Here is a 57,671-nt window from a genome sequence, read left to right as displayed (position 1 = left end):
GACTGATATTACCCCTAATACCACGGTAACTTCCGGACAAACCAATATATCAGATATTGCCATTGGAGATGATGATCCAGACAAAATATGGATAACTTACAGCGGTGTTCAGTCTTCATGCAAAGTATTAAAGTCGGGTGACGGAGGAGCAACCTGGACTAATCTCAGTTCTTCTGTACTCACTACTTCTCCTATTACGAAAATTATTTTCCAGAGAGGATCAAACGGCGGTGTGTATGTAGGCAATAAAGCAGGAATATTTTACAGAAATAATGTGATGCAGAATTGGGTAATGCTGGGTAATGGCTTGCCCATGTGTGATGTCCGTTTTATGTTTTTCAATTACAATGAAAATAAATTAAAAATAGGAACATCCAGAGGTGCATTTGAGCATGCTTTATATGAGATAAGTCCTCCCAGTGCTTTAATATCAGTGGGAAATAATAAAATTAGCTGTCCGGCTGCAGAAAAAGTCCAGTTTAAAGATTATTCCGTTGTACATAATGCAAGTGCTACATGGCAATGGAGCTTTCCGGGAGGTACTCCTTCCACTTCCACATTAGAAAACCCATTGGTTTCTTATGCGGGAGCAGCGAACGGAACCTATCCCGTAACTTTAACGGTGACAGATCAATATGGAACAAGCACGCAGACACTCAATAATTTTATCGAAATCAATAATCAATGTGGAACTGGCCAGCCGGACAAAATCCCTGGAAACAGCATAAAACTTACAGGTCAAACCACAGGCGATTATATTAAAGTAGATAACACCAACCTTAATAAAAATTCTTTTACATTCTCTTGCTGGATAAAACCCAACGGTATCCAGACCGATTACAGCGGTGTTTTTATGTCTCAGGATGGCAGTAATCCATTTGGAATGAATTTCAGAGAAGGCAACAACACTATCGGCTTTCACCCGGACTGGAGCTGGTCTTCAGGGTTACAGGCTCCGGTAGGGCAATGGTCACACATCGCATTGGTAAGCAACGGAACGAATGTAAAAATATATGTTAACGGAAAAGAAAGTGTAAATAATACAGCATTACCGTCTGAAGTTTTCAACGTCTTGTTTTTAGGAAGCTATGGAAGAGGTTATACGAACAGATTTACCCAATTGGAAATGGATGAAGTTGCCATCTGGAATAGGCCGCTATCCATTGATGAAATCAGACAATGGAGACACTTGACAAAAAGTATTGCCGGAGATCCTATTTTAAATGGATTGGTGTATTATCTTCAGTTCAATGAATCGGCCGGGAATATTACGGTTAATAAAAACAACTCAGGAACTTTTGCATCCTATCAGGGAACAGGATATACAAGATTAGCTTCAAATGCTCCTGTTTTTGAAGGAGTAAGCGAAAAAATGAATATTACGTCTTCTGGTGTGAAAGATTTTACAGCTTCCGGGATTTCTATGGAGTTTAACTCAGGTACATATCCGAATGGTGATGTATGGATATCAAGAGGTACAATTAATCCGGATCAACTACCAAATACAGATACTAATTTCGGCTTCTATACGATTATAAACAATTATGGGACAAACCTTGCATTTTCACCGCTTGCCTCCTTATCATTTTATAAAAATACAGGATTTGGCAATTATCTGAATCCATCTTCTTACAGTCTCTTCAAAAGAGGGAGCAATGACTTTGGAAGCACCTGGGGAACAAGCGTCGATAATGCAGATCAGGTTTCCGGTACAGGTCTTAACACAAAGGTTACTTTTAACACAAATTTAAATGTAAATTCTTTCAGTCAGTTTTTTCTAACCAATTCTTCTTCTACATTATCCAGAGTTAATTCCGAGGTTGTGAAAAATCAGTTGCCAAGAATTGTTCCCAACCCTTCTGCTCAGGGCACTCCAATCTCAGTCCGCGTACCAAAAGCGTGGGTGGGCTCACAATTAATTATTTATGATATGTCCGGTAAAAAAGTAGCAGAAATATTCAGTTTAAAATCTGAAGAAAACATTATGCTGAACCTTCCTAAGGGATCATATATAGCATCCTATCTATCTAAAACCGATACATCTCGGGAAAAATTCATCATTAAATAAATTTTAAAAACAATATTTGATTTATAGGGTATGTCAGTTGGCATACCTTATTTTTTTGATTGTCCTTTTTCTAAAATTTTATAATCTTAATTAGGATTTCAGATACTTGTGTTCCGAAAAAAAGGTTGGGACCTTATGCTTTTGTAACAAAAAATTAATCCACTTAACATTAGGTTTTTGATAAGTTAATATTCGATGATTTAGATTTAAAATCCTATTAACAGAGAAAAAGCGCTAAAAAAATAGTTTTGCAAGGTCTAATAAATCAAATAAAAAATGAAGAAAAAACTACTAGCAGTGGGAGCTTTGGCTATACTGGCCAGTTCTGGTCTTCAGGCGCAGACCTTGATATTCAATAAGAATGCGTCATGGAGCTATAAAGATAACAACCAGGCGCAGCCAGCCGGTTGGAATGCCCAAACCTATGATATTTCAACATGGGCAGTAGGAAACGGTCCGTTGGGATATGGAGATCCTGTAACTACTACCATCAATTCAGGGCTTACTACAGCCTATTTTGCTAAAGATTTTACGGTAGATCTTTCAACGCTTTCCGATACTATAGAGTTTGGTGTGATGAGAGATGATGGTATTATTGTATACCTTAACGGAGAAGAAGTTGTAAGAGATAATATGCCTGCAGGTGCTGTTACATTCAATACTTTCTCCAGTACTACTATTGATGGGGCAGCAGAGAGTGTTTATAACATTTTTTCAATTCCGAAATCAAAATTTGTAAACGGTGTTAACAGATTTTCTATTGAATTACATAACAGAAGTACAACCAGTTCAGACTTAAGAATTGATGCTTATCTGAAAACGACTACCAATACAACTATTCCTGTAGCTTGTAACGGAACGCATATCAGTTGTTTTACTTCAATTGTTCCTACAGCACAAACCAATAAGTTAATTATTCCTGCTGAACACAAATACCAGCTTATTTTAAAAGAAGGAGACAGCTATACCGAAGGCGGAGGATTGGTAGGAGGTCAGAATGACTTTACCGGTTATGTTCCAAAAACAGGAAGCAGTACCAACGGATACCTTTCTGTCAATCATGAAACGAATCCCGGAGGAGTTACCATGGCAGAAATCAACTATAACGCGACTTCAAAACTTTGGCAGCTGACAAAATCAAGAGCGGTAAGTTTCTCAGATCCAAGTTTGGTACAGACGATCAGGAACTGTTCCGGAGGAGTTACGCCGTGGGGAACTATAGTCACTGCAGAAGAATCTGTAACTTCCAATGATGTGAACAATGACGGTTATAAAGATTATGGCTGGCTGGTAGAGATTGATCCTGCTACTGCTCAGGTTATATCTAAAAACCCTAACGGGACAAAAGGTAAGCTTTGGCAGATGGGAATCATGAACCACGAGAACGTGGTGATCAATAATGCGGGAACTATAGCATATTATGGAGAAGACGGTGGAACTCACTTGGTGTACAAATATGTAATGGATACTCCTAATGATCTCTCTTCAGGAAACCTTTATGTATTAAAACTGGATCAGGGATTAACGGCTGCAGGAGATCCGGTAGGAACTACAGCGACATGGATTCAGGTTCCGAATAAAGAAAAAGCAGATCAGAATAATACCAATACCAATGCTCTGACTTTGGGAGGAACAAAATTTAATGGAGTAGAGGATGTTGATATCAGCCCGCTGGATGGTAAAATCTATTTTACAGCCAAAGGATTAGACAGAGTATATCGTCTGCAGGATAACGGAACAACGGCTTCTCAGGTAGAAACATTTGTAGGTGGAAGTTCTTCTGTATATTCTTTCAATACCGCTCAGGGAATGAAATCTGAAGCCTGGGGAGATGGAAATGACAACCTTACTTTTGATGAACTCGGAAACCTTTGGGTACTTCAGGACGGAGGTAAAAACTATATCTGGGTCATTGCTCCGGATCATACGCAGGCCAATCCGAAAGTAAGACTATTTGCTTCTATGCCGGCTGGTTCGGAACCTACAGGATTGACATTTACTCCTGATCACAAATTCGGTTTCTTCTCTATCCAGCATCCGGATTCTACGATTTCTACAGATGTAGATGCTACAGGAAATACGATTGATTACAGAGGGAAATCAGCAACAATTGTTATTGCCCTTAAAAATAATCTTGGAACTGAAGGAACTTTAGGAACTATTGATACCAAAATTGAAGAGAATACAGTAACGGTAGCACCGAACCCAACTTCAGGAGTGGTAAAAATCAATTCTGTAAAAGGATTGAAAGATATTTCTGTAACAGCTTACAGCATGGACGGGAAAATCGTTTACACGAAGAAATTCAACGGAACCAATAAAGCATTGGATCTTGATTTCACACAACAGTTGGAAGGATCACGAGTTTTAGTTTTAAATATTGAAGCTGAAGGAGGATTCCAGAAAACAGTTAAACTTGTAAAGAAATAAATTATTTATAATTCTTGTCTGTCGGCAGCTTTGGTTGCTGGCAGACCTTTTATTTTTATGAAAAAGCTTTTCTTATTGATTTCCGTCATCTCACTTTCTCAGATCAAAGCACAGATTGATCCGGTGAAATATCCTACATTTACCAATATTGAAGATGCTTTAAAAAGTAAAAAAGCGGTTTACAGTATAAGTTTCAGAGAAAAAGGTCTTTTTAATCTTCCTCCTCAGATTGTAAAACTGGATTCATTATTCTTTTTGAATATTATGGCGAATAAGCTTGAGAAAATGGATCAGGAACTTTTTGCTTTAAAAGAACTGGAAATTTTAAATGTGAATGAAAACAGCATTAAATTTATTCCTGATGAGGTAAGCAATCTGAAGAAACTGACTACTTTTTCAATGAATCTGAATAGCCTCACAAGCATTAATCCTAATCTTGCAAAGCTTCAGAACCTAAAAGTGGTACATTTTGATGCTAATAATCTAAATATATTTCCCGAAGCCCTTATGGAAATTCCCGCGTTGGAAGAAATCAACCTTCAGGGAAACCAGATAAGTTTTATTGCAGACAAACTGGATCAGATCAAAAATCTGAAATTTCTCAACCTTTCAAATAACCAGATCAATGATCTTGGAAATCTGTCTTTTCCGGAAAATTTAAAATATCTTGAACTGCAGCAGAATGCTATTATGAGGCTTCCGGAAAACCTTTTTAAAGCAAAGAAGCTTGAATTTCTGAATGTAAGCGGAAATCATATCACAGAAATATCGCCCAAAGTAAAAGGGCTGAAAAATATCGTCAGCATGAATCTGGCCAATAATGATCTGAAAGACATTCCTGTAGAAATCAAACAGCTTAAAAATCTGAAAACATTGATTCTTACAGGAAATCCTATAGACAAATCTAAAATTGAAAACTTAAAAACCTTACTGCCGGAAACCCAGATCTATTTCTAGAACTATCCGCCAACACGTTTGGTTTTATATCCCATTTCTTTAAGGATATTCATGATTTTATCACGGTTATCTCCTTGAATGATAATCGTACCATCCTTCTCAGAGCCGCCTATACCCAAGGTGGTTTTTATTTTCTTTGAGATTTTTTTCAGGTCTTCCTCGCTGCCTTCCCAGCCTTCAACAATCGTTACAGGCTTACCGTTTCTTCCTTTTTTCTCAAATTTGCATACCAATGGCTCTTTCTGCTTGAATTCTTCTTCAGGCATCTCAAAATCCTGCTCTTCATGATCAGGAAAAAGATTCTTCAATTGATCTCGTAAATCCATACCGCAAAATTAAAAAGAATTAGCGATTAATGAACTGAAATAATCAACGAAATTTTAATTTTTCAACCCTGTCAGGTTCAAACCTTGACAGCGTTTATTTCTATTCTGTATAAGTTTTTATATTTTTAGCCGTTTGATAAGATATCTTTAAAAACTAATATGAAAACCAGATATATTTTTACATGTCTTCTTTTAGCCTCCGGAATTGCAAAAGCACAGACAGGTTTCTCCACTGATCCATTGAACGCTGTATTTGAAACCAGAGATACAGACCGGTTCTGGAAAGCATTCGATAAAATGGAGGCTTCAAAAGAAAATCCTTTTAGAGATTATATCAGTAACGGATCTCCGGGCGTAAAAGGTTTTATGGAATACCGCATAATCAATGCTGATTCGTTATATACAATGGTAAAAAAGAGAAAAGAAGATTATCTTAAAAGCCGGAATGTTCTGTCAGGAATCAATCAAAAAGAAAAAAGAATCAGAGCGGTGTACAGCGCATTGAAATACTGGTATCCGCAGGCAAAATTTCCACCCATATATTTTGTATACGGAAGATTTAATACGGGAGGAACATTTTCTAAAGACGGCATTATGATCGGTACCGAAACTCTTCAGAATCTGGATGGAATTGCAGGACTTGTTTCACATGAGACGATTCACTTTCAACAGGATATCAAAGGAACTGATAACCTTTTAAAATACACATTAAGCGAAGGTAGTGCTGATTTTATCAGTGAGCTGGTGTCCGGAGAAAGCCATAACAGCCCGTTTTATCAATATGGAGAGGCCCATTCTGATCAATTATACAAAGAATTTGTAACGGTACTCAAGAAAAATGATCCTACAGACTGGCTTTACGGAACCAGCAAAAAAGACAACAGACCGAACGATCTGGGCTACTGGATTGGGTATAAGATTTCTGAGGCATATTTTAATAAACAGTCAGATAAGCATAAAGCTATTGACGATATCTTACATATTCAGAATCCTCTTCTGTTTCTTAAAGAGAGTGGCCTTTTGGATCGGTATATCAGAGAATATGTGAAGCAAAATAATAGCAGTTTTGAAGATTTTTTTAAAGAATAAAATGGAATACTGCTGGCAATTTAAAAGTTCATCATTACACGAACCGTGTCAGGTTTTAAACCTTGACACGGTTAAAATTTCAAAATTAATTGACTAATCATCAGCAGTCCATAAAATTCAAGACTTCAAATTCTTCTATTCATAGGAAATTAGGTAAATTTGTCTAACAAAAGTTTTACAAAATGTCGAAAAAAGCAATACTGGCCATTCTTGACGGATGGGGATTGGGAACAAACCCAAACGTTTCTGCAATAGATAAAGCAAATACACCATTCATAGACAGCTGTTACCAGAAATTTCCACATACCACCCTTGAAGCAAGCGGGCTGGCGGTAGGTTTACCAGCCGGACAGATGGGAAATTCTGAAGTAGGACACATGAACCTGGGAGCCGGAAGAGTAGTATACCAAAACCTGGTAAAACTAAATATGGCCGTCGAAAACGGAACACTGGGTCAGGAAAAAGTGATTCAGGACGCCTTTGAATACGCAAAAAAAGAAAATAAAAAAGTACATTTCATCGGGCTGGTTTCCAATGGAGGTGTACACTCACATATCAATCACTTAAAAGGATTACTGACCGCTGCTAAAGAATTCGGTTTAAATGAGAATGTTTTTGTTCACGCATTTACCGACGGTAGAGACTGCGATCCGCATTCCGGATTAGGATTTATCGATGAACTACAGAAGCATATGGAAGCAACTACCGGAAAGCTGGCAACAGTGGTAGGAAGATACTATGCCATGGACAGAGATAAAAGATGGGAGCGTGTAAAATTAGCGTACGGTGCCCTTGTGGAAGGGATCGGAGAACAGACAACGGATGCTTTGGCAACAATCAAGATGTATTATGATAATAATGTAACCGATGAGTTCCTGAAGCCTATTATTTTAATGAATACTACTGCTACAGGAAATGTAGTACCGGTAGCAAGAATCATTGAAGATGATGTGGTGATCTGCTTCAATTTCCGTACAGACAGAGGAAGAGAAATTACAGAAGTTCTTTCCCAGAAAGATTTCCCGGAATTTGGAATGAAGAAACTGAACCTGTATTACATCACATTGACCAACTATGATAAAACCTTCCAGAATGTGCAGGTTGTTTTTGATGAAAACGTACTGACGGAAACCATGGGTGAAATTCTCGAGAAAAATGGAAAAACCCAGATCAGAATTGCAGAAACAGAAAAATATCCTCACGTTACTTTCTTCTTCTCAGGAGGAAGGGAAGAGGAATTTGCAGGAGAAAGAAGACTGCTTTGCCCAAGCCCGAAAGATGTTCCTACTTATGACCTGAAACCGGAAATGTCAGCATATGATATCACCAATGCTATCGTACCTGAACTGGAGCAGGGAACTGCTGATTTTGTCTGCTTAAATTTTGCCAATACAGATATGGTTGGGCACACAGGTGTTTTTGAAGCTGCCGTAAAAGCTGCTGAGGTGGTAGATCAGTGTATTGAAAAAGTAGCTACAGCTGCCTATGAAAACGGATATGCTGTTTTCATTCTTGCCGATCACGGAAACTCAGATGTAATGATCAATCCGGACGGAACTCCAAATACCCAGCACTCTACGAACCTGGTTCCTTTTATCGTGATGGATAAAGACCATACATGGAACCTGAAGCCAGGAAAACTGGGCGATGTAGCCCCTACAATCCTTAAAGTAATGGGCGTTGAAATACCAGATGCAATGACTGGAGAAGTTTTGGTTAATTAATATTCAATAATATTGTTAAAAAAATGCCGTTATGCTTTTGTAGCGGCATTTTTTTTATGATTTATATCAGATAAAGTATGCAAGTCATACTTTATTATGCGTTAAATAATAAATAAATCATATCTTTGTAAATTAAAACTGAATAGTAAAATGTATCAAAAGCTTGTTAGGAAAGAAGTAATGGGATTATTGGAAAAGGAAGTAGGTTCTTTTCTTGATAAATTTTTAACGCCAATTGAAAAAATATGGCAGCCTTCCGATTATTTACCAGATCCTTCAAGTGAAGAATTTAAACACGACTTAGAAGAAATTCAGACTTTTGCCCGCGAAATGCCTTATGATCTTTTTGTAACATTGATTGGTGACTGTATCACGGAAGAGGCACTTCCATCTTATGAGTCTTGGTTAATGGGCGTTGACGGAATCAATCAGGAAGAAAAAGTAGGCTGGGCCAACTGGGTAAGAGCGTGGACCGCTGAGGAAAACAGACACGGAGATTTATTAAACAAATATCTTTATCTGTGCGGAAGAGTAAACATGAGAGAAGTGGAAATCACTACCCAATACCTGATTAATGACGGATTCGATCTGGGAACAAGTATGGACCCATACAGAAACTTCATTTATACGAGTTTCCAGGAAACGGCTACTAATATTTCTCACAGAAGAGTAGGAACATTGGCTAAACAATCCGGAAATGGAAAATTGGCAAAAATGTGTGGTGTGATTGCTGCAGATGAAGCAAGACACGCTAAAGCATACAAACATTTCGTAGCAAAAATCCTTGAAGTAGACCCTTCGGAAATGATTCTTGCGTTTGAAGATATGATGCGTAAAAAAATTGTAATGCCTGCTCACTTAATGAGACAGTCAGGACAAAAAGCAGGTGAACTTTGGGGGCATTTCTCAGATGCTGCACAAAGATGTATGGTGTACACAGGCCAGGATTATATCAACATTATGAAAGACCTTTTAGATGAATGGAAAATTGAGCACGTAAAAGGACTTACAGAAAAAGCTGAAAAAGCTCAGGAATACCTGATGAAGCTTCCTGCAAGGCTGCAGAAGATCACAGACAGAGTTTCTACTCCCGATCTTCAGTTCCAGTTTAGCTGGGTAAAAAGCTAATACGATCTTTATTATTATTAAAATATAAAAGTATTGAGTGCCTTTCTTTTTGGCACTCTTTTTATTTCTTATCTTTGCAAAGCTAAAAAAAGACAAAATGTTAAATAATAAAAAGATTGCTGTTGACTTTGACGGGACTATTGTTGACGATGCTTACCCGGCAATTGGAAAACCGAAAACTTTTGCATTCGAAACTTTGAAAAGACTTCAGTCTGAAGGATTCAGATTGATACTTTGGACATACAGACACGGAAAAACATTAGATGAAGCGGTAGAATTCTGCAAAAAAAACGGAATAGAATTTTATGCTGTGAACTCAAGCTTTGAAGGAGAAGTTTTTGATCCTGAAAATCAGTCCAGAAAATTAGATGCAGACTGGTTTATCGATGACAGAAATTTAGGAGGATTCCCGGGATGGGGTGAAATCTATAACATCATTCAGGAAAGAATAGAATTCCGTGTGGAAGGAAAAGAAGTTCTTGCCTATTCAAAACTTAAAAAAGAAAAGAAAAAAGGACTTTTCTGGTAGAATAAAACAATTTAAATTTAACAGTGTACCAATTTACCAATCCATATTGTTACACTGATCTATTAATACATTGGTAAATTAATACAATGATTCAATTAAAAACGATAGACGAATTACGTCTGATGAAGGAGAGTGCCCGACTGGTTTCTAAAACATTGGGAATGTTGGCAAAAGAAATTAAACCGGGGATTACTACCTTATATTTAGATAAACTGGCTCATGATTTTATTAAAGATCATGGTGCTGAACCTGCATTTTTAGGCTACGGAGGATTTCCGAATTCTCTCTGTATCTCTCCCAATGAGCAGGTTGTTCATGGTTTCCCAAACAATGATGTGGTAAAAGAAGGAGATGTTCTTTCTGTAGACTGTGGAGTTATTTTGAACGGTTTTGTAGGAGATCATGCCTATACTTTTGAAATCGGGGAAGTAAAGCCTGAGATCAAAAAATTACTGCAGGTTACCAAAGAATCTCTTTACAAAGGGATTGAGCAGTGTATCAGAGGAAAGAGGATCGGAGATATCTCCCATGCGATTCAGGCACATTGTGAAAAAGAAGGATATGGAGTGGTAAGAGAACTTGTAGGCCATGGATTAGGCAGAAAAATGCACGAAGATCCACAGGTTCCGAACTATGGAAGACAGGGAAGCGGAAAAGTTATTAAAGACGGTTTAGCAATTGCTATTGAACCGATGGTGAACATGGGAACCGAAAAAGTGAAGTTCCATAACGACGGCTGGACGGTAACAACGTTAGATAACATGCCATCTGCTCACTTCGAACATGATGTAGCAGTGATCAATGGTAAGCCGGTATTGCTTTCAACATTTGATTATGTATATGAAGCTTTAGGGATTGTAAGTGATGAAGAAAAGCAGTTCCAACTGGATTTTTAATGAAGAAGGTAACTAAGCTTTTACTGAATAAAATTCCACGTCCTATGCTTATTAAAATGAGCATCTGGGCTAGACCGCTTATTTATCAGTTTTTCAAAGGAGATCAGTTTTTAGATCCCATTGACGGAAGATCCTACAGAAAATTCCTTCCGTACGGATATGGAAAACAAAGAGAAAATGCACTCTCTCCGGGAACGTTAAGCTTGGAAAGACACCGCCAGATGTGGCTGTACCTTCAGAACGAAACCGATTTTTTTATTAAAAATTATAAAGTTCTGCATATCGCTCCTGAACAGGAATTTTTAAGAAAATTCAAGAGAATGAGCAACCTGAATTATATATCGGCAGACTTATATTCTCCGATTGTAGATGTGAAAGCTGATATTCTGGATTTGCCTTTTGAAAATGACAGCTTTGACATTGTTTTCTGTAACCATGTTCTGGAACATATTGAAGACGATGCAAAAGCAATGAGCGAGCTATACAGGGTAATGAAACCCGGCGGATGGGGAATTCTTCAGGTTCCGATGAAAAACTCACTGGAGAAAACCTATGAAGATTTTACCATTAAAGATCCAAAGGAACGTCAGAAGCATTTCGGGCAGTATGATCACGTTCGTTGGTACGGAATGGATTATTTCGACCGTTTAAGAAAAGCTGGCTTTGAAATAGAACCCAACTTCTATTCACAGAAATTCTCTGAAGAAGAAATAAAAAAGTACGGGTTAAGACATAACGAAATCTTACCGGTAGTTTATAAAAAATAAAATAAAAACCCGTTTCAACTTTTGAAACGGGTTTTGTATAATTGAAAAGTCAGTTGTTATTCTTTGACAAAAGGATATGACTTATAATTTTCTATCTTGATCATATATTGTCCTTTCTGTAAACTGCTTGTATCAATTGACGTTTTGCTGCCGTTAGTTGTCGTTTCTGATACCAGTTTTCCTGACAGATCGTAGATCTTAAGAGAAAGGTTTCTCTCAATATTTTCAAGATGTAAAATCTCTTTTACAGGATTTGGATATGCTTTAAACGTTTTTGCAACGGCATCAGTTTCTTTCGTACTCATTTGTGCAGTATTATTGTTGTAGTAGACCTTATTTCCTGAAGGATCCGTTATTATCAGCGTTTTGAGGCTGCCATTTGTAATAATCTGATAGCTGTATATAGATGCATAGGCTCCCGATACGTAAGTGTCACAGTTTTTCTGATCGTAGGCCCGAACGGCTGGAGCATTTCCGCCATTATAAAACAAAAGAGTACACGAGCTGGTTGTTTTGAGAAGATTGTTACTTCCAGGCATAACTCCGAAACTCATCATAGACGTATTATAATATCTGGAATTAATAACATAGCTTGTACCTCCTGCCGAATTAAATGTAGTAGCAGGCACTCCATTATCTATTAAAGGGGTGTTGGTGGTCTGGCCGCTACTGGTCACCATTTTGGAAATATACCAATTATTGGAAAGCAGTTCAGAAGTTTGCTGGGCAGTCAGTAAACCACCTGCTAAAAGGAATAGAATTTTTTTCATAGGTTAAAAGTTTCCGGTAAAGATATAAAAAGAATTACTTACTGTTTGCTCTTTTATAAGGATCATCAAGATGAAAATTAAGACAAACAAAAACCGCCTTCATGACGAAGACGGCCCATTTTTAAATATTGATAGAAGTTTATGCGCTTTCTAGTGTGATGAAGATACAGCCTTTAATCCTACCACAGAACCGATAAGTGTTACAATAAAAAATACCCTCCAAAAACTTACAGGATCCTTAAAAAAGATAATTCCCATTAAGGCAGTTCCCACTGCTCCGATGCCTGTCCATACTGCATAAGCAGTCCCGATAGGCAGCGTTTGAGTTGCTTTAATCAGCAAAAGCATACTGATCGTCATGGTGATCAGAAATCCCGCATACCACAGGTACATTTCAGTTCCTGACGTTTCCTTTGCCTTTCCCAGACATGATGCGAAGGCAACTTCAAATAATCCTGCGATAACTAATAGTAACCAATTCATTTTTTAAATTTTTCTACTGCAAAGTTCAGAATTTGACAGGAGAAAAAATTTTACAATTGTTAAAAAATAAAAGCAAGCTGGAAGCTGGAGGATTTGAATAGTAAGCTGCAAGAAAAAAGAAAAGATTGCCTCATATCAATAGGAGCGGACTTTAGTCCGCTTATAATATAAAAAATCATTCCGTTGGCTTTAACCAAAACATAAGAATATTTAAATCTTTCAATTCTTAAATCTTTGAATCTTTAAATTTATTTAATCTCCCCCCTGATTCTACTTAAACTCACCTGCGTAATCCCCAGATAAGACGCAATATAACCCAGCTGTACTCTTTTAAGAAGCTCAGGCTGATAGGTCATAATATCTTTGTAGCGTTCCAAAGAAGTTTTGAACTGTCTTGAAATAATCAGTTCTTCGGATTTTATCATTTCTGCTTCAGCAAGCTTTCGCCCCCAGTTGGCAATATGAATATCTTCATTGAACAGTTTTCTGAGGCTTTCCGTTTCCATTCGATAGAGGTCGCAGTCTTCCAGAAGCTCGATGCTCTCGTAGCCGGGCCGGTCTTCCACATAGCTTTTCATTGAAAGAATGCATTGACCTTCACTTCCGAACCAGAAGGTAATATCATTGTCAGCTGTTGAAGAATAGGCTCTCGCAATACCTTTTCGTATAAAATAAAGATAAGGAATCACTTTGTCGGCTTCCATCAGACAAAATCCTTTAGGATAGGAAACTTCAGTAATATGCTCTTTTAAGCTGTTTTTTGATGCTTCAGGAAGAAGGTAAACCTTATCAAGAATCTGGTCTATATTCATAAAGATGAATTCTAATATTCAAAAATATCAGTTTTAAGTAATGCAATACAAAATTATCCCTTAATTTTTGTCAGAAATCTTGTAATGATTACGATCAAAATTCTTCCTGATTCAGTATTTTTACTGTCAAAAATTCAAAGAATTTTTTGATGGGGTGGTTATCTCAGCCATCGGATCCCTTTAGATTTCCTCTTTCAACATCTCTTATTTTAAACTATAACTCTCTTTTTTCCTTTAAAAATTAAGATTAACCGTAAAGACCAATTTTGTTTTACTAACTTTGCAGTTCGTAATATTATTTTTATGCACAAAGCAGGATTTGTAAATATAGTTGGAAAGCCCAATGCAGGAAAATCGACCTTGCTCAACCAATTAATGGGGGAAAAGCTGGCGATTGTAACGCAGAAAGCTCAGACAACCCGCCACAGAATTTTTGGTATTTATAATGAAGATGACCTTCAGATTGTATTTTCTGATACTCCGGGAGTATTGGATCCAAAATACGGACTGCAGGAAAAAATGATGGATTTTGTAAAGGATTCTTTACAGGATGCTGACATTTTCCTGTTTATTGTAGACGTTACCGATAAAGCGGAACCATCAGAATTCTTAATTGATAAACTGAATAAAATCCCCGTACCTGTACTTCTTCTCTTGAATAAAGTAGACCAGACCGATCAGGCAGGCCTTGAAAAATTGGTTGAAGAATGGCACAACAGAATTCCAAAAGCTGAAATTCTGCCTATTTCTGCACTGAATGCCTTCAACACAGAAGTTATTTTACCTAAAATAAAATCTTTACTTCCCGAAAACCCTCCTTACTACGATAAAGATCAGTACACGGATAAACCGGAAAGATTTTTCGTAAATGAGGCCATTCGTGAGAAAATCCTTTTGAATTATGATAAGGAAATTCCCTATTCTGTAGAAGTGGTAACAGAACAGTTCAAGGAGAAAGAAGGAATTATCTTTATCGATTCAATTATCTATGTTGAAAGAGATACTCAGAAGGGAATTATTATCGGGCACAAAGGAGAAGCGATTAAGAAAGTAGGAACTGAAGCAAGAATAGATCTGGAGAAGTTTTTCACCAAAAAAATTCATTTGAACTTATTTGTGAAAGTGAAAAAAGACTGGAGAAAGAACGACAGAGATCTTAAAAATTTCGGTTACAGATAAACTAAAATAGCCGGAATCCCGTTGTATTAAAAGATTTTTATTACCTTAGTATAAATTTTTTAGTAGATGAACTATAATAATTCAAATTGGAGCTCAATACCTAAAGATATTATATTATTAGCAGTGAGAGTGTTTGTTGGTTTTGCCATGCTGTCCCATGGTTTTCCAAAACTTCAGATGCTGTTGGCAGGCGGTAAAATCGAATTTTTCGATTTTATGGGACTTGGCCCTCAGATTTCACTGATTCTTACGGTTTTTGCTGAATTTGTATGTTCGATACTACTTATTTTAGGGCTTTTTACAAGAGTTTCTTTAGGCTTCCTGATCTTTACCATGATCATTGCTGCTTTTGCAGTACACGGAGCAGATCCTTTTGAAAAAAGAGAAATGGCACTTGTCTATCTTTCTGTTTATCTTCTACTCATGGTAACCGGAGCCGGGAAAGTTTCAGTAGATCATATGATAGAAAGAAGAAAAAGAGCTTCAGACTGGTAATTTTACAACACAATAAATAAAAGGCACTTCAGGAAATGAAGTGCCTTTCTGTTTATAATTGCAATGTGATAAGTGACTTTTTAATGTTAAATTCTTTTAAAATTCACTACATTCGTAGAAAATGAATATATATGAAGATAAAACTGACTATTTGCCTTCTGGCATTTCTCAATTTTTATGATGCACAGGAAAATATTACGTATCAAAAGCCTTCTGCTGAGATTTTAAAACTGGCAGATTATGACAGACCTCCAGGTGTTCTGATGAACAGCAAAAAAGACTGGGTAGTTTTTACCTATCGTCCAACATATAAAACATTAGAAGATCTCAGCCAGAGTGAAATGAAGCTTGGTGGACTTAGAATCAACCCGGTTACTAATATTTCAAGCAGCATGACCTACTCAAATAATCTGAAGATCAGAAAGATCAATGATAAAAATGAGATTCAGGTAAAAAATCTGCCTTCCAATCCAAAAATTGCCTATGTTTCATTTTCACCGGATGAAAAAAAACTGGCTTTTACCAATACAACCGCTAAAGGAGTGGAGCTTTGGGTAGTGGATATGGAAACTGCATCTGCTAAAAAAATTACAGCAGATAATCTGAATGCCAATCTGGGAATGCCTTATGTATGGTATAATGACTCTCAAAGCTTCCTGATCAGAACACTTCCGCAAAACAGAGCTGCTCTTATTGATGCCGCTAAAGATCTTCCTACAGGCCCGATTGTTTCAACAGCAGACGGTAAAGTGTCCCAGAACAGAACGTATCAGGATCTTTTGAAGAATCCTCAGGACGAAAAAAACTTTGAGACCCTTACAGCTTCCGAACTTTACAACGTAGATCTTACAGGAAATCTTAAGAAACTGAAAGAGCAGGATATGTATGCCGGCTTAAGTTTTTCTCCGGACGGAAACTATCTGATGGCTACCATGATCAAGAAACCTTTTTCCTATATCGTTCCGCTTAATAGGTTCCCATCCACAACGGTTGTCTACGATAGGAAAGGAAATATTGTGAAAACAGTAAATGATGTTCCTCTGAATGAAATCATGCCGAAAGGATTTTCTTCTGTAAGAACCGGAAAAAGAGATATGGCATGGAGAAGTGATGCTCCTGCTACACTTACCTATGCTGAAGCTTTGGATGGAGGAGACCAGTCTAAAAAAGCAGATTACAGAGATGAAATATTTACCTGGGAAGCTCCGTTTACAGCCGCTCCAAAATCCTTCTTTAAAACCAGACAGAGATATGAAGATGTAGTCTGGACCAATGATCATTATGCAATTGTTTCTGAAGGCTGGTATGACACACGAAATACAAAATCTTACCTGATAGATATTAACAACGGAGAATCCAAAGTTTTTGATGACAGAAATTATCAGGATGTATACAGCGATCCGGGAAGATTTAACACAACGAAAAACCAATACGGGAGATATGTAATCGATATGAAAGGTGGAAAAGCCTATCTGATCGGGGACGGATTTACCAAAGACGGCCAGCACCCATTTATTGACGAAATGGATGTTAAATCACTGAAAAAGAAAAGACTCTACACGTCTAATATAAAAAACGGTAAAGAAGAAATCATTGATATCCTTAATGCCTCAAAGGGTGAAGTCCTTACAACTCAGCAATCACCAAGTCTTTATCCGAATTACTTCAGAAAGAATATTAAATCTAATAAAGCAGAAGCTGTAACGAATTTTGCCAATCCTTTTGAAAGTATCAAAGACGTTTACAAAGAAGTGATTACCTACAAGAGAAATGATGGTGTTACCTTAACAGGAACTCTTTATCTTCCGGCTAATTACGACAGAAAAGCAAAAAAAGAGAAGCTTCCGTTGCTAATCTGGGCTTATCCAACTGAATATAAAGATAAAAATACAGCAGGACAGAATACCCAAAACCCGAATGACTTTACATTCCCGTATTACGGATCTTTTGTGTATTGGACAACGAAAGGATATGCTGTTCTGGATGATGCCGCTTTCCCGATTATCGGTGAAGGAAAAACAGAGCCTAATGATACCTTCATTACGCAATTGGTAGCCAATGCTGCGGCTGCTATCGATGCCGTGGATCATCTGGGATATATCGACAAAAAGAAAGTGGCTGTAGGAGGACATTCTTACGGTGCCTTCATGACCGCAAATCTTTTGACCCATTCTAATCTTTTTGCATGTGGAATTGCAAGAAGTGGTGCTTATAACAGAACATTAACACCATTCGGATTCCAGAGTGAACAAAGAAACTATTGGGATGTGCCGGAAATCTATAATACGATGTCTCCGTTCATGCATGCGGACAAAATGAAGACACCGCTTCTTCTGATTCACGGTGATGCAGATAATAACCCGGGAACATTTACTTTGCAGACGGAGAGATACTTCCAGGCATTGAAAAATCTGGGTGCTCCGGTAAAAATGGTTCTTCTTCCAAAAGAAGCACACGGATACCAGGCTAAAGAAAATATCTTACACCTTTTATGGGAACAGGATCAGTTCCTTGAAAAGTGTTTGAAGAAATAAATGACAAAAGAGACTGTTTATAGCAAACAGTCTCTTTTTTTACTTAAAATATAATGGGGACGTAAAATTTCTTACAGTGAAGCTCACCTTAATAATCTTACCTGCTTAATCAATCTTAACGGTTTAAATGGTAAGATGCTTCAGGATCTCATCAACACTTGTAAGCTCCATAAAATTCGGATGCTCCAAAGTAACATCATGCTGTTCATGGCTCCATGTGACATGGTAAGGAATATGTGCTGCAAAACCTCCGATTTCCAGTACCGGTAAAATATCTGATTTGATGGAATTTCCAAGCATCAGAAAGTTTTCAGGCTGGCAGTCCAGATGTTTCAGCAGTTTTTTATAGTCATTTTCTTTCTTGTCACTCATGATTTCAATGTGGTGGAAGTACTCCTGTAAACCGGAGTTTTTCAATTTACGTTCCTGATCAAGCAGATCTCCTTTCGTAGCAACAACCAGCCTGTATTTTCCTTTTAAACTTTCAAGGGTTTCTGTAACGCCATCCAACAATTCAATAGGTTTCTGCAGAAGCTCCCGGCCTAGTTGAATAGCTTTGTTAACCAATTCTAATGAGGCTGTATTGTTGGATATTCTGGATATGGTTTCAACCATACAAAGCATAAATCCTTTTACTCCATAACCGTACAGATGAAGATTCTGCATTTCTGTTTTAAACAGTTCCTGTGATACCGAATGTTGGGGAAGATAATCTTCAAGAAGTACACAGAATTCTTTTTCTGCTTCCTGAAAATAAGGTTCGTTGATCCAAAGTGTATCATCCGCATCAAAAGCAATGGTTGTAATATGATTATTCATTTTTGTTTTGTAATTTTCTGTCCGCAAAATTCAGTATAAAAACTCAATAAGAAAAGGACATTTGTCCCGGGAGAATATGTTAAGGACGAATCAGACATTTTTAAATTATCTTGATGAACTGCACAAAAAGCAGAACAGGAGTGACGATATTATAGTAAAATCTTTTTCTGCGGGGGATAAAATACTGGTACAGGATCATCAGCTTTCTCATGTCATGATGATTAAAGAAGGGATTGTCAAATGCTTTCTAGCCGAAGAAAACGGAAAAGAATACATCGTTGAGTTTCTGGGAAGCGGTGAAATCATCGGGGAAGTAGAATTAATCAAAAATATAAACTGTCTGTGCAGTATTGAAGCCCTCAATGAAGTGACAGTGTATGCAGTAAAGATTCCGTTTTTTAAAGCTTTGATTAAAAATGACCTTACCCTGAACCATCTTCTTTTAGAATCTTTTGCAGAGAGAATTATCAATACTTCCAGCAGAGCATCTTATCAGCAGTTGTATACGGTAGAACATACTTTAAAACAATTGTTACAAATGCAGGCAAAGCAGAATATTCATATCTCCAAAGAAGATATGGCGGCTTATTTAGGAATTACAGTAAGAAGTTTAAATAGAATTTTAAAAGATTTAAAATAATTTTCCTTGCTCCTTAAAAATATTCAAAGTTTAAATTTATTACGTCTTTGTGTAAAAAATGATTGTATTGTTAGGGGTGTATTTGCTTTAATTATTAAAAATCAAATAAATTGAGTGTATTTTTACAGGGGTGATTTTAAAATGTAGTATTTTTGCGTTACAATAATTTGACTTCAATATTCATGGAAACATTAAAGTTCAGAAATGCTGAATTAGCAGATTTAAATAAAATCGTAGCCATCTACAACTCAACAATTGCTTCAAGAATGGTCACTGCAGATATGGAAGAAGTTTCTGTGGAAAGCAAGTTAAAATGGTTTGAAGAGCACAATCCCCAGACAAGACCGCTTTGGGTAGTTGAAGATGACCAGAAGCAAACCGTTGGTTGGGTAAGTTTCAGTTCATTCCATGAAAGGGCAGCATATAACGGTACGGTAGAAGTAAGTATTTATCTGGATGAATCCTGCAGAGGAAAAGGATACGGAAAAACCATCCTTCAGTATTGTATTGATAACGCCGGAAAATTTGGAGTAAAAAACCTTGTAGCCCTTATTTTCCTTCATAATGAACCCAGTTTGAAGCTGTTCAGACACTTTGGATTTGAAGATTGGGGAAGCCTTCCTAATGTAGCCATTCTGGATGGTGTGGAAAGAAGTCTGAAGATTTTAGGAAAGAGGATAGATTAAATAGAACATGAAAATAAATACCTTGTGTCTATTTGTTAATTAATTTGTGCTATTGGTGTTTAGAAAATACACATAATCCTGTAGATGTGAGAAAGGGCATCAATCATGTTCTGCTGTAAAAAGAATAAAAAAAGCTGTCTCAAATATTGAAACAGCTTTTTTGTTTTTATGAATTCTGCTTAATTCTTTTTGCAGACATATTCAGGAATCGTTTTACCAGGAAAACAGCGGAGACCGTTAATCCCAGTCCAAGTGCGATCCACATTCCGAATGCGCCCATTTCTAAAGTAACACAGAAGAAATATCCCAAAGGAATGGTAATCACCCAGTATGCAATAAAGGTATAAATAGAAGGAATTTTCACATCCTGCAAACCTCTGAGCATTCCCAAAGCTGTCACCTGAATTCCATCAGAAAGCTGGAATAAAGCGGCGATGATCATTAATTTCGCAGCCAGTGTAATCACTTCCACTTCTTCTTTTTTAGTAAAGAAAGTAGGAAGTATATTTCTGCCTAAAATAAATACCAGTCCGCAGATGCACATGAAAATAAAAGCAATTTTCAGGTTGTTGATTCCTACTTTTCTCAATTCAACAAAGTTCTGTTCACCCAGTTTTCTGCCAATCATTACGGTAGAGGCTACACTGAAACCGACACACAGGTTGAAGGTAAATGAAGCCATACTTAAAGCGATCTGATGGGAAGCAATATCATGAGCAGAGATCAATCCACAGATAAACGCGGCTCCGGCAAAAGCGGTTACTTCAAAGAACATCTGTAAGGCTGTAGGCAATCCCAGTTTTACCATTTTATCAAACATCTGCTTTGAAAAATTCTGAATTTTTAAAGAAAAATCTTTGATATAACGTCTTGTTCTTTTTTCTTTAAGCAATACAAAATAAAGGAAAACCACCATGAAAATTCTGGAAATCAAAGTTGCCAAAGCAGATCCTTTAACTCCCATTGGAGGAATTCCCCAAAATCCTTTAATAAATACGTAGTTTAAGGCAATATTGATGATATTGGCAATAATAGTTGCTTTGGTAACTCCAATCGTATAAGAAAGTCCTTCAGAAACTTCCCGAAGAGTCTGAAATGCCATGAAAGGAATCATACTCACTACCATTATGCTTAGAAAGCTTACCGTATCAGGAATGATCTTGGCAGGCTGTCCGGAATGATAGAGTAGCGGCATTCCTAACAATAAGATGGCCATCAGGATAATCCCTACAGACATATTGATAATAAAACCGTGGCTGAACACAGAGTTGATCGTAGCATGATCCTCTCTGGAGTGCGCTTCCGAAACCAATGGTGGAATGGCAAATGAAAAGCCCAGGGCTAGCACAAATATGGAGAAAAACACAGCATTCCCCAATGAAACAGATGCCAGCGCATCGGCACCCAATAATTTTCCGACAATAATATTATCGAATAAGTTTACTGAAACTTGCCCCACCTGAGTAAGCATTACAGGCAGAGCCAAAGTCAGGCATTCTTTCGTATAATTTTTGTTTAAAAAGTTCATAATATTTTAAGATTCATATAGTTTATCATTCAAATAGGATCAAAAAAAAATTTGCAGTGTAACACTGCAAATTTTTATAATATGGTCAATAATAGCTTATTATTTCCTTACAAAACTTGCAACGTCACCTTCGGAAACAGTGTTTCCACCAAGAATAATCAATCTCTCGACAACATTCCTTAATTCTCTGATATTTCCAGTCCACGAAAGCGCTTTTAAAGCATCAATAGCTTTATCATCAAACTTTTTCGCAGCAGTACCATGCTCATCAGCAATCATTCCTGAAAAGTGCTCAACCAATAATTTGATATCTTCTTTTCTTTCATCTAATGGCGGAACATAGATTTCAATAACAGAAAGTCTGTGATAAAGGTCTTCTCTGAATTTTCCTTCCTCAATTTCTTTCTGCATATTTTTATTGGTTGCCGCAATTACTCTTACGTCAACTTTAATTTCTTTATCACTTCCCACAGGAGAAACTTTGCTTTCCTGAAGTGCTCTCAATACCTTAGCCTGAGCAATAAGACTCATATCTCCAATCTCATCAAGGAAAATAGTACCGCCATTGGCCTGTTCAAATTTTCCCTGCTTATCTTTAATAGCACCTGTAAAAGATCCTTTTACATGTCCGAAAAGTTCAGACTCAATAAGTTCAGACGGAATCGCAGCACAGTTTACCTCTACCATGGGACCTCTTGCACGCTCACTTTGATTGTGGATCGCATGAGCCACCAATTCCTTTCCTGCACCGTTAGGCCCGGTGATCAGAACTCTGGCATCAGAAGCGGCTACCTTTTCAATCATATCCTGAATCTTTTGAAGAGCAGGAGAGGTACCAATCATCTGGTATTTTTTACTTACTTTTTTCTTTAAGGTTTTATTTTCTGTCTGAAGGTTTTTGTTTTCTTTCTTCAGGGTTTCTTTTACCAATGCATTTTTCACACTTGTAATAAGTCTGTTGATGTCAATGGGCTTGGAAATAAAATCATATGCACCCTCTTTCAGGCAGGAAACAGCAGAATCGATGTCTGCGTGGCCTGAGATCATGATAAAAGTAGTTTCCGGTTTTAAGGCAAGACTTTGTTTCAAAAGCTCGGTTCCTGAAAGCTTAGGCATCTTGATATCAGAAATCACCAATGCGAAATCTTCTTTTTCTACCTGTTTGTAACCTTCAAGGCCATCTTCGGCAATAACAAATTCATAATCGGTGAGTTCATCCGAAAGAATACTGTGAAGTACTCCCGAGATTGCTTTTTCGTCTTCTACTATAAGGATTTTTTGCATAGTTGCAAATTTAAATTTTTTGTTTCAATTATTAGCAAAAACTGTACCTAAATATTCTATTTGGAGTAGTCTCTTCTCCCGAAAATAGCAGATCCGACCCTCACAGAGTTGGCTCCGCACTCGATCGCTATCGGGAAATCATCACTCATTCCCATTGATAGGGTATTTAATGTTTTTGATTGATTTAATTCATCAAAAAGCTTCTTTAGGGTTAAAAATTCATTTCTAACCTGCAGCTCATCATCGGTGAATGTGGCCATTCCCATGAGGCCGGTAATTTCAACATGCGGAAATTTACCTTTAATGTATTGCTGGAAAAGATCTTTTGCTTCAGAAATTTCAAGCCCGAACTTGCTATCCTCAGCTGCAATTTTTACCTGCAGAAGGACTTTGATGATTCTGTTATTTTTTTCTGCTTCTTTATTGATTTCTGTTAATAATCTTTCAGAATCCACACTTTGTATGGTATCTATGAAAGGAGCAATGTACTTCACTTTGTTGGTCTGCAAATGCCCAATCAGGTGCCATTGGATATCCTGAGGAAGAAGAGGTGCTTTTTCCATCAGTTCCTGAACCTTGTTTTCTCCAAAAACCTTTTGTCCGAGATCATAGACTTCCTGTACTGTAGAAACCGGATGGGTTTTAGAAACAGCAACCAGCTGCACAGTGGATGGCAGCTGGTTTTTTATAGTGTTGTAGTTCTCTTTAATACTCATAATACAAATGTCCGAAAATTCTCTGAATGTTCAAAGCTTAGTGATATCAGGTCTTCTGGGGTTATTAATTCAAAACCTCATTGATTTTAGGATATTGAGATATTTTTCTGAATACAAATTTGTTGCTCTTCTGCAATTTCTCAATAAACATATCCAGTTCATTGATAGAGTCTGCATCTCTAAGATACTGGTCGTGGGTAAGGAATACAAGGTGCCTCGATGTCTTCTCAAGATCGTTTAAGAAGATACTGTCTACTTTCTTGATCATGGCTTCATGACTTCCTTTTAAAGTCATTTTTTGAGAAGGTCTCCATTCAAGATCCCAGCCAATAACTTTATAGCCGGCTTTTTTAAGACCGTCAGCAGCTGCTGTTGAACTTTTGATATCTGTTACGTTAATATTGTTGAGTCTCCAGATATTTCTTCCTGGAGTTCTTGCTATTTTATCAGTAAGCTTCAGGCTGTCTTTGGCGATATCAAAATCATGAACTACAGCGTCAGCATTTTTATAAAAATCAGTGTATTTGTTATGGGCGTGCGTGAAACTGTGATTAGCCAGTTCTATAAGGGGATTTTGCTTCAAAAGCTGAAAATCATCTTTTTGTCTTTTACTTCCATAAGCATGTTTACCAACCAGAAAGGCAGTTGCGCAAACGTTTCTTTTGTCAAGGATTTTTAAAAGATTTTCGGTTCCCTGGTTGGGGCCGTCATCGAAAGTAAGATAAATCACTCTTTTATCAGGGGCTACTTCTTCTTCATTATTATCGGGGACTATTTCTGCGGAAGGATGTTCCTGTGAACTGACGACGGGGTCATTATTCACTTCGTTTTTGAAATTACAGCTGTTCAGTAATGCTGAAGTTGCACTCATCAATGCAACCATCCCAAGAAAAGTCATATTTTTTGACTTTCCCGCAAAAATTTTTCTCATAAAAATAATGGAATTTTAAATTGTTAAAAACCGTTAAAAATAACAGTTGAAAATTAACAAATTATATGCCAAGCTGTGCAGTGTTTTTTCTTTTTAAGTTTATTTTAAGAACTTTATTTTAAGGGAGATTTCCATTACCTGACAAGTTGTAAATTTATGATTTTCTTTTCTTTAAAATTTAACATTTATAAATATGAAAACGATAGTATTTTTCTATGTTTGTTAAGATTTCAATATTCTTCAATTGAAAGGGAATTATTTTATTTTAACAAAATCAAATTATTCTGCCGGAGTGTTATTCCAAAATATGTTTTAGATACAGCGAATTTTTAATAGCTGCCGTTCCCCAGGTATTATTAAAGAAAATAAAAGAGGTTTGAGAGGCATTTTTAATCTTTTCAGCTAATGCATCCATGAAATCTTTACTATATTCTGATTTGTAAAGGACGGGTTTTCCATGAAGCCTGTAATAGAGTATTTCCGGATGATTAATAATAAGGTCTTCAGAAAGATGGCCTGGAAAACTTACACCTGAGAAGACAATATCATGTTGTTTTAAAAGATCGGATATCTCTTTTTGCCACCATGAGCTGTGCCGGAATTCAATGACGTTCAGAAATCTGGGATCAATACTGTTGATAATCCGCTCTGTATTCTCTGCCGTATTTTTAAAGGAAGGAGGAAGCTGATACAGAAATCCGGAAAGTTTATCTTTCAGACTGTCCTGAATGTGGTCACAGAATACAGCAATCTCGTCTTTGGAATTTTCAAGCAGGTTTTGATGCGTAATGGCCTTTGGAATTTTAATGAAAAATCTGAATCCCTCGGGTGTTTCATCATGCCACTTTAACAGTGTTTTTGAGGTTGGCTTCCTATAAAAAGTAGAATTGATTTCTACGGCATTGTACGTTTTTGAGTATAAAGAAAGAAAATCTTTACTTGGGGCATTTTCAGGATATAAAGACCCTTTCCAGTCATTATTATAAAATCCCGAGCACCCTATGTAAAGATTTTCTTTTGTCACGTTATTATTTTATATCCAGATCCACGGAGTTTAATCTCAATGAATTCAGTATCACAGACAGGGAACTGAAGCTCATCGCAGCAGCTGCAATCATTGGTGATAAAAGAATTCCAAAGAATGGATACAATAATCCTGCCGCAACCGGAACGCCCAGCACATTATAGATGAATGCGAAGAACAGATTTTCCTTAATGTTTCTGAGAAGCTTTTCACTCAGTAATTTAGCTTTTGCAACACCTAGGATATCGCCTTTTAATAAAGTAATTTCAGCACTTTCAATCGCAACATCTGTTCCTGTACCCATAGCAATGCCCACATCAGACTGTGCAAGGGCAGGAGAGTCGTTGATTCCGTCTCCCGTCATCGCTACAATTTTGCCCTGCTGCTGTAGTTTTTTTACCTCATTCAGTTTGTCTTCAGGAAGACAGTTGGCTTTGAAATGTTTGATTCCTAACTCATCAGCAACAGCTTTCGCAGTATGTTCGTTGTCTCCGGTCATCATGATGACGTCTATACCTTCACTCATCAGCTGTTTTACGGCTTTCTTAGAGCTTTCTTTGATTTTATCTGTAAAGCTTACGAATCCCAGCACCTGCTGTTCCTGTGCGATATAAGAAATTGTATGGGCTTTAGACTGAACCTCTACTGCTTTCTGTTTTAAGCTCTCCGGAATCATAATCTGATGCGAGGTCAATAGACTTTCATTTCCAAGATAAGCGGTCTTGCCATTGATATTTCCCTTGACTCCTTTTCCAGATATGTTTTCAAATTGATCTACTTTTTCAGCACTTACATTCTCTTCTTTTGCTCTTTTTATGACGGCATTGGAAAGCGGGTGTTCAGAATTCTGGTTCAGAGAAAAAGCCAGTTTTAAAATGTGATTCGGATCTCCGTTTACCGTTTCAATATGTTCTACTGAAGGTTTTCCCTCTGTTAAAGTTCCTGTTTTATCGGTAATCAGAACATTTACTTTATTCATCTGTTCAAGAGCTTCTGCATTTTTGATCAGAATTCCATTTTTAGCACCTTTTCCGATTCCAACCATTAAAGACATTGGAGTTGCCAGCCCAAGGGCACAGGGACAAGCCACAATAAGAACTGCAACAGCATTCACAAAAGCAAATAAGGTTCTTTTCCCTTCCGGACCGAAAAACTGCCACAGAATAAAAGTAAGCACAGCAATAAGAATGACTACAGGAACAAATACTTTAGAAACTTTATCCGTAAGCTTCTGGATAGGAGCTTTGCTGCGGCTGGCTTCATTCACCATTTTAATGATCTGGGAAAGCAGTGTTTCATCACCTACTTTTTCTGCCTTCATAATGAATACCTGGTTACCGTTGATGGTTCCGGAAGATACTTTATCGTCTACACTTTTTTCAACGGGAACGGGTTCTCCGGTAATCATGCTTTCATCTACGATAGAATTTCCCTCAATGATTTTTCCGTCTACGGGAATTTTTTCACCAGGTTTTACTTTTAATAAATCTCCTATTTTTACCTGGGAAAGCAGTACTTTTTTTTCTTCACCGTTTATCATAATATTGGCTTCATCAGGTGAAAGGTTCATTAATTCTTTAATGGCATTTCCTGTTTTTTTATGAGCTGCTGCTTCCATCAGCTGACCTAAAATAACAAGGGTTAAAATCACACAGACAGCCTCAAAATACAATGGAATTTCATGATTGTGTCCACGAATTTCATGTGGAATAATATCCGGGAAGAATAAGGCCACAATACTGAAAATAAATGCTGCGGCTACTCCAAGAGCAATAAGACTGAACATATTGAGATTCCATGTTTTGAAGGAAACCCAGCCTCTTTTCAACAGAAACCATCCTGAATAAAACATGACCGGAAGCGTTAAAGCAAGCTCAATAAATCCCTGAACCTGATGAGAAAAAGGAAAATTGATCAACATTCCTCCCATCGAAAGAATGAAAACCGGAATCGTAAATATCAGTGAGGTAATGAATTTTCTCTTTAATATGGTATAGGTTTCATCTTCCTCGTTATCACCGCTGTCTGGCATTCTTACGAGATCCATTCCACAGATCGGGCAGTCTCCCGGTTCGTCACGGATGATTTCCGGATGCATAGGACAGGTGTATTTTGCAGTTTTCTTTTCAGGATATTTTACAAGGTCCATTCCACAAACGGGACATCCTACATTGGAATCGTAGGTTTTGTCGCCTTCACAGTACATCGGACAGTAATATCTGCCGGCCATTTCATCAGTCACTTTTGGTGCTTCGTGATGATGGCTGTGATGGTGATCGTGATGGTTGTGAGCAGTATGCGAATGAGCGTGATGCTGATGAGAGCTTACATTTTGTACAAGTTCTTCAGTGATAGGCTCCAAATCCATATGACAAACAGGACAGCTGCCTTTCTCATCGTATACTTTATCCCCTTCGCAGAACATCGGACAATAGTATTTTCCTATGCTGTCTTTAAAGTTTTCAGGAAGGTTGGTTGATGAATAGGTTGGTTTATGATTAGGATCCTTAGCCAGCTTTTCTTCAATAGGAACCAGATACATTTTGCAGACAGGACATCTTTCGCCCTGCTTGAAATAAACTTTATCGCCTTCACATTCCATCGGACAATAGTATACCGAAGACGGAGATACACGGTCCTGAGGTTTTATAAAAGTTTTCTCAGGATGATCAGGATCTTCAAGTCTGTATTTTCCTATCTCTGCCAAAGCGTTATTCAAAACTGAAAGTTTCACTCCATGATCAGAAGTGATGGTGGCGGTATGGGTTTCCAGATTTACATCGGCTTTAACACCATCAACACTGTTTAGTTGGTTGGATATCTTTTTCTGGCAGCCGGAACAGGTCATTCCGAGTATTTTATACTGTTGTTCCATGATTCTTAAATTTATACTACAAATTTCCAAAATGGAAACCTAAGGTTGTTATAAATTTAAGGATAATAGTTATAAAATTAGGTGGAGTGGGTGAGTTTGAGAGTATAAGAGTAAGAGAGTTTGAGAGTTGTAGAGTTGTAGAGTTGTAGGATTTGAGCGTTTGAGAGTTTGTAAGTGTGATAGGGATACTTAATTCCTTCACTCCTCAAACACTCAAACGTATTAAAGATTGTCAAGCGCCTTGCGATGGTGTTCCTTAAGTTTTTTGAACTCTGTGGGAGTAAATCCGGTTATATTGCGGAATTGGGAAGAAAGATGCTGAACACTTTTGTAGCCTAGTTTTCCTGCAATTTCGGTAAGGTTGAATTCATTGTACAAAAGAAGTTCTTTTACTTTTTCAATTTTCTGAAGAATGAAGAACTGCTCTAATGTGATATTTTCGTTTTGCGAAAATGTTTTTGAAAGAGCGCTGTAATCCTTGTGAAATTTTGAACTTAAAAATTCTGAAAGCAGAAAGTCTTCCGGGATATCAAGGTCGCTTATTTTTACAATAATGAGGTTTTTGATTTTTTCTACGGTCTGATGTGCAGAATCCATGATCCTTTCAAAACCTGTGTCAAGCAATTCCTTTTCAATAATCTGGATTTTTTCAGGTGAAATTTCATTCTCTGTTTCTACTTCACCTAATAAGATATTGCTTATCCTTACATCTGCATTACGGAAAATATTTTCTACCGCTGCAATACATCTGTTGCAGACCATATTCTTTATGAATATTTTCATAAGCTTTTGTTTAACCTGTCTTTTACGAATTCAATCTGGGTCTTGCCATGAGGAGCAGGATTACCTTCCGCATCAAGGTTGACCATAACAATTCTTTCTACAGTAATAATCGTCTGATGAGTCATTTTGTTTCTCACATCACATCTCAAAGTAATAGAAGAAGAACCGAAATGAGTAGCTTCAATTCCTATTTCTATAATATCTCCCTGTTTGGCGGAGCTCACGAAGTTGATTTCAGAGATAAATTTGGTTACTACTTTTGTGTTTTCCAATTGGATAATAGCATACAATGCCGCTTCTTCGTCAATCCATTGAAGAAGTCTTCCTCCGAAAAGTGAATGGTTGGGGTTTAAATCTTCGGGCTTCACCCATTTTCTGGTATGGTAGTTCATATCTTTTAATAATTTGAAGTACAAATTTAGTGTTAAAAGCTGATCTTTTCAAAAGAATAGTATTCATTGAACTGAAAAGAATCATTCATTTTCTCAATCATTTTTTTTTGGAACGCATGGCTTTTGTTTTTGCTACAGAACGGTCATTTAGCAATATCTGATATTCTTCACTCTCCACAGGAATCAGGGCAACTTTTCCTTCGGAATTGTGATGAAATCCGAATCCGTATTTTTTTGCAAGAGGAGAGCACCGGAGGCAGGGCTGGCCTTTGGAAAAGAATTTTTCTCTTTCACTTTGTTTTTCGCTTTCTGATAGATCATTTTTAATTGCATAACATTCAAAAATAAGATCATCGGACGAGTATTGATAAGGCTGTTTTATCAGCTTCTCATATTGAAGGTTGGCGAGTGTCTTTGTTTTCTTTTCCGGAGGAATCTGTGCCTGGGAAACCGGACAGTCTTCAGCAATTTCAATAAGAGTATCTGTGTAATTGGTGGTATGCTGTTTCATATGTTGATGATTTGATGTTTTTTCGAATTTAAAATGAAAATAAGTGCGTCAATATAAATGCGGGATTAAGTTGGATAAAGGTTGTTTTTTACGTCAAATGTTAAATAAATTAACTAAATGATAATACAGTATTTAATTGTTTGATTTTCAGTTATTTAAATTGTTTTTATATACTTTTTGATCGCTTGTACTCAACATAATGTGAGAAATATGTAAAAAAAGCTTTGATTTGAAATTTTTAATTGTATCTTGCATACGTTTATATTTGGAATCAATATTTGTTCATTAATTTATGTTGTTTTTCTTTTATATACCAAATTTTTATTAATTTTTTAATTTATTTAAAATGAACATTTTTGTTTCAAACATCAATTACGCAACTAAAGAGTATGAGTTGCACGATCTATTCGCAGAATTTGGAGATGTATCATCAGCTAAAATCGTTACAGACAGAGAAACTGGTCGTTCCAGAGGTTTCGGTTTCGTAGAGATGGGTGATGAAGAAGGAAAGCAAGCTATTGAAGCTCTTAACCAAAAAGAATTCAACGGAAAAACTCTAAACGTATCTGAAGCTAAACCAAGAGAAGAAAAACCAAGAAGAAGCTTCGATAACAACAGAGGTGGAGGTTATGGTAACAACAACAATAGAGGCGGAGGCTATGGTAACAACCGTGGCGGAGGCGGAAATCGTTGGTAAAAATATGAAGCGGCTTTTAAGCCGCTTTTTTTATGGAAATTTAATTTCCAGTAAATCATTTAATTATAATTTTGTGGTGAGATGTTGTGGTATTTTATAACAAATCCGGTGTTCCTGTATGGGAAGCAAAGACAACCAGCAGAGGAGTAAGAGCAATTTTCCAGGAAGATGGTAATCTGGTAGTATATACACGTGGAAATGGCGTTGCCTTCAGTTCAAATACAGATGGCAAAGGAGCAAACAAGTTATCCGTTCAGGATGACGGAAATCTTGTGATCTACGGAAGAAACTCTCCGCTTTGGAGTTCCGGAACGAACAGATAAATTATACAACTCAGATAAATAAAAGAGACTATCCAGAAGGTAGTCTCTTTTTTATTGGAACGCTATTTTAATTTTATAAGAATGTAAACGTTTTCGTAATAAATATCGGCAGTGTCATTTTCAGAGTATTTTTCTTTTGTGATCTCATTGAAAATAAGTTTAACGTGATACTTGCCTAAGTCAGATTCCATCGCAATTTCAGGAAGTTTTACGTTTCCTGTTTTGTTTTTATTTTCCTCAAATAGTTTAATGATCTGTGGTCCGAAATCTACTTCTTCCTGATCATTTAAACTGAGTTTCAATGAGGATTTTTCTGTCAGTTGGTCTGTAAGCTCAAACTGGTCATTATTCAGTTGTTGTGGATCTCTGCTATACCGATGGAAAGAAATTAAATATTGATAATTCCCGATTCCTACAGCCTTTTCTTCACGAACAAGAACGAGTCTGTTCATTTCGTACGCCCTGTTTTTTACAGTGACATTCACATCTGAAAACTTATTCTGAATGCTGTAATTGATGCTGTAAAAGGAACCTTTTTTAATATTCTCCGATAATTCAGCCTGATCTTTTTCATTCAGTAAACCCGATAGGAATGCCCCTTGTTTTCTTTCAGCCAGAAATTCAAATTTATTGGCAATTTCAGTACGGATTGTATCTGTAACCTTTTTCTGGAAATTAATCTTGCCGGCACTGATCAGCTGATGTTGTTTTAAGATATTCATTAATTCCGTTTTCTGACTTCTTTTAGCCACGCTAAAAGCATTAAGGTAAGGGAAAATCAATGCAAAAACACCAAATAAAAATAAGCTGACAGGAATGAATTTTATGGTGGCTTTTTTGTTGAAAATAAAGTAGACAACTATGCTTGACAGCCATAAAGCAAGCAGGAGAACAAAGTACCTTGGTTCTGTATAGCCATATTCTAAAATTCTGGTGAAAATTGCAGTGAAAAGCAGAGCAATCAAAGGTAGTATTGTATAATAGAATACTTTTGAGAATATCCTGACCCAGGATTTTGCGTTTTCTTGTTTCAGAGGATGTACAAGAAGTAATGCAAGGATACCCACAATGCTGTACGCTAAAACAAGATAAGAAACCCAGCCTCTCGGAAGCTGCCAGTTGATGACTATTTTAACAGAATAGAAATAAAGGATCGTTACATAGATCAGGAGTAAAGGAATTAAAATAAACTGAGTGAAAAACTTCAGAACGACGGGATAGGTACCATCTTTTTCAAGGTTGTTTAAGCCTTTATCATTAAATAAAAGGAAAATAAAACTGCTCCCGAAAATAGCGAGAACAAAGAAAGTATCTCTGTAAATTCTGTCATGAAAGTTAAAATCAAAAAGTTTATCAATGGCCAGAATTGCCAATTCAACGCCACCAGTCAAAACTCCTGTAAATACGGCAGTAAGAAAGATATTGATAAAAAGATTTTTGTTGTACTGCCAGAACCTGAGCTCTCTGTCTCTCTCCAGAAACGGAATAAATGATACGAGTAAATGGGAAAGAAGAGCGGTAACAGCAATAAGATAAGCATGCACTTCTGTAAAACTTTCCTTTCTGTCAGGGAGAATACAATAAAAACCGATGAGAAAGATAACGCCGGATACGTGCAGTAATAATTCTTTTCCGATTCTTTGTGACAGCATTTTTAATGCAAACATCAGGGAAATTCCCAAACAGGCACAAATGGTAAATTTGATATAAGAAGTGATTTCAAAGCGATCTGTTTCCGCAATACATATGGCACCGGCAGAAGCTAATAAAGCCATTACCAAAACCATTGGATATCGGAAAATGGCTTCATTGGCCCGGCTTAGAGTTTCCTGGAATTTTGTTTTCATGATTTGGTGTTTTTTGAATTTAAATTAATCTTTTTTCTTTTTCTTCTTTTTGTCCTTGTCTTTCTCTTTTTCCTTTCCTTTGGTTTTCTTTTCTTTTTTGGGATTCAGGATTTCTTCAGCTACTTCGAACTTAGGTTCTTCAATTTTTGCCGGCTTTATTTCGATTTTAAGATCAAAATAGCCTTTCATATCTTCCTGGGAAATTAATTTTTCACTTAATAAAAGCTCTAGAATTTCTTTCCCTGAATGATTAAAAAAGTTATGCGAAAGCTCTTTTAACAGGAATTTTTTATACTCTTCTAAAGGAACAAGCACGCTGTATTTGAAGATTCTTCCTTCTTTTACAGTGGACAGATAGCCTTTTTCAACTAATATTTTCAAATAAGTGGAAACCGTATTCTGGTGTGGTTTCGGTTCCGGATGCTGCTCCATAACGTCCTTCAGATAGAAAGATTCCATTTTCCAAAACAGTTTCATAAAGTTTTCTTCTGCGGCAGTAAGATGATTTATTTTCATAGAGTATTCTAATGTTGAAATTGAATATTGCAATAAAGATAGATAAAAGATACCAAAAAAGCTATTCCAGCCCCCATAAATACTTCTTTTACGGTATGTCTTTTTAAAATGATACGGGTAATTCCGACCAAAACAGCAATTCCCAGCCACGCAAGACCCATTTTCCAGTCGAGTGAGAAAAATAATGCTGCTACAAATATATTGAATGCTGTATGCATCGAGCTTTTGATAAAAAGATTACTGATCTGAAGGGCGAAAAGCAGCACCAGAATAAACAGCATGACAAGATCAATATATCCGTTTTTAATATAATTGAAAAGAAGATAAATGATCACGCATACTGCAATAAATATATACAAGGTTTTCCTTTGAACACGATTGGAGACATCCATATTGGTATATCTTCCCGTTTTCACATTCCATACCAGCCATACAACAACCGGAATAATGATCATTAATAATACAGGCAGAAAATACAGCATAGAATCCTTAAGAGAATATTCCCTGATGCTCATGTAGGTAAAGAAAATGATCAGAGAGACTAAAGGGTTAAAAAAATCAGAAATGACTTTTGAAATTTTATGTAATAATGAAGACTGTTTTTCTTCCATAATCAAGTTTAAAGGTCAAATATACCATTATAACATCAAAAAACAAGGGGAAGAAGCCGGTTGAATTTGATGGATAAATGCGCTAAGCTTTTTTTACTTTTTTAGATTAATATTAAATTTTGCAGGAAATGTTTTACTTTTAATTGATCAGTTTAATCATCATTATTATGAACACCTATTCACATTCGTATTGGTTATCTTAGGATTTTTTACTTTCGGACAAAAGGTTTTCACGGAAAAATATTTCTTCGCCGCCACCTGTACATCAATTAAGAATTTATGAAATTCCCAAAGAGAACAAGCAGGTTTTTCTGGACCGTTTCAGAGATCATGCTCTGAGAATAATGAAAAAATATGGGTTTACCATTGTGTCTATCTGGGAGTCGGAATTTAAAGATAAAACAGAATTTGTTTATCTGCTTGAATGGAAAGATGAAGCCACTATGAAAACGGCCTGGGAAGGATTTTTGGCAGATCAGGAATGGAAGGAAATTAAAGCAAGAACAGCCAGCCAATATGGCAATTTTGTTAATGAAATTGAAGACAGAACGCTCAAACTTACCGGTTTTTCTCCGAAAAAAAAGCTATTGAAATAACCAAAAGATATATTAACGATAATTAAAGGGGAAGGAAATGGAGAGTGAAGCATAATCATTTCCCTGTATTTTTATCTTGATTGTAATTTCGGAAAAGCCACATTAACAGGCTGATTGCTTAGCTGTCATGATAAGAAAATGATTAATAAAAGGTTGCTTTATGAGAGTTTCAAAGGCTCGAAAATTAAGAATAATCCGTCCGGCCTGCAAGTAGATTTTACAGAAAAATCGAAAAGTTATCTATGTATAGAATAAAAACAAAGTTTTTTTCATAATTTTGCTCAACTATTTCATCATAAAAAAGCAAGAGCTAACACATGAAAGAATTTTCTAAAGAGGTATACCTGAAGTGGTATGAAGATATGACAATGTGGAGAAGGTTTGAAGACAAATGCCGTTCTCTTTACCTAAAACAAAAGATCAGAGGATTTTTACATTTGTATAACGGTCAGGAAGCTATCCCTGCCGGGTTTACACATGCAATGGATCTGACAAAGGACAGTATGATTACTGCTTACAGATGTCACATTCATCCAATGGCGATGGGTGTGGATCCTAAAAGAATCATGGCAGAACTTTGTGGTAAAGCTACAGGGACATCCGGAGGTATGGGTGGATCTATGCACATTTTCAGTAAAGAACACCGTTTTTACGGAGGACATGGTATCGTTGGAGGACAAATTCCTTTAGGTGCAGGTATTGCTTTTGCTGATAAATATTTCGACAGAAAAGCTGTAAACATCTGTTTCTTTGGAGATGGTGCTGCAAGACAAGGTTCTTTACATGAAACTTTCAATATGGCAATGAACTGGAAACTTCCGGTAGTATTTGTTGTGGAAAACAACCAATATGCAATGGGAACTTCTGTAAAAAGAACTGCCAACCACGAAGATATCTATAAATTAGGTTTAGGATACGAAATGCCTTGCCTTGCTGTAGATGCAATGGATCCTGAGAAAGTAGCAGAAGCTGCTTACGAAGCTATTGAAAGAGCAAGAAGAGGAGACGGACCTACATTTATTGAAGCAAGAACTTACCGTTACAGAGGACACTCAATGTCTGATGCTGAGCCATACAGATCTAAAGAAGAAGTAGCTCTTCATAAAAATGATGACCCGATCGAATTGATAAAACATAGAATTTTAGAAAACGGATGGGCTACAGAAACAGAATTGGAAGCTATCGATAACAAGTCCAGAGACTTTGTTGAAGAGTGTATCGAATTTATGGAAAACTCTCCGTATCCTGATGCAGAAAAAATCTATGAGTATGTATATGCTCAGGAAGACTATCCATTCCTAGACAAATTAGAAAACTAAAAAATAAAAATTAATTTGAAATTTGAAGTTTGAAATTTCTGAAATCTCAAATCTCAAATCTCGAATCTCAAATCAATATAGATTATGGCAGAAGTAATTACGATGCCCCGCCTGTCCGACACAATGACGGAAGGTAAGGTGGCCAAATGGCATAAAAAAGTAGGAGATAAAGTAAAAGAAGGAGATATTTTAGCTGAAATTGAAACTGATAAAGCAGTTCAGGATTTCGAATCTGAAATAGAAGGTACTCTTTTATACGTAGGTGTAGAAGAAGGATCTGCTGCTGCTGTAGACTCTGTTTTAGCTATTATCGGGAATGAAGGAGAAGATATTTCAGGATTGACAGGTGGGGCTGCTGCTCCCGCTGCTGCAACTGAAGAAAAAAAATCAGAAGAACAGCCTAAAGCAGAAACTGCTGCGCCTGCTGCTGCAGAAGTTCCGGCAGGAGTTGAAATTATTACAATGCCGAGACTTTCTGATACAATGACAGAAGGTAAGGTGGCTAAATGGCACAAAAATGTAGGTGATACAGTAAAAGAAGGAGATCTTCTTGCTGAGATCGAAACAGATAAAGCGGTACAGGATTTCGAATCTGAATTCAATGGAGTACTATTGAAGCAAGGTGTAGAAGAAGGAGGTGCTGCTCCGGTTGATTCCGTATTAGCAATCATTGGCCCTGCAGGAACAGATGTTTCCGCTGTAGGGGCTCCAAAAGCTGCGGGTCAGTCAACTGAAAAACCAGCTGAACAAAAAACAGAAGCTAAACCAGAAGAAAAAGCTGCTCCGGCTGCCAATTCTTCATCTTCTGACAGAGTGGCAATTTCTCCACTGGCTAAGAAAATGGCTCAGGATAAAGGAGTTGATATCAGTAGTGTTCAGGGATCTGGTGAAAACGGAAGAATCGTTAAAAAAGATATTGAAAACTATCAGCCAGCTGCAAAACCAGCTGCCTCAGCTCCTGCAGCAAGCGCTGCTCCTGTTGCAGTAAGCTTTGTACAGGGTGAAGATACAGAAACTCCAAACTCTCAGGTAAGAAATATTATTGCAAAACGTCTTTCTGAAAGTAAATTCACTGCCCCTCACTACTATCTGATGGTTGAGATCAATATGGATAAGGCAATTGAGGCCAGAAAAGAAATCAATTCTTTACCGGATACCAAGATCTCTTTCAATGATATGATCATTAAAGCCACTGCAATTGCTTTAAGAAAACACCCTCAGGTAAATTCAAGCTGGGCCGGTGATAAGATCATCCACAGAGGAAATATCAATATTGGTGTAGCAGTAGCTATTCCGGACGGATTGGTAGTTCCTGTATTGAAAAATACAGATCAGATGACATATACCCAGATTTCCGCAGCTGTGAAAGATATGGCATCAAGAGCTAAGAGTAAAGGTCTTAAGGCTAACGAAATGGAAGGATCTACATTCTCTATTTCCAACTTAGGAATGTTCGGAATTGAAACGTTTACAAGTATCATCAATCAGCCAAACTCTGCTATCCTTTCAGTAGGAGCGATTATCGAGAAACCTATCGTTAAAGATGGTCAGATCGTAGTTGGAAACACTATGAAACTTTCATTGGCTTGTGACCACAGAGTGGTAGACGGTGCTACGGGTGCTCAGTTCTTACAAACTTTAAGAACCTATTTAGAAAGTCCATTAACATTGTTACTGTAATTTTCTGAATTGAAAATATTGAAACCTCCCGGACTGGGAGGTTTTTTTGTTTTTTTGGGTAAATGGAAATGATGATGAATGACAAACCTTATAGGTATAGAAAAAGCTTCTGGTACAAATATTTTTATAAAAAATAAGACTGTAATAATTTAAAAAATTAATAGAAAAGAACTGTATAAGTAGATTGCCGGAATCTAAACATTCAAAAAGTAAAATAAAATACAAACCGCTTCAAAAAGCGGTTTTTTATTTGCAGGCAATTCACTATTTTTGAATCATGATTAAAGCAAGAAATATCCATAAATCTTATGGGAATTTAGAGGTACTGAAAGGAGTTGATATTCATATCAAAACAGGAGAAGTGGTTTCTATTGTAGGAGAATCAGGAGCAGGTAAATCTACACTGCTGCAGATTTTAGGAACACTGGATCATCCCACCCAGTCCGTTAAATACGATACTGAAATTGAAATAGCAGGTGAATCATTTATCAATATGAATGATAAGCAGCTTTCAAAATTCAGAAATCAGAATATCGGTTTCGTATTTCAGTTTCATCAGCTTCTTCCGGAGTTTACCGCGTTGGAAAACGTATTGCTTCCGACAAAAATAGCAGGAGCCAACGAAAGAGAAGCTATCGAAAAGGCTTATGCTTTATTTGAAGATCTGAAGATAGAGCAAAGACTGAATCATAAACCCAACCAGCTTTCTGGTGGAGAAGCGCAAAGGGTAGCGGTGGCAAGGGCTTTAATCAATTCACCGAAAATCATTTTTGCGGATGAGCCTACAGGTAACCTGGATTCCAAGAATGCGGATGATCTTCACAGATTGTTTTTCGATCTGAGAGACAAATACAACCAGACTTTTGTTATTGTAACCCATAACCCTAATCTTGCAGAAATTACAGACCGTAAGCTTGTTATGAAAGACGGAATGATCATAGAGTAGCAGTATACAAAACCGGATGATGAAACACTTTGTTTTTCTTTTTTTAATAGTAATTTCCTGTTCAAAAGCTGACTCCCAGCAGTTGAATCCATTGGGTATTCCTCAGGCAAGGATTTCGGAGATTAAAAATTATATTAAAGGAAAAGAGTACAATCAGGAACTGGCTGTTTTTATCAACTTTAAAATCCCTTCAGGAAAGTATCGCTATTTTATTTATAACCTGAAAAACAATACAATCGTACAGCAGGCTGTTGTCTCTCATGGTTCAGGTTCAGTTATTCCAAAGTCAGATGCTTTAAAATTCAGTAATATTGAAGGATCTTACCAGTCATCCCTTGGAAAATATGCTATTGGAGAAAGCTATGTAGGAAAATTTGGTAAAGCGTATCGGCTGGCAGGTCTGGATTCTACCAACAGTAATGCTATGCAGAGAGCCATTGTTCTCCATTCGTACGGATGTATTCCGGATACTGAATCCCGGAATCCTGCATGTTTAAGTTTAGGCTGTCCTATGCTTTCGGTAAATGCTTTTAAAGAGACGGCAAAATATATTGATCAGTCGAAGAAGCCGATCATCTTATATGCATTCTATTAACTTATAATTCCTTTCCATGGCTATAAAATTTCTTGCAGAAGATGACAGACCCAGAGAAAAGTTTTTGCAGAAAGGCAAGAGCTCACTTTCGGATTCTGAGCTGTTGGCAATTATTATGGGAAGTGGAAACAGGGATGAGAATGCTGTAGAGCTTGCAAGAAAAATTCTGAATTCTGTCAATAACAACTGGCATCAGCTAAGTTTGCTATCCGTTAAAGACCTGATGAAATTCAAAGGAATTGGTGCTGCAAAAGCTATTTCAATCATTACAGCTTTAGAGATCGGAAAAAGAAGAGCTGTTCAGGAAATTCCTGAAAAAACGGTGATTGGAAACAGTCACGATGCCTATGTCATTCTCAGAAACCAGCTCTCTGACCTGAGAACAGAAGAATTCTGGGCGATTTTCCTTAACAACAGTAATAAAGTGATTCATGTTTCCCAGCTTACCCAGGGAGGAATCAGCCAGTCTATTGTAGATGTAAGAACTCTTTATAAAGCCGCACTGGATCATTTTTCAACCGGCATTATCATTGCCCACAATCACCCTTCCGGAAGCTTAAAACCAAGCCGGGAAGACATCAATATCACACAGAAAATAAAAGAAGCAGGAAATACACTAAGTATTCAGCTTTTAGACCATATTATTGTCACGCAGGATGCTTATTTTAGTTTCTCGGACGCAGGATTGTTATGATTAGAAGATTAAAATACCATGAAATTGACTTTGTAAAATATGCTCAGTGTTTAGAAAATTCCGAGCAGAGAAAATATTCTGCTACAAAGCATTTCTTAGATACTACTTCTACAATGCCCTGGGAAATTCTTGTTTATAAAGATTACCAAGCAGTAATGCCTGTTCCTTTCGTAAGAAAATATGGGCTGAAAATCGTGCATAACCCTAAGCTTTGTCAGCAGCTTGGTGTTTTTTCCGTTAAAGATGATGTGGATCTTAATGAGGCTTTTCTGGAATATCTGGAAAAAAACTATATGATCAGGGCATATCCTTTCAATGATGTCAATCAGCTTCGTACAAAGATCAGAATCAAGAAGAATTTTTTACTGTATCCTGAGGATTATGAGAAAGTATATTCGAGATACTCACCCAAAAGAAAAAGAAAACTTCGGTTAGATGAAGGTGTTTTAAAAGAATCAGAAATTAAAACAATCACTTATGATAAAGCTAAAGCTTTTATTGAAGCGAATACTATAGGGTTGAGCAAAGAAAATGATCTCGGAGAATTCATGAGGATCTTTGAAAGTTTTCATCATCTTGGTTACCTCAAATTTACGGCATTTTACTATCAGCATAAGATTATCAATATAATTGCTACCTATACGGACTGTGGTATGGTAGCGCTTTTAGGAAATTTTAATGATAAAAATTATGTCAGATTATCAGGAGCATCCGTATTGATTGATCATGTCATTAAAGAGAATATTGAAACTCATATATTTGATTTTGAAGGAGGAGAACTCCCCAATATTGAGGAATTTTTCCGCGGATTCCGGCCGGAATTAAGGCCTTACGGAATTATTGAGAATTCAAAAAAGAACCTTTTCAAAAAGTTAGGGTATCTTATATTAAGAGGAAAGTCTTTTTTATGATGAAAAGCATTGTTTAGATTGGTTCTAATTAAGTAATATTCCGTAACTTTATAAAATCCTTAGTAAAACAGTTATGTTACAACAGATTCGTCAGTACAAATTATCATACATGCTTTATAACTTGTTTAAAAAGAATAAATTAAAGCATAATATTCCATTATATAAAAAATACGGAATCAATAAGAACTATTTTTCAAGTATTTCAAGCAAAGATTTTGCTCATCTTCCAACTAGTGAAAGAACACTGGATTATACAAAATTGAAGGAAACCCCTTTTTTTAAGAAGCTTTCTGAAGAAAATAAAGAAAGTGCTCTTCAGTATGATGAGAATGGGTATATGATTCTGAGAAATTTCCTTAGTCCGGAAACAGCAGATCAAATCAATACTGAAATTGATAAACTGATGAAGGATGGGACTTTGAAATTTATATACGGAGGAAAACTGATGTTTGCGATCCATCATTCAGAAATCATTAAAAATATTGGAAGTGATCAAGAACTGTTAGAATTTTTATCTGTTTTGCTTGACGGAAAATCCAAACTTTTCCAAAGTATCAATTTTATCAATGGCAGCCAGCAGAAAACCCATTCTGACAGTATTCACATGACCACGTATCCATTAGGTGGTTTATTAGGTGTATGGATTGCCCTGGAAGATGTAGACGAAAGTAACGGAGCGCTTCATTATATTCCTAAAAGTCATAAGCTTCCTTATTTCCTGAATTCTGATTATGATAATGAAGGTACAGCCCTGAAAATCGGCAAGAAAAGCTACAGAGCCTATGAAACCTTTCTGGAAGATAAAGTAAAAGAATTAGGCTTAAAGAAAGAAATTTTTAAAGCCAAAAAAGGAGATTTACTGATCTGGCATGCCAATATTCTTCACGGCGGAGAACCTCACACAGATAAAAACAGAACCAGAAAAAGCCTTGTTTACCATTTCTTTGATGAAAATAGTGTCTGTTATCATGAAGTAACACAAAGACCTGCTCTGTTTGAACTTTAGGGCACTTCTTCATAAAAACTTTCTTTAGGCATTTTAAATGATAGTTTTTTTACATTTGTATTCTTAATATCAGTGTATGGGAAAAAAGAAGAATATTCTTGTTTTTATATTTTCAATGTATGTATGCGTTATGTCATACTACCTGTATACCCACCATTACTACAATACTGATATGGAAGCCTATATGGGACTCATCTATAAAACGGAATATCCTGAAATGAAAATTGAAGAAATTCATCAGAGGGTATATGACGAACTGAGAGAAAAAAGTCCTGATTTCGCGGGACTTGGTTCTGTTAATCCAATGGCTGAGGAAGTAGCCAAAGGGGAGAGTACTTACTATAAAATCATCTCGCAAAATCCCAAAGCCTACGAAGAAGAGTTACAGCTTTTTGTGGTAAAACCTTTTTATAATTTTATCGGCTGGTCATTGTTTAAGCTTGGTTTCAGTGCTTCTGCTTCAATCTCCCTGATTTCAGTTATCTCTTATGCATTAATTCTGGTTCTGATTTTCAGCTTTTTGATAAAAATTCTGAGAAATTATCCTCTTGCCTTTATCCTTACTGTTTTAATTTCACTGTTCAAGCCCTTGCCGGAATCGGCCCGGCATGTTTCAGCAGATTCCTTATCATGCCTGCTGCTTCTTTTGAGCTTTTATGTATTTTTAGTGAGAAAAAATTTCTTTTTCGCAGGCATATTGGCTATGCTGTGTGTGCTTACAAGGCCTGAATATTTTATTTTTTATTCATTCCTGTACGCCCTTATTTATTTTTATAGAAATAACTTTCAGATTACAACAGGTTCATTACTGGTATCATATGGATATATATTTCTTTCCTTCTTTTTAATACAGGCTTTTAATCAGGTTTCGTGGTCTGCACTTTTTATGAATCAGTTTACCAAAGTTCAGATTTATCCTGTGTCACAGCCTGATCCGTTTTCCTTTGCAGATTATATTCTCTTTATTAAAAGTAATGTAATGTTGGAGTTCAATTCTTCCTACTTTCCAATCTTATTGATTTTTATTGTAATCATTTTAGCCAATCGCTTCTCGTTTTACAATAAAAAGAATCAGGCTCAGCTCTTGTTTTTTGCTGCTATTTACACAACTGTCATGCTGAGATTTTTGGTTTTTCCGTCTTTGGTAAACAGGATGATGCTTGGCTTTTATCTTATAATTATCCTTGCTTTGGTCTATATACAAATTTCTAAAGTGGATATCTTTAAAAACTCTTTAGAAGACGGAAAATAATTAGTAATTTTGCAGTCTAAAATTATGACGAGTCTATCAGGATATTTACCCTATGCATTTGCATTGATTATTGCAATTCCTTTTCTGGTTTTGCTCAGACAATTTGTACACTCATATATTACTCTTAAGAACCAGGAAATCAAATTACTTAGTGTGAAATCCAACTCAGAGAACAAAGCACATTCTTATGAAAGAATGACCTTGTTTCTGGACAGAATGAAGCCTTCCAACCTTATACAGAGGTTCGACAGGGGACTGGCCGTTCATGAGTTTATTTTCCTGACTGAAAAGGCGATCAATGAAGAATTTGAATACAACTCTTCACAGCAGTTATACATTACAAAAAACTCCTGGAAGAATATCGTAGACTCAAAAAATGCAATTATAGAACTGCTTCATAAAACTTATGACGGGTTAAAAGGAGAAGTTCAGCTGGATGAATTCAAAACGATTTTCATCATGAACTATATGGAAGGCAACGACTATATTGCTGAAACCATTGAAGATTTAAGAAAAGAAATTTTAATAATAACTTAAAAATTAACAGATAAATAATGATTCCAAATTTTAAAGCACATCCATGGCACGGAATTTCTGCAGGAGAAGATGCGCCAAATGTTGTAAACGTATTTGTGGAAATTGTTCCTTCAGATACTATTAAATATGAAGTAGATAAAGAAACAGGATATTTAAAGGTAGACAGGCCGCAGAAATTCTCTAACATTATCCCTGCTTTATATGGTTTTGTTCCTAGAACTTACTGCCACAATGAAGTAATGAAACTTGCTATAGAGGCTGGAGCTGATGATGTAACGATGGGAGATCATGACCCGCTTGATATCTGTGTTTTAAGTTCTCACAACATCCATGCAGGAGGTTTATTGATGGAAGCTATTCCAATCGGTGGTTTCAAAATGATCGACGGTGGTGAAGCGGATGATAAAATTGTTGCTGTAATGATCAATGACCACGCTTTCGGACACTTCAGAGATATTTCTGAATTACCGGAAGCAGAAGTAAAAAGATTAATGCACTACTTCCTTACCTATAAAAACTTACCGGATGAGCCTGCAAAATGCAGAATCCAGGAAGTTTACGGAGCTGAGCACGCAAGAAAAGTGATCAAAGCTTCTCAGGCTGATTACGCAGAAAAATTCGGAGGATAAGATTTTCTTCCCAACGCATACAAAAAAGCAGATGAAAATTCATCTGCTTTTTCTTTGTGAATATTTTATGATATCAATAAATTCAGTTTCTTTTGTATACGGAATTTCCTTCTTTTATCGTTTCAAGCACCTTAATATTTCTGAGATTTTCAGGGCTTATCGTTAAAGGATTCTGATCAAGAATAACAAAGTCAGCCATTTTACCTGCTTTAATAGAACCTTTTTTATTTTCTTCCTGCAACTGATAGGCTCCGTTAATGGTAATCGCTTTTAAAGCTTCCATGGGAGTGATTCTTTCATTAGGTCCTAAGATCATTCCCGAACGCGTCTTTCTATTCACTGCTGCATAAACTGCGGTAATCAGATCGGGTGGTGTAACCGGGGCGTCATGATGAATGGTAAACGTAATTCCTGTTTTTAATGCTGAGTTGGCGGGACTTATAAAAGCAGCTCTTTCAGGACCGAAAACACTTGAATAATGCCAGTCTCCCCATAAATACGCATGAGTAGAAAAGTAAGAAGGAATTATCCCTAGTTCTTTTATCTTTTGGATGTGATCCGGGCGGCTGTTTTGCACATGAATTAACGTTGCCCGCAATTCCGGATGGTAAATATTTTCATCTTTTAACCTTTTAATAACCCGTATAGCCTGATCTATTGCAGCATCTCCATTCACATGAAGCTGTGCGGTTATATGATTCTGGAAAAGTGTTTTCAGGTCGTTATATAACGTTTCATCCGTAAAGATGGGAAATCCTTTGTAATCTTTAGATTGACCTTCAGGTGGAACTAAATAAGGCTGAGTGAGCCAGGCCGTTTTACCTTGTGGAGAACCGTCATCAGAAAATTTGAACCCGGCCAGTTTCAAGCGGTTTTCATATTTCATATATTTTGGTCTGAAACTGTTGAAATCCTTTTTGAAATATTCATAATCGGGAAAGTATACAACATCAGCTTTAAAAAGATGTTGAGATGCTGCCTTTTCTAACAGAGCAACACTTTCGCCCATTGTTCTCCCATCACAAATGGTAGTCTGTCCATAGCTGAGCCATTCATCCTGAGCCTTCATCAGGTTTTCCATGGCGTGAGCCTGAGGATCTTTGCCTGTATTCATTTTTTCCGTTAAGGTCAATAAAGCAGTGAAACTGGCATTCTCTTCTAGTTTTCCGTTCAGTTTTCCTGTTTTTTTGTCCCTGCCAATGTGTCCTCCTTCAGGATCTTTTGATGACTCTGTTATTCCCAGCAGTTGTAACATGGCGCTGTTTGCAACGCTGGCATGGCCCGAAGCATGAATAACAATAATAGGATTGGTTTTGCTGATGGCATCCAGTTCTGTTTTTGTAGGATGACGGTGCTCTGTCATAATCGCATCATCATACCCATTTCCGATAATGGGCTGCTGACCGGTAATTTTATTGTTTTTGATATAGTTTTTAATTGTATTCTGCAAATCTTTGATTGAATTCACCGTGCCATAGGGGTCGGGAGACAGATCTACAGCATCCATAATTCCTGCTCTTGAAGTAAGATGCCCATGAACATCTATAAAACCGGGAAGAAGGGTTTTTCCATTTAAATTAATCATTTTAGTGGCCGGTTCTGAAAAACGTTCTGCCTCCGATTTTGTTCCGGCAAAAAGTATTTTCCCGTCTTTAACTGCTACTGCTTCAACTTGCGGAAGAGAATCCTCCATGGTTATAATAGGACCTCCGAAATAGAGAATTTCAGCTTTTTCTTTAGGTATCTTATTATGGCAACTGCTTATGCTTACAGATAAAAAAAGAGTATATAAAATCCTTTTCATAAATAATTAATTCAAATTACAGTGAGAAACAAATTTACAAAATAATAGATTATTATTAGTGAATTTTATTGCGTGTTTATAATTTCATTATATTTATAAGACTAATCTCAATTTTTTAATATAAAATAATAAACTATGGATCTATTTGTGTTAGTGCCAATTTTTGGTGTCATAGCTTTGCTTTATACATTTCTTCAGAGCAGCTGGGTCAATAAACAGAATGCCGGAAATGAAAAAATGAAAACAATCAGCGGCCACATTGCAGATGGTGCAATGGCTTTTCTAAAGGCTGAATACAAAATCTTAACGTACTTTGTTGTAGTCGTTGCCATTTTACTGGCAGTGATGGGATCAAGTAATGCCAATTCACACTGGAGTATAGGAATTGCCTTTGTAGTAGGTGCTATTTTCTCAGCATGTGCAGGTTTTATCGGAATGAAAATCGCTACCAAAGCTAATGTCAGAACAGCTGAAGCGGCAAGAACTTCACTGTCAAAAGCCCTTAAAGTATCTTTTACCGGAGGTTCTGTGATGGGAATGGGAGTCGCTGGTCTTGCTGTTTTAGGATTAGGTGCTTTATTTCTGATCATTAAGCAGATTTTTGCCCCTGAAGCTACCGTAGATTCCCACGAAATGGAAAGAACCATTGAAATTCTCACCGGATTTTCTCTTGGTGCTGAATCTATCGCCCTTTTTGCAAGAGTAGGAGGCGGTATTTATACAAAAGCGGCAGACGTAGGTGCTGACCTTGTGGGAAAAGTGGAGGCCGGAATTCCCGAAGACGATCCCCGAAACCCGGCTACCATTGCAGATAACGTTGGAGACAATGTAGGAGATGTTGCAGGAATGGGTGCAGACCTCTTTGGATCTTATGTTGCAACGGTTCTGGCTACTATGGTATTGGGGAGAGAAACCATTTCTGATGACGCCTTCGGAGGCTTTGCCCCGATTCTTTTACCGATGCTGATTGCAGGAACAGGAATTATATTTTCAATGATCGGAACTTTATTTGTGAAAATTAATGATAATGAAGGCTCATCCACTTCCAGCGTACAAAATGCATTAAATCTTGGAAACTGGGGAAGTATTGTGATTACGGCTATTGCTTCCTATTTCCTGGTAACGTATATCCTTCCTGAAAAAATGGTTCTCAGAGGTCATGAGTTTACGAAAATGGGTGTATTCGGAGCTATCATGGTAGGTCTGGTAGTGGGAACTTTAATGAGCATTATTACAGAATATTACACTGCCATGGGGAAAAGACCCGTTTCCAGTATTGTGAGACAATCTTCTACAGGGCATGCAACCAATATTATCGGTGGGCTTTCCGTGGGAATGGAATCTACTTTGCTTCCTATTATTGTATTGGCGGGAGGAATTTATGGTTCTTATCTGTGTGCCGGGCTTTATGGAGTGGCAATTGCCGCAGCTGGAATGATGGCTACCACAGCCATGCAGCTTGCTATTGATGCTTTTGGACCTATTGCAGATAATGCCGGAGGTATTGCTGAGATGAGTGAACTTCCCAAAGAAGTACGTGAAAAAACAGATATTCTGGATGCCGTAGGAAATACAACGGCTGCTACAGGAAAAGGATTTGCCATTGCTTCAGCTGCTTTAACAGCATTGGCCTTATTTGCTGCTTTTGTAGGAATTGCAGGAATTGATGGTATTGATATTTACAGAGCAGATGTTCTTGCCGGACTTTTTGTAGGTGGGATGATTCCGTTTATCTTCTCCTCATTGGCGATTACCGCAGTAGGACAGGCTGCTATGGCAATGGTAGAAGAAGTAAGAAGACAATTCCGTGAAATTCCGGGAATTCTGGAAGGGAAAGCGCAACCGGAATATGAAAAATGTGTAGCCATTTCTACCGATGCGTCCATCAGAAAAATGATGCTGCCTGGTGCGATTGCTATCGTTTCTCCTTTATTAATCGGTTTTATTTTCGGACCTGAAGTATTAGGAGGATTCCTGGCGGGAGCTACAGTATGTGGTGTCTTAATGGGAATGTTTCAGAATAACGCAGGAGGCGCGTGGGACAATGCGAAAAAATCCTTCGAAAAAGGAGTTGATATTAATGGACAGACGTATTATAAAGGTTCAGAACCACACAAAGCATCTGTAACAGGTGATACGGTGGGAGATCCGTTTAAAGATACATCAGGACCATCGATGAACATCCTGATCAAATTAATGTCAATCGTTTCTCTGGTGATTGCACCTACTTTAGCTGTTTTGCATAAAGATAAAATTGAAGCTAACAGAAAAGCAAAAATTGAAAGCCTTACAGGAGTTTCCGGTATGACAACAGCTGCAAGTGGCGAGACTCCGATCATTACTGCTGTTCCCGGAGAAATTAAGGGATATCTTAACGAAAACGGGGACTTTGTGTATGAAACAGGAAATATCCAGAAAATAAAACTGAATGGAGGTAAAACAATTGCCATAGGGGATGGAAGCCAGCTTTACCAGCTTTATAATGTGGTGAAACAAAAAGATAAATCGGCTTTAGATCCCAATAAATGGTACACCATTGAAAACCTTTATTTTGAAACAGGTTCCAGCGATCTGAAAGCAGAATCCGCGCTTCAGCTTAATACACTGGCGGAAATTTTAAATGCTTATCCTGATCTGAAAATAAAATTGGGCGGATATACAGACAACAGTGGTAACGAGGACAGTAACCTTAAATTATCCAATCTGAGAGCGCAGACAGCCAAACTTAAACTGCTCGAACTAGGTATTTCCGGAGACAGAATAGAAGCAGAAGGATATGGTTCACAGCATCCTGTTTGTGAAGCTAATGATACTGATGAATGCAAAGCAAAAAACAGAAGAATTGATGTAAGAGTATTGGCTCTTTAAAATCAATGTGAAAATAGTACAAAAGCATCGCTATGGCGGTGCTTTTGTATTATAAATACAGTCTAAAAATATCCACCATCATCTGTGAAAATCTGTGTGATCTTTGGGAAAAGCAAATCCAGAAAAATTAAAGACTTCTTTTCAAATGCTCCAAAGCCTGAATAATCAATTCATCTTTTTTAGCAAAACTAAACCTGACATAATCAGAATTCTCCCTTGAATTATAAAATGCAGAAAGTGGAAGACAGGAAACCTTCTTATCAATGGTAAGCCATTTTGAAAACTCTACATCTGTCATGCTTTTAGAAATAGTCCTGAAATTAACAACCTGAAAAACACTTCCTTCCGCTTGTTGTTCGATCTGAAGCGGTGTTTCTTTAATCATTTCATTAAAAATATCTCTTTTTTTCTGCATGAGTTTTTTATTGAGATCCGGATCAAATACGTCGAGATATTTTGCGATAGCATATTGTGCAGGAGCATTGGCACTGTAAGAAATATACTGTTGATGACATTGAAATCTTGTTGTTAAAACTTCTGAAGCAAGCATATAACTCACTTTCCATCCCGAAGTATGAAACATTTTACCAAAAGAAAAAATACAGAAAGTCTTTTTCCTGAGTTCAGGATGGATGAAAGAACTGTAATGTTCAGTTTCATCATAACAATAAGTATCATATATTTCTTCTGAAATCAAATAAATATCACGGTCTTTGATCAGTTCATAGAGCTGATTCCAGTCTTCTTTTTTCCATATTTTTCCGGTTGGATTCTGGGGAGAGTTGACAATGACTGCTCTTGTCTTTTCAGTAATACAGTCTTTAAACAGATCCCAATCTATGGTAAAATCACCATCAAGATCATAATAAACAGGAATTCCTCTATTCATAACAACAGCTGGCCCATAAGTGTAGTATGAAGGTTGAATAATGATAACTTCATTACCTTGATTCAGAATTGATTTAAGTGCAGTATATAAAGCAAAGGTTGCACAGGGTACAATCGTGATTTCCTTTGTGGTAACCGTTATTTGATGAGTTCGTTTTGCATTGAATCTGATAATGCTCTCCATCAGCAGAGGATTGCCTGCAAGAGGTTCATAGTGATGCGTGTTGTGCTCAGCAGCTTCCTTTAAAAATACTTTCAGGCGTTCATCAATATCAAAATCGGGAAGTCCCAGAGAAAGATCAAAGCTTCCGTGCCTGGCTGCCAGCTCGGACATTTCCGTAAAAAAGGAATAATGAGTAAATCCGTAAATTTCTTTCACTTATTTTGTATTTTTATCAAATATAATAAAATTTTAATATCAAAATTACACTTAAGCTTATGTGTTGGTAGATTTGTAATGAACTGCATATTATTTTGTCCTATTGATTATTAATACTGGGATTCAATAAAAATTGTTATTTTTAAGAAATTTATCTTTTATGAGAAAAATACTTATTCCGTTATTGGCAATGGCTGTAGTAACCAGTTGTGGAACGGCAAAAATATCTGACGGGAATACTTCACATCCTGTATCCACAAAACATAACAAAGCGTTTAACAATGCCTATAAAGAGATTAATGCAGAGGATTTAAAGAAAAACCTTTACGTCATTGCAGCAGACGATATGGAAGGGCGTGATACCGGAAGCAAAGGACAGAAAAAAGCGGGTGAGTATATGATTAATTACTATAAGAATCTGGGTATTTCAGCTCCTAAAGCACTAGGCTCTTACTATCAGAAAGTACCGTCTGAATTCATGAAGAAAAGAGGAGGAGGTAACCTTCCGGATTCTGAAAATATTTTAGCTTTTATTGAAGGAAGTGAAAAACCGGACGAGATTGTGGTGGTTTCTGCTCATTATGATCACGTAGGAACCAAAAATGGAGTTGTGTACAATGGAGCAGACGATGACGGAAGTGGAACTGTAGCTGTAATGGAAATTGCAAAAGCATTCCAACAGGCTAAAAAAGCAGGAAAAGGGCCTAAAAGATCAATCCTGTTTCTCCATGTTACAGGAGAGGAACATGGACTTTTCGGTTCAGAATATTATTCCGAAAATCCTGTTTTCCCGTTAGCCAATACCGTGGTTGATCTTAATATTGATATGATCGGACGTGATGATCCTGCCAACAGAGGAAAACAATATGTCTATGTGATTGGTTCTGATATGCTAAGCTCTCAGCTTAAAGTCATTAACGAAGCAGCTAACAAAAGGACCAACAATCTGGAATTGAATTACAAATACGATGACTTGAATGACCCTGAACAATTGTATTACCGTTCAGACCACTATAATTTTGCTAAACATAATATTCCTGTAGCATTTTTCTTTGACGGTATTCATGAAGATTATCACAAACCAGGTGATGATCCTGAAAAAATTGATTATCAGTTGCTGGAGAAAAGAACCCAGCTTATTTTTACCACTGCATGGGATATTGCCAACAGAGAAGAAAGAATTGTGGTTGACAGAAAATAATTATTAATTTTAATTGGAATGATATTTTTTTAAACCTTGATAAGGTTAAAAAAATATCATTCCTGTAAACTGCCAGCAAAAACATTACCATGAAAACAATAATCCGGGAAGCAAAGCCAGAAGATATCCCACAAATACAGATTGTGAGAAACTCCGTGAAAGAAAACACGCTGTCAGATCCTGGATTGGTTACCGATAAAGATTGTGAGGAATTTCTATTCCAAAGAGGAAAAGGTTGGGTTTGTGAGATGGAAGATCAGATCGTTGGTTTTTCCATTGCAGATCTGAAAGAAAACAATATCTGGGCGCTCTTTGTGCATCCGGATTTTGAAAACCTTGGAATAGGCAGGAAACTCCATGATATTATGCTGGACTGGTATTTTGAACAAAATAAAGATTCCGTATGGCTGGGTACTTCACCTGGAACAAGGGCTGAAATCTTTTACAGAAAATCTGGATGGAAGGAAGCTGTACCCCATGGAAAAGGAGAAATCAAGTTTCAAATGAGTTCTGAAAACTGGAAAAATAAAAAATTATGACACCAAAACTGAAATCCATCAGACCTTTTATCGGAGCGCAAAACTTTGAGATCAGCAGAAATTTTTACAGAGATATGGGATTTCAAGAAGTAGTTCTGGAATCTAAATTGTCTTTATTTACAAGAGAAGAAATCGGTTTTTATCTCCAGGATTATTATGCAAAAGACTGGGTGGATAATACCATGATCTTTATGGAAGTTGCCAATACAGATGAATTCTGGAAAGAACTCTTGTCTCTGGAGCTTACAGAAAAATATGAAAATGTGAGGCTTACTCCTGTAAGAACAATGGATTGGGGGAAAGAGTGCTTTGTACATGATCCTTCAGGAATATTGTGGCACTTCGGTGAGTTTTTTAAGAAATAAATATGATTTACGCATTTGATACCTATTATTATGAGGATTATGCCAATACCGTGTGTATTGCATTTGAAGACTGGACCTCTGAAAAAGAAGTGGAAGTCTTTATAGAACAGATTCCCGTAAGTTCAGAATATGAAAGCGGGGCTTTTTACAAAAGAGAATTGCCCTGTATTTTGAGTCTGCTAAAAAAAATAACATTAAGACCAGAAGACATTATCATTGTTGATGGATATGTCACTTTGGATAATAATGGGAAAATTGGCTTAGGCGGCCATCTTTATGAAGAACTGAAAGAAAAATATCCTATTGTTGGGATTGCAAAGAATGAATTTAGAACTCCTGATTCCCAACGAAGAAATGCAGTTCGTGGAGAAAGTAAAACCCCACTTTTTGTAACAGCGAAAGGAATAAATGTAGATGAAGTTCAATTAAAAGTACAACAGATGCATGGCGATTACAGAATGCCTACGCTGTTGAAAAGATTAGACCAACTAAGCAGAGCATAAATAATAAAGTCTTACAAAAAGTAAGATTTTTTTTGTCTATGAATATACCGATTGGTATATTTTAATTATCTTTGTTATATTCCTTTGTCAATATAAGAGGATTTTTTTAATCAAAAATATACTGATCGGTATATTTAAAAATAAAATCTATGAAAGAAGTATTTATAGTAGCAGCAAAACGAACCCCGCTTGGTGGTTTTATGGGAAGTCTGTCAGGATTTACAGCACCTCAGCTGGGCGCTTTGGCCATTCAGAATGCTTATGAAAGTATCGGACTTGCTCCGGAACATATAGACAGTGTATATATGGGAAATGTGCTGAGTGCAGGATTGGGACAATCGCCAGCAAGGCAGGCGGCTATCTTTGCCGGAATTCCTGTCGACAAAGACGCTACCACAATCAACAAAGTTTGTGCTTCCGGAATGAAATCGGCAATGATGGGTGCACAGCAGATTCAGCTTGGGATGGATCATATTGTTATGACGGGAGGAATGGAAAGCATGAGCAACGTTCCGCATTATGTCAAAATCCGCCAGGGAATAAAGCTGGGAGATACCAATCTTACGGACGGATTGATTAAAGATGGACTCTGGGATGTCTACAATGATTTCCATATGGGAAGTGCAGCTGAATTGGGTGTGAAGAAATATGGACTTACCAGACAGGAGCTTGATGATTATGCCCTTCTCTCATACCAGAGAGCTCAGGAAGCGGCAAAGAACGGCAAGTTTGGCAACGAATTGATCCCAATATCCATTGAAGGTAAAAAAGGAATTGCAATTGTTGATAAAGACGAAGATATTGATAAACTGATCCCAGAGAAAATTTCCCTTTTGAAACCTGCATTTGAAGCCGACGGAACACTTACAGCAGCCAATTCCAGCAATCTGAATGATGGTGCTGCAGCCCTTTTACTAGCGTCTTCTGAAGCAATAGAGCAACATAATTTAAAACCACTGGCAAAAATAATAGCCTATGCAGATGCCGCTCAGGCACCAGAATGGTTTACCACTTCACCTTCCATCGCTATTCAGAAATTGTTGAAACAAACAGGTCTCAATCTGTCAGATATCGACTTTTTTGAAATTAATGAAGCGTATTCTTCAGTAATTCTATCCAATCAAAAAATTTTGGATTATGATATCAGCAAGGTAAATGTATACGGAGGAGCAGTTGCATTGGGACATCCGATTGGTGCTTCAGGAGCAAGGATTATGACCACTTTAGTGAATGTTTTACGCCAGGAAAAAGGAAAGTATGGAATTGCTGCCATCTGTAATGGAGGAGGAGGCGCTTCCGCAGTTCTTATCGAAAATATAGACTAAAAGGGATAAATTACCTTAGATTTCAATTATTATATTAAAAAAGATCTTTCTTAAAGTTAAATTTGAGAAAGATCTTTTTCGTTGGCAACATATTGATTATCTATTGGTAAAACAGAATATTTAATGAGTGCAGACGAAATTTAAAGACTCTATTTTTATTAAGCTGACAAATATCATCGCATTGTTATTTTTATTCATTCTAAATAAATATAAATTTGTCCCAAGAAATTGAACAAAGAAAATGAAAAAAATAACTACTCTTTCTGGTATTGTACTTGCATCCCTGACGAATGCGCAGCTGCAATATTGTATGCCAACCTTTCAGTACGGAGCTGACAGCAACATGATCAGTAATGTAACTTTCGGAACGATTAATAATTCTTCATCCATTCAATCCTCCAATGCACAAATTTATGAGAACTTTACAGCAATATCTACAGACCTGCAGCTGGGAAATTCCTATCCGATATCTGTGAAAGGGCCATCCAGTACATTTCCAAGTGATGTAGTTGTTTTTATAGACTTTAATCAGAACGGAAATTTTGATGATGCAGGAGAAAGCTTTTATATCGGAAGACTTGAAGCAGCTAATCCGGCCAATGCTTTTACAATCAATACTACCATAACAATTCCTGTGAATGCTGCCATCGGAAATACAAGAATGAGGGTTCTTAAAAATACCAATGTTCAGGCTTATTCAAATCCTGCTGCTCCGAACTCTATCAGTTCAGCTTGTGACAGTAGCTTAAGAGCAGGGCAGACGGAAGATTATACGGTTAATATCATAGGAAATACGGCAAGTTTCCCGGCTCCTTACTGTGGTACTGAAAATATTACAAGCTTGACCGTGAGTGAGATCAGTACGGTAGAATTTGCCGGAGTTGTTAGAAACAGTGCATTGGATGGAAATTCCGATGTGCTTGAAAACTTCACAGCAACAGTTTTTAATGTGAACCGTGGAAATAGCTATCCGATAAGTGTTACAGGTGGTACCCATGGTCAAAATACGGTATCAGCCTATGCTTATATTGATTTTAACCATAATAATCAGTTTGATGCTGATGAACAATTTAATCTGGGCTATCTGGATAACTCTAATCCGGTTCCTGGCCAGCAATCCGGGATTACAACAGGCAATATCACTATTCCGGCAGGAGCACAGTTGGGAGAAACCCGTTTCAGACTGGTAAAAGCCTATGAATCCAATTCCTGGATGGGCGCTTTGAAGAATCTTCCCTGTCCTTCAGATTGGTTTATCGGACAGGCAGAAGATTATACTATAAATATTCAGCCTGAGAGTCTTTCAACCCTTGAAGTTTCTAAAGAGACATCAACTCTTGTTACAATATATCCAAATCCTACCGCAAATTCTGTAACAATCAAGATGAAAGAAGGATTGGAGAAATATGAAATTTATAACATGTCCGGACAAAAGATGCTGGAAGGGAATTCGATGACAGTTTCAATGGACAATTTTATTCCGGGAATCTATCTGATTAAAATTCAGACCAAAAATCAGAAAACAGTTACAGAAAAAATTATTAAAAAATAGACACATCATATCTAAATCATATCCATATCAATTTTTGTTTTTTAATCGACAGGTCTTTTACCTGTCGGTTTTTTATTTGCTGTTTTTAAGCTTTTATATTATGATTCAGATCCCAGTAAATCCATCAAATCCTGCTTAGACAATCCCTGAAGCTTCTTTCCGTCAGTGGTCAATAGATTCTGAGCCAGTTCTTTTTTCTTTTTCTGAAGCGTAAGAATCTTTTCTTCTACAGTATTGGAGCATATCATCCGTACAGCAATTACATTTTTAGTCTGTCCTATACGGTAACTGCGGTCAATAGCCTGGTTTTCAGCTGCAGGATTCCACCATGGGTCAACAAGATAGATATAATCTGCTTGGGTAAGATTGAGACCGACACCTCCGGCCTTTAAGCTTATCAAAAATACACGGATATCTTCATTGTTCTGAAAATGAGCTACTTTTTCCCCTCTGTCTTTCGTTTGACCCGTTAAATATTCAAACTGAATGCTGTTGTGTTCCAGTTCAGCTTTGATCAAATCAAGCATGCCTACAAACTGTGAGAAAACAAGGATTTTATGATCTTTTGACTTCCCAAGGATTTGCTCCATCAGAATTTCGATTTTAACGGCATTTTCACCGGAGTATCCCTCTTTCATCAGAACAGGGGAATTACAGATCTGTCTGAGCCTCGTAAGGCCTGTAAGAACATGCATGCTGTTCTTGTTCAGATCATCGTCATCGTTGGCGGCAATAAACTCACGAAGTTCCTTTTCATAAGCATCATAAATTTTGCGCTGTTCCGTATTCATTTCACAGTAGATTACTGTTTCAGTTTTCTGCGGAAGTTCTTTGGCAACCTGTTTCTTAGTTCTTCTGAGGATAAATGGCTTTATCTTTTGCTGAAGCTCTATGGCACGTTTGCTGTACTCAAATTTATCAATAGGGATAGCATAAATGTCTTTAAAATACTGTTTGCTTCCCAACAATCCGGGACAGGCAAAAGAAAGCTGACTGTAAAGATCAAAAGTGCTGTTTTCAACGGGCGTCCCCGTTAGTACGATTCTGTTTCTTGATTGAAGCAGACGTGCCGCTTTATACCTTTCTGAATTAGGATTTTTAATCACCTGTGATTCATCCAGAAACACATAATTGAAATTAAGCTTTTTCAAAAATTGAATGTCCGAAAGTAGCATTCCGTAAGTGGTAAGAACTACTTCGTAATCAGGCATATGAGCGGTTGTTTTTGGACGGTCTGCACCATAATGAAGCAGAACTTTTATGGAAGGTGCAAATCTGCTGATCTCTTCCTGCCAGTTGAAAATCAGGGAAGTAGGAACCACAATCAGATTGGTGGTGTGGCCTCTTTTTTCCCTCTGTGAAAGAATAAAAGCAATGATCTGAATGGTTTTTCCAAGCCCCATATCATCAGCAAGACATCCTCCGAAGTTGAAACTGTCAAGAAAATTAAGCCAGTTGAGTCCGTCATGCTGGTAATCTCTCAACTCAGCATTCAGCTCAGCGGGAACAGCCGTTTCCGGGATGTCTTTTACTTTTGAAAACTTTGTAGAATAGGAGGTAAGTTCTTCCTGAATCTCCTTGCTCAGAATTTCTTTTTCAAATAGTGACGTTACCTCCGAAAAATTGATTTTCGGAATCTTTAAAAGCTCTTCATCAATTTCTCCTGCTCTGAAATAAGCAGCTATCTTTTCCATCCATTCTTCGGGAAGAAT

The 57,671-nt window shown here is 37.0% G+C and carries 54 protein-coding genes (2 of these 54 only partly in view); 34 read left to right on the top strand and 20 right to left on the bottom strand.

Going from position 1 to position 57,671, the window contains the following annotated elements; all coding sequences use genetic code 11:
- From ACLI50_RS05065 to ACLI50_RS05055, 3 genes are all read left to right on the top strand, one after another.
- Window positions 1-2,068, top strand: partial view of a LamG-like jellyroll fold domain-containing protein gene (locus ACLI50_RS05065; RefSeq protein WP_411413293.1) — the 3' portion only. 1,991 nt of this gene lie to the left of the window's left edge; the window shows 2,068 of its 4,059 coding nt (coding positions 1,992-4,059); its start codon lies off the left edge, out of view; the stop codon is at window positions 2,066-2,068.
- A 276-nt stretch (window positions 2,069-2,344) separates the two neighbouring features.
- Window positions 2,345-4,498 (top strand): alkaline phosphatase PhoX, encoded by a 2,154-nt coding sequence (locus ACLI50_RS05060; RefSeq protein ID WP_395973354.1) that lies wholly within the window; start codon window positions 2,345-2,347, stop codon window positions 4,496-4,498.
- 57 nt (window positions 4,499-4,555) lie between these two features.
- Window positions 4,556-5,455, top strand: a complete 900-nt coding sequence (locus ACLI50_RS05055; protein WP_411413292.1) for a leucine-rich repeat domain-containing protein — start codon at window positions 4,556-4,558, stop codon at window positions 5,453-5,455.
- Between the two features lie 2 nt (window positions 5,456-5,457).
- Here ACLI50_RS05055 and ACLI50_RS05050 read toward each other — a convergent pair whose 3' ends face one another.
- Complete coding sequence (locus ACLI50_RS05050) at window positions 5,458-5,781, bottom strand: translation initiation factor (protein WP_002979957.1); 324 nt, start codon at window positions 5,779-5,781, stop codon at window positions 5,458-5,460.
- 159 nt (window positions 5,782-5,940) lie between these two features.
- On the opposite strand from ACLI50_RS05050, the gene ACLI50_RS05045 reads away from it, so the two are divergent.
- The 6 genes from ACLI50_RS05045 to ACLI50_RS05020 all read left to right on the top strand — a co-directional run bounded on the left by ACLI50_RS05045 (window position 5,941) and on the right by ACLI50_RS05020 (window position 11,914).
- Window positions 5,941-6,870, top strand: coding sequence for a DUF2268 domain-containing putative Zn-dependent protease (locus ACLI50_RS05045; protein WP_343643088.1), 930 nt, complete (start codon window positions 5,941-5,943; stop codon window positions 6,868-6,870).
- A gap of 182 nt (window positions 6,871-7,052) precedes the next feature.
- Window positions 7,053-8,594, top strand: a complete 1,542-nt coding sequence (gene gpmI / locus ACLI50_RS05040; protein ID WP_227941400.1) for a 2,3-bisphosphoglycerate-independent phosphoglycerate mutase — start codon at window positions 7,053-7,055, stop codon at window positions 8,592-8,594.
- A 150-nt stretch (window positions 8,595-8,744) separates the two neighbouring features.
- A complete protein-coding gene (locus ACLI50_RS05035) occupies window positions 8,745-9,722 on the top strand; it encodes an acyl-ACP desaturase (protein ID WP_110008663.1) in 978 nt (325 codons plus the stop codon).
- 97 nt (window positions 9,723-9,819) lie between these two features.
- Window positions 9,820-10,251 carry a BT0820 family HAD-type phosphatase gene (locus tag ACLI50_RS05030; protein ID WP_062670258.1) on the top strand — a complete coding sequence of 144 codons (432 nt, stop codon included), beginning with the start codon at window positions 9,820-9,822 and terminating at the stop codon, window positions 10,249-10,251.
- An 86-nt stretch (window positions 10,252-10,337) separates the two neighbouring features.
- Window positions 10,338-11,147, top strand: coding sequence for a type I methionyl aminopeptidase (gene map / locus ACLI50_RS05025; RefSeq protein ID WP_411413291.1), 810 nt, complete (start codon window positions 10,338-10,340; stop codon window positions 11,145-11,147).
- Complete coding sequence (locus tag ACLI50_RS05020; RefSeq protein ID WP_202842650.1) at window positions 11,147-11,914, top strand: class I SAM-dependent methyltransferase; 768 nt, start codon at window positions 11,147-11,149, stop codon at window positions 11,912-11,914. Before map ends, ACLI50_RS05020 begins: the two co-directional genes overlap by 1 nt.
- Before the next feature lie 56 nt (window positions 11,915-11,970).
- Here ACLI50_RS05020 and ACLI50_RS05015 read toward each other — a convergent pair whose 3' ends face one another.
- The 3 genes from ACLI50_RS05015 to ACLI50_RS05005 form a co-directional block, all read right to left on the bottom strand.
- Window positions 11,971-12,684: a T9SS type A sorting domain-containing protein gene (locus ACLI50_RS05015; RefSeq protein ID WP_411413290.1), complete on the bottom strand. Its 714-nt coding sequence runs from the start codon at window positions 12,682-12,684 to the stop codon at window positions 11,971-11,973.
- A 150-nt stretch (window positions 12,685-12,834) separates the two neighbouring features.
- Complete coding sequence (locus ACLI50_RS05010) at window positions 12,835-13,167, bottom strand: DMT family transporter (protein ID WP_202842646.1); 333 nt, start codon at window positions 13,165-13,167, stop codon at window positions 12,835-12,837.
- Between the two features lie 248 nt (window positions 13,168-13,415).
- On the bottom strand, window positions 13,416-13,979 hold the full coding sequence (locus ACLI50_RS05005) for a Crp/Fnr family transcriptional regulator (RefSeq protein ID WP_343643090.1): 564 nt from the start codon (window positions 13,977-13,979) through the stop codon (window positions 13,416-13,418).
- Window positions 13,980-14,282: 303 nt separating this feature from the next.
- Between ACLI50_RS05005 and era the strand changes: the two genes are divergently transcribed.
- The 3 genes from era to ACLI50_RS04990 all read left to right on the top strand — a co-directional run bounded on the left by era (window position 14,283) and on the right by ACLI50_RS04990 (window position 18,187).
- Window positions 14,283-15,158 (top strand): GTPase Era, encoded by an 876-nt coding sequence (era, locus tag ACLI50_RS05000; RefSeq protein WP_411413289.1) that lies wholly within the window; start codon window positions 14,283-14,285, stop codon window positions 15,156-15,158.
- A gap of 66 nt (window positions 15,159-15,224) precedes the next feature.
- On the top strand, window positions 15,225-15,653 hold the full coding sequence (locus ACLI50_RS04995) for a DoxX family protein (RefSeq protein ID WP_110008670.1): 429 nt from the start codon (window positions 15,225-15,227) through the stop codon (window positions 15,651-15,653).
- Between the two features lie 131 nt (window positions 15,654-15,784).
- Entirely contained in the window at window positions 15,785-18,187 is a 2,403-nt protein-coding gene (locus ACLI50_RS04990; protein WP_343643091.1) for an alpha/beta hydrolase family protein, read from the top strand.
- Between the two features lie 123 nt (window positions 18,188-18,310).
- Here the strand turns inward: ACLI50_RS04990 and ACLI50_RS04985 are convergent, their stop codons facing one another.
- Window positions 18,311-19,006 (bottom strand): HAD family hydrolase, encoded by a 696-nt coding sequence (locus ACLI50_RS04985; RefSeq protein WP_202842635.1) that lies wholly within the window; start codon window positions 19,004-19,006, stop codon window positions 18,311-18,313.
- 76 nt (window positions 19,007-19,082) lie between these two features.
- Between ACLI50_RS04985 and ACLI50_RS04980 the strand changes: the two genes are divergently transcribed.
- The gene (locus ACLI50_RS04980) at window positions 19,083-19,646 is read left to right on the top strand and encodes a Crp/Fnr family transcriptional regulator (RefSeq protein ID WP_411413288.1); all 564 of its coding nucleotides are present in this window, start codon (window positions 19,083-19,085) and stop codon (window positions 19,644-19,646) included.
- A gap of 182 nt (window positions 19,647-19,828) precedes the next feature.
- Window positions 19,829-20,332 (top strand): GNAT family N-acetyltransferase, encoded by a 504-nt coding sequence (locus tag ACLI50_RS04975; protein ID WP_227941393.1) that lies wholly within the window; start codon window positions 19,829-19,831, stop codon window positions 20,330-20,332.
- Between the two features lie 166 nt (window positions 20,333-20,498).
- Here the strand turns inward: ACLI50_RS04975 and ACLI50_RS04970 are convergent, their stop codons facing one another.
- The 9 genes from ACLI50_RS04970 to ACLI50_RS04930 all read right to left on the bottom strand — a co-directional run bounded on the left by ACLI50_RS04970 (window position 20,499) and on the right by ACLI50_RS04930 (window position 30,376).
- A complete protein-coding gene (locus ACLI50_RS04970; RefSeq protein ID WP_411413287.1) occupies window positions 20,499-21,860 on the bottom strand; it encodes an MATE family efflux transporter in 1,362 nt (453 codons plus the stop codon).
- A gap of 99 nt (window positions 21,861-21,959) precedes the next feature.
- Window positions 21,960-23,144 (bottom strand): sigma-54-dependent transcriptional regulator, encoded by a 1,185-nt coding sequence (locus tag ACLI50_RS04965; RefSeq protein ID WP_110008675.1) that lies wholly within the window; start codon window positions 23,142-23,144, stop codon window positions 21,960-21,962.
- A gap of 56 nt (window positions 23,145-23,200) precedes the next feature.
- Window positions 23,201-23,860, bottom strand: a complete 660-nt coding sequence (locus ACLI50_RS04960; protein ID WP_411413286.1) for a YggS family pyridoxal phosphate-dependent enzyme — start codon at window positions 23,858-23,860, stop codon at window positions 23,201-23,203.
- A 64-nt stretch (window positions 23,861-23,924) separates the two neighbouring features.
- On the bottom strand, window positions 23,925-24,791 hold the full coding sequence (locus tag ACLI50_RS04955; RefSeq protein WP_411413285.1) for a polysaccharide deacetylase family protein: 867 nt from the start codon (window positions 24,789-24,791) through the stop codon (window positions 23,925-23,927).
- A gap of 295 nt (window positions 24,792-25,086) precedes the next feature.
- Window positions 25,087-25,815 (bottom strand): DUF72 domain-containing protein, encoded by a 729-nt coding sequence (locus tag ACLI50_RS04950; protein ID WP_411413284.1) that lies wholly within the window; start codon window positions 25,813-25,815, stop codon window positions 25,087-25,089.
- A gap of 4 nt (window positions 25,816-25,819) precedes the next feature.
- On the bottom strand, window positions 25,820-28,690 hold the full coding sequence (locus ACLI50_RS04945; RefSeq protein ID WP_411413283.1) for a heavy metal translocating P-type ATPase: 2,871 nt from the start codon (window positions 28,688-28,690) through the stop codon (window positions 25,820-25,822).
- Window positions 28,691-28,912: 222 nt separating this feature from the next.
- Window positions 28,913-29,473, bottom strand: a complete 561-nt coding sequence (locus ACLI50_RS04940) for a helix-turn-helix domain-containing protein (RefSeq protein WP_137903988.1) — start codon at window positions 29,471-29,473, stop codon at window positions 28,913-28,915.
- Window positions 29,470-29,865, bottom strand: coding sequence for an acyl-CoA thioesterase (locus ACLI50_RS04935; protein ID WP_137903989.1), 396 nt, complete (start codon window positions 29,863-29,865; stop codon window positions 29,470-29,472). Before ACLI50_RS04935 ends, ACLI50_RS04940 begins: the two co-directional genes overlap by 4 nt.
- 97 nt (window positions 29,866-29,962) lie before the next feature.
- Window positions 29,963-30,376 carry a DUF6157 family protein gene (locus ACLI50_RS04930; protein ID WP_202842614.1) on the bottom strand — a complete coding sequence of 138 codons (414 nt, stop codon included), beginning with the start codon at window positions 30,374-30,376 and terminating at the stop codon, window positions 29,963-29,965.
- A gap of 346 nt (window positions 30,377-30,722) precedes the next feature.
- On the opposite strand from ACLI50_RS04930, the gene rbp reads away from it, so the two are divergent.
- Entirely contained in the window at window positions 30,723-31,073 is a 351-nt protein-coding gene (gene rbp / locus ACLI50_RS04925; protein ID WP_034696719.1) for an RNA-binding regulator, read from the top strand.
- 86 nt (window positions 31,074-31,159) lie between these two features.
- Entirely contained in the window at window positions 31,160-31,396 is a 237-nt protein-coding gene (locus ACLI50_RS04920; protein WP_330746192.1) for a hypothetical protein, read from the top strand.
- 62 nt (window positions 31,397-31,458) lie between these two features.
- Here the strand turns inward: ACLI50_RS04920 and ACLI50_RS04915 are convergent, their stop codons facing one another.
- Genes ACLI50_RS04915 through ACLI50_RS04905 form a run of 3 tightly spaced genes read right to left on the bottom strand, consistent with a single transcriptional unit; the run spans window position 31,459 to window position 34,370 of the window.
- Window positions 31,459-33,243, bottom strand: coding sequence for a DUF4153 domain-containing protein (locus ACLI50_RS04915; RefSeq protein WP_411413282.1), 1,785 nt, complete (start codon window positions 33,241-33,243; stop codon window positions 31,459-31,461).
- Between the two features lie 24 nt (window positions 33,244-33,267).
- On the bottom strand, window positions 33,268-33,759 hold the full coding sequence (locus ACLI50_RS04910) for a BlaI/MecI/CopY family transcriptional regulator (protein WP_202842611.1): 492 nt from the start codon (window positions 33,757-33,759) through the stop codon (window positions 33,268-33,270).
- An 8-nt stretch (window positions 33,760-33,767) separates the two neighbouring features.
- Window positions 33,768-34,370 (bottom strand): phosphatase PAP2 family protein, encoded by a 603-nt coding sequence (locus tag ACLI50_RS04905; protein ID WP_202842609.1) that lies wholly within the window; start codon window positions 34,368-34,370, stop codon window positions 33,768-33,770.
- Window positions 34,371-34,612: 242 nt separating this feature from the next.
- On the opposite strand from ACLI50_RS04905, the gene ACLI50_RS04900 reads away from it, so the two are divergent.
- The 11 genes from ACLI50_RS04900 (at window position 34,613) to ACLI50_RS04850 (ending at window position 44,535) form a co-directional block, all read left to right on the top strand.
- Window positions 34,613-34,966 carry an NIPSNAP family protein gene (locus ACLI50_RS04900; RefSeq protein ID WP_202844242.1) on the top strand — a complete coding sequence of 118 codons (354 nt, stop codon included), beginning with the start codon at window positions 34,613-34,615 and terminating at the stop codon, window positions 34,964-34,966.
- A gap of 317 nt (window positions 34,967-35,283) precedes the next feature.
- A complete protein-coding gene (gene pdhA, locus ACLI50_RS04895; RefSeq protein WP_110008687.1) occupies window positions 35,284-36,285 on the top strand; it encodes a pyruvate dehydrogenase (acetyl-transferring) E1 component subunit alpha in 1,002 nt (333 codons plus the stop codon).
- 84 nt (window positions 36,286-36,369) lie between these two features.
- The gene (locus tag ACLI50_RS04890; protein ID WP_343640043.1) at window positions 36,370-37,965 is read left to right on the top strand and encodes a dihydrolipoyl dehydrogenase family protein; all 1,596 of its coding nucleotides are present in this window, start codon (window positions 36,370-36,372) and stop codon (window positions 37,963-37,965) included.
- 277 nt (window positions 37,966-38,242) lie between these two features.
- Window positions 38,243-38,911, top strand: coding sequence for an ABC transporter ATP-binding protein (locus tag ACLI50_RS04885; protein WP_411413281.1), 669 nt, complete (start codon window positions 38,243-38,245; stop codon window positions 38,909-38,911).
- Window positions 38,912-38,927: 16 nt separating this feature from the next.
- Window positions 38,928-39,506 (top strand): murein L,D-transpeptidase catalytic domain-containing protein, encoded by a 579-nt coding sequence (locus ACLI50_RS04880; protein WP_411413280.1) that lies wholly within the window; start codon window positions 38,928-38,930, stop codon window positions 39,504-39,506.
- Window positions 39,507-39,522: 16 nt separating this feature from the next.
- The gene (radC, locus tag ACLI50_RS04875; RefSeq protein WP_202842601.1) at window positions 39,523-40,200 is read left to right on the top strand and encodes a RadC family protein; all 678 of its coding nucleotides are present in this window, start codon (window positions 39,523-39,525) and stop codon (window positions 40,198-40,200) included.
- On the top strand, window positions 40,197-41,111 hold the full coding sequence (locus ACLI50_RS04870) for a hypothetical protein (protein ID WP_110008691.1): 915 nt from the start codon (window positions 40,197-40,199) through the stop codon (window positions 41,109-41,111). Before radC ends, ACLI50_RS04870 begins: the two co-directional genes overlap by 4 nt.
- Before the next feature lie 73 nt (window positions 41,112-41,184).
- Window positions 41,185-42,117, top strand: a complete 933-nt coding sequence (locus tag ACLI50_RS04865; RefSeq protein WP_411413279.1) for a phytanoyl-CoA dioxygenase family protein — start codon at window positions 41,185-41,187, stop codon at window positions 42,115-42,117.
- 76 nt (window positions 42,118-42,193) lie between these two features.
- Window positions 42,194-43,369 (top strand): hypothetical protein, encoded by a 1,176-nt coding sequence (locus ACLI50_RS04860; protein WP_343640035.1) that lies wholly within the window; start codon window positions 42,194-42,196, stop codon window positions 43,367-43,369.
- Window positions 43,370-43,393: 24 nt separating this feature from the next.
- A complete protein-coding gene (locus ACLI50_RS04855; RefSeq protein WP_137903997.1) occupies window positions 43,394-43,906 on the top strand; it encodes a DUF7935 family protein in 513 nt (170 codons plus the stop codon).
- 17 nt (window positions 43,907-43,923) lie between these two features.
- A complete protein-coding gene (locus tag ACLI50_RS04850; RefSeq protein WP_047495607.1) occupies window positions 43,924-44,535 on the top strand; it encodes an inorganic pyrophosphatase in 612 nt (203 codons plus the stop codon).
- An 82-nt stretch (window positions 44,536-44,617) separates the two neighbouring features.
- Here the strand turns inward: ACLI50_RS04850 and ACLI50_RS04845 are convergent, their stop codons facing one another.
- Window positions 44,618-46,339 carry an amidohydrolase gene (locus ACLI50_RS04845; RefSeq protein WP_411413278.1) on the bottom strand — a complete coding sequence of 574 codons (1,722 nt, stop codon included), beginning with the start codon at window positions 46,337-46,339 and terminating at the stop codon, window positions 44,618-44,620.
- Window positions 46,340-46,474: 135 nt separating this feature from the next.
- Here ACLI50_RS04845 and ACLI50_RS04840 point away from each other — a divergent pair, with 135 nt between their 5' ends.
- Window positions 46,475-49,207 (top strand): sodium-translocating pyrophosphatase, encoded by a 2,733-nt coding sequence (locus tag ACLI50_RS04840; RefSeq protein ID WP_343640026.1) that lies wholly within the window; start codon window positions 46,475-46,477, stop codon window positions 49,205-49,207.
- Between the two features lie 127 nt (window positions 49,208-49,334).
- Here the strand turns inward: ACLI50_RS04840 and ACLI50_RS04835 are convergent, their stop codons facing one another.
- Window positions 49,335-50,474, bottom strand: a complete 1,140-nt coding sequence (locus tag ACLI50_RS04835) for an aminotransferase class I/II-fold pyridoxal phosphate-dependent enzyme (RefSeq protein WP_137903999.1) — start codon at window positions 50,472-50,474, stop codon at window positions 49,335-49,337.
- 160 nt (window positions 50,475-50,634) lie between these two features.
- Between ACLI50_RS04835 and ACLI50_RS04830 the strand changes: the two genes are divergently transcribed.
- The 6 genes from ACLI50_RS04830 to ACLI50_RS04805 all read left to right on the top strand — a co-directional run bounded on the left by ACLI50_RS04830 (window position 50,635) and on the right by ACLI50_RS04805 (window position 55,959).
- On the top strand, window positions 50,635-51,675 hold the full coding sequence (locus ACLI50_RS04830) for a M28 family metallopeptidase (protein ID WP_343640023.1): 1,041 nt from the start codon (window positions 50,635-50,637) through the stop codon (window positions 51,673-51,675).
- Between the two features lie 89 nt (window positions 51,676-51,764).
- On the top strand, window positions 51,765-52,214 hold the full coding sequence (locus ACLI50_RS04825; protein WP_411413277.1) for a GNAT family N-acetyltransferase: 450 nt from the start codon (window positions 51,765-51,767) through the stop codon (window positions 52,212-52,214).
- Window positions 52,211-52,579: a VOC family protein gene (locus tag ACLI50_RS04820; RefSeq protein WP_062670171.1), complete on the top strand. Its 369-nt coding sequence runs from the start codon at window positions 52,211-52,213 to the stop codon at window positions 52,577-52,579. Before ACLI50_RS04825 ends, ACLI50_RS04820 begins: the two co-directional genes overlap by 4 nt.
- Before the next feature lie 2 nt (window positions 52,580-52,581).
- Window positions 52,582-53,082, top strand: coding sequence for an endonuclease V (locus tag ACLI50_RS04815; RefSeq protein WP_343640019.1), 501 nt, complete (start codon window positions 52,582-52,584; stop codon window positions 53,080-53,082).
- A gap of 149 nt (window positions 53,083-53,231) precedes the next feature.
- Window positions 53,232-54,407, top strand: coding sequence for an acetyl-CoA C-acyltransferase (locus tag ACLI50_RS04810; RefSeq protein WP_343640017.1), 1,176 nt, complete (start codon window positions 53,232-53,234; stop codon window positions 54,405-54,407).
- 241 nt (window positions 54,408-54,648) lie between these two features.
- Window positions 54,649-55,959 carry a GEVED domain-containing protein gene (locus tag ACLI50_RS04805; protein ID WP_343640015.1) on the top strand — a complete coding sequence of 437 codons (1,311 nt, stop codon included), beginning with the start codon at window positions 54,649-54,651 and terminating at the stop codon, window positions 55,957-55,959.
- Between the two features lie 98 nt (window positions 55,960-56,057).
- Here ACLI50_RS04805 and ACLI50_RS04800 read toward each other — a convergent pair whose 3' ends face one another.
- Window positions 56,058-57,671: the final stretch of a DEAD/DEAH box helicase gene (locus tag ACLI50_RS04800; protein WP_411413276.1), read on the bottom strand. 1,728 nt of this gene lie beyond the right edge of the window; the window shows 1,614 of its 3,342 coding nt (coding positions 1,729-3,342); the start codon falls outside the window, past its right edge; the stop codon is at window positions 56,058-56,060.

The organism is Chryseobacterium cupriresistens, from assembly GCF_046614675.1.
GTDB classification, from domain to species: Bacteria; Bacteroidota; Bacteroidia; order Flavobacteriales; family Weeksellaceae; genus Chryseobacterium; species Chryseobacterium cupriresistens.
This window is presented reverse-complemented; position numbering and strand designations above follow the sequence as displayed.

What these genes read in the sequence shown, in the direction of transcription:
- ACLI50_RS05060 (WP_395973354.1), top strand. Translation starts at nt 2,345, where the DNA reads ATGAAGAAAAAACTACTAGCAGTGGGAGCTTTGGCTATACTGGCCAGT.
- ACLI50_RS05055 (WP_411413292.1), top strand. Translation starts at nt 4,556, where the DNA reads ATGAAAAAGCTTTTCTTATTGATTTCCGTCATCTCACTTTCTCAGATC.
- ACLI50_RS05050 (WP_002979957.1), bottom strand. Translation starts at nt 5,781, where the DNA reads ATGGATTTACGAGATCAATTGAAGAATCTTTTTCCTGATCATGAAGAG.
- ACLI50_RS05045 (WP_343643088.1), top strand. Translation starts at nt 5,941, where the DNA reads ATGAAAACCAGATATATTTTTACATGTCTTCTTTTAGCCTCCGGAATT.
- gpmI (WP_227941400.1), top strand. Translation starts at nt 7,053, where the DNA reads ATGTCGAAAAAAGCAATACTGGCCATTCTTGACGGATGGGGATTGGGA.
- ACLI50_RS05035 (WP_110008663.1), top strand. Translation starts at nt 8,745, where the DNA reads ATGTATCAAAAGCTTGTTAGGAAAGAAGTAATGGGATTATTGGAAAAG.
- ACLI50_RS05030 (WP_062670258.1), top strand. Translation starts at nt 9,820, where the DNA reads ATGTTAAATAATAAAAAGATTGCTGTTGACTTTGACGGGACTATTGTT.
- map (WP_411413291.1), top strand. Translation starts at nt 10,338, where the DNA reads ATGATTCAATTAAAAACGATAGACGAATTACGTCTGATGAAGGAGAGT.
- ACLI50_RS05020 (WP_202842650.1), top strand. Translation starts at nt 11,147, where the DNA reads ATGAAGAAGGTAACTAAGCTTTTACTGAATAAAATTCCACGTCCTATG.
- ACLI50_RS05015 (WP_411413290.1), bottom strand. Translation starts at nt 12,684, where the DNA reads ATGAAAAAAATTCTATTCCTTTTAGCAGGTGGTTTACTGACTGCCCAG.
- ACLI50_RS05010 (WP_202842646.1), bottom strand. Translation starts at nt 13,167, where the DNA reads ATGAATTGGTTACTATTAGTTATCGCAGGATTATTTGAAGTTGCCTTC.
- ACLI50_RS05005 (WP_343643090.1), bottom strand. Translation starts at nt 13,979, where the DNA reads ATGAATATAGACCAGATTCTTGATAAGGTTTACCTTCTTCCTGAAGCA.
- era (WP_411413289.1), top strand. Translation starts at nt 14,283, where the DNA reads ATGCACAAAGCAGGATTTGTAAATATAGTTGGAAAGCCCAATGCAGGA.
- ACLI50_RS04995 (WP_110008670.1), top strand. Translation starts at nt 15,225, where the DNA reads ATGAACTATAATAATTCAAATTGGAGCTCAATACCTAAAGATATTATA.
- ACLI50_RS04990 (WP_343643091.1), top strand. Translation starts at nt 15,785, where the DNA reads ATGAAGATAAAACTGACTATTTGCCTTCTGGCATTTCTCAATTTTTAT.
- ACLI50_RS04985 (WP_202842635.1), bottom strand. Translation starts at nt 19,006, where the DNA reads ATGAATAATCATATTACAACCATTGCTTTTGATGCGGATGATACACTT.
- ACLI50_RS04980 (WP_411413288.1), top strand. Translation starts at nt 19,083, where the DNA reads ATGTTAAGGACGAATCAGACATTTTTAAATTATCTTGATGAACTGCAC.
- ACLI50_RS04975 (WP_227941393.1), top strand. Translation starts at nt 19,829, where the DNA reads ATGGAAACATTAAAGTTCAGAAATGCTGAATTAGCAGATTTAAATAAA.
- ACLI50_RS04970 (WP_411413287.1), bottom strand. Translation starts at nt 21,860, where the DNA reads ATGAACTTTTTAAACAAAAATTATACGAAAGAATGCCTGACTTTGGCT.
- ACLI50_RS04965 (WP_110008675.1), bottom strand. Translation starts at nt 23,144, where the DNA reads ATGCAAAAAATCCTTATAGTAGAAGACGAAAAAGCAATCTCGGGAGTA.
- ACLI50_RS04960 (WP_411413286.1), bottom strand. Translation starts at nt 23,860, where the DNA reads ATGAGTATTAAAGAGAACTACAACACTATAAAAAACCAGCTGCCATCC.
- ACLI50_RS04955 (WP_411413285.1), bottom strand. Translation starts at nt 24,791, where the DNA reads ATGAGAAAAATTTTTGCGGGAAAGTCAAAAAATATGACTTTTCTTGGG.
- ACLI50_RS04945 (WP_411413283.1), bottom strand. Translation starts at nt 28,690, where the DNA reads ATGGAACAACAGTATAAAATACTCGGAATGACCTGTTCCGGCTGCCAG.
- ACLI50_RS04940 (WP_137903988.1), bottom strand. Translation starts at nt 29,473, where the DNA reads ATGAAAATATTCATAAAGAATATGGTCTGCAACAGATGTATTGCAGCG.
- ACLI50_RS04935 (WP_137903989.1), bottom strand. Translation starts at nt 29,865, where the DNA reads ATGAACTACCATACCAGAAAATGGGTGAAGCCCGAAGATTTAAACCCC.
- ACLI50_RS04930 (WP_202842614.1), bottom strand. Translation starts at nt 30,376, where the DNA reads ATGAAACAGCATACCACCAATTACACAGATACTCTTATTGAAATTGCT.
- rbp (WP_034696719.1), top strand. Translation starts at nt 30,723, where the DNA reads ATGAACATTTTTGTTTCAAACATCAATTACGCAACTAAAGAGTATGAG.
- ACLI50_RS04915 (WP_411413282.1), bottom strand. Translation starts at nt 33,243, where the DNA reads ATGAAAACAAAATTCCAGGAAACTCTAAGCCGGGCCAATGAAGCCATT.
- ACLI50_RS04910 (WP_202842611.1), bottom strand. Translation starts at nt 33,759, where the DNA reads ATGAAAATAAATCATCTTACTGCCGCAGAAGAAAACTTTATGAAACTG.
- ACLI50_RS04905 (WP_202842609.1), bottom strand. Translation starts at nt 34,370, where the DNA reads ATGGAAGAAAAACAGTCTTCATTATTACATAAAATTTCAAAAGTCATT.
- pdhA (WP_110008687.1), top strand. Translation starts at nt 35,284, where the DNA reads ATGAAAGAATTTTCTAAAGAGGTATACCTGAAGTGGTATGAAGATATG.
- ACLI50_RS04890 (WP_343640043.1), top strand. Translation starts at nt 36,370, where the DNA reads ATGGCAGAAGTAATTACGATGCCCCGCCTGTCCGACACAATGACGGAA.
- ACLI50_RS04885 (WP_411413281.1), top strand. Translation starts at nt 38,243, where the DNA reads ATGATTAAAGCAAGAAATATCCATAAATCTTATGGGAATTTAGAGGTA.
- ACLI50_RS04880 (WP_411413280.1), top strand. Translation starts at nt 38,928, where the DNA reads ATGATGAAACACTTTGTTTTTCTTTTTTTAATAGTAATTTCCTGTTCA.
- radC (WP_202842601.1), top strand. Translation starts at nt 39,523, where the DNA reads ATGGCTATAAAATTTCTTGCAGAAGATGACAGACCCAGAGAAAAGTTT.
- ACLI50_RS04870 (WP_110008691.1), top strand. Translation starts at nt 40,197, where the DNA reads ATGATTAGAAGATTAAAATACCATGAAATTGACTTTGTAAAATATGCT.
- ACLI50_RS04865 (WP_411413279.1), top strand. Translation starts at nt 41,185, where the DNA reads ATGTTACAACAGATTCGTCAGTACAAATTATCATACATGCTTTATAAC.
- ACLI50_RS04860 (WP_343640035.1), top strand. Translation starts at nt 42,194, where the DNA reads ATGGGAAAAAAGAAGAATATTCTTGTTTTTATATTTTCAATGTATGTA.
- ACLI50_RS04855 (WP_137903997.1), top strand. Translation starts at nt 43,394, where the DNA reads ATGACGAGTCTATCAGGATATTTACCCTATGCATTTGCATTGATTATT.
- ACLI50_RS04850 (WP_047495607.1), top strand. Translation starts at nt 43,924, where the DNA reads ATGATTCCAAATTTTAAAGCACATCCATGGCACGGAATTTCTGCAGGA.
- ACLI50_RS04845 (WP_411413278.1), bottom strand. Translation starts at nt 46,339, where the DNA reads ATGAAAAGGATTTTATATACTCTTTTTTTATCTGTAAGCATAAGCAGT.
- ACLI50_RS04840 (WP_343640026.1), top strand. Translation starts at nt 46,475, where the DNA reads ATGGATCTATTTGTGTTAGTGCCAATTTTTGGTGTCATAGCTTTGCTT.
- ACLI50_RS04830 (WP_343640023.1), top strand. Translation starts at nt 50,635, where the DNA reads ATGAGAAAAATACTTATTCCGTTATTGGCAATGGCTGTAGTAACCAGT.
- ACLI50_RS04825 (WP_411413277.1), top strand. Translation starts at nt 51,765, where the DNA reads ATGAAAACAATAATCCGGGAAGCAAAGCCAGAAGATATCCCACAAATA.
- ACLI50_RS04820 (WP_062670171.1), top strand. Translation starts at nt 52,211, where the DNA reads ATGACACCAAAACTGAAATCCATCAGACCTTTTATCGGAGCGCAAAAC.
- ACLI50_RS04815 (WP_343640019.1), top strand. Translation starts at nt 52,582, where the DNA reads ATGATTTACGCATTTGATACCTATTATTATGAGGATTATGCCAATACC.
- ACLI50_RS04810 (WP_343640017.1), top strand. Translation starts at nt 53,232, where the DNA reads ATGAAAGAAGTATTTATAGTAGCAGCAAAACGAACCCCGCTTGGTGGT.
- ACLI50_RS04805 (WP_343640015.1), top strand. Translation starts at nt 54,649, where the DNA reads ATGAAAAAAATAACTACTCTTTCTGGTATTGTACTTGCATCCCTGACG.